This is a genomic window from Paludisphaera rhizosphaerae (genome assembly GCF_011065895.1).
GTDB classification, from domain to species: Bacteria; Planctomycetota; Planctomycetia; order Isosphaerales; family Isosphaeraceae; genus Paludisphaera; species Paludisphaera rhizosphaerae.
Genome location: NZ_JAALCR010000004.1, coordinates 115142 through 172533, shown reverse-complemented (window position 1 = coordinate 172533; position 57392 = coordinate 115142). Strand labels below are relative to the sequence as shown.

Below are 57392 nucleotides of genomic sequence, written 5' to 3'. Positions count from 1 at the left end.
CGTAAGGTCTGGGCCGCCCCACAGCCGACATCAAGCACCCGGATGCCCGGCCGGTCCGTCATGAGCGCGGGGAGTCCGTCGCGATCTTCGCAGGCGGCCTGCCACTGGGATTCGATCACGTGGTATCGGATGCCGGCGCCCAGCGTTGTAAGCTCTCCGTCCGGACCGACCAGGCCGTAGCTGGAGAGTTGCCGGCGGAACCCCGAGGGCAGCGGTTCCGCCTTGACGTCGTCGCCCACCCAGCCTCCGAGTGATCGGACGAATTCCGGTGGCCACCCCAGGGCGGCCCGCGCAACGGTGTCCTCGACCGGAAGAAAATTCGTCAGCCCCTGCGCGATCCGGCTGATGTTGCGACCACAGTCCGGACACCCCCCGGCCGGCGCGTCCGACGCAATCTCGCGCCGACAGTTCGGGCAGCAGAGCCGTACCTCATCCTGCCAGGCCTGTTCCGCAAGTAGAGGCGTCAACTCCCGAGGTCTCCCAGGCCTGATCGAGTTCGGCGATAGGCGAGGCGGGTCGGTGCCGAGGTCCGGTCCGTGTGGGCAAGATCGACGTAGATACGCTCATAAGTCTGGATCATTCGACTCAAGCTGTAGTCGGCCTCGACTCGCCGTCTGCCGCACTCGCCCAATTCGAGTGCAACCGTAGGTTCGACGATGAGGTTGGCAAGGGCTTGAGCGAAGGCAGCTTCATTACCGTTGTCGACCAAGACGCCGGACCGGCCGTCGTCGATCAGTTCCGGCAGTCCACCAACCCGCGTCGCCACCACCGGCAGTCCCGCCGCCCAGGCTTCGAGAACCGCCAGGGGCATCCCTTCGGAACGGCTCGACAGGCCGAACACGTCCATCGCCGCCAGGAATTCCTCGGGTCGCGGTTGATAGCCGGTGAAGTGGACGCGGCCAGCGATGTCCAGGCTCTCAGCCAGCTGCCGCAGTTCTGCGCCTTGAGGCCCGTCGCCGACAATCAGCAGGTGCGCCTCCGAAACGTGACCGAGCAGACGGCCGAAGGCGCGGATCAGGACATCCTGACGTTTGACCTCGTCGAGTCGTCCGACGGTGCCGACGACTGGGACTCCCGCGGGAATCCCGAGCGACGCGCGACAATCGGCTCGAGTCGTCCTGCCTCGGAATCGCGATAAGTCGATCCCGTTGGGCACAACCATGATCTTGCGGGCTGGAACGATCCGCCGCTCCAGCAACTCGTCCGCGATATCCTTCGATACACAGCAATAGCGCGTCGCGAAGCACCCGGCCAGTCGACCTAACCAACGCCGCCGCGGGATGTCGTCGCCCGCTTTCCCGTGCTCCGTGTGGACGATGGGCACGCCGGCCACCGGACCGGAGTAGAAGAGGGCCCCGACCTGGTGAGTGTGCACGACGTCCGGCTGTAACTCTGCGATCGCGTTCCGGAGTCTGCCGAACGTCTCGGGCCGAATTCCCGGCCGTTTATCGACGCAGACGACGCGCGTCCCCAGCGCCTCGGCCTCCGCCGCAAGACGCCCCGGGCGCTCTAGGCAGATCACGCCGGTTCTCTGCCCAGATACCTGGTGCTCGCGCACGAGGTCGAGGGCCAGGCGTTCGAGGCCGCCGAGTTCGAGCGACAGCACTATATGCGCAATCGAAAGAGCACGAGGTTTCAGAGCGGCCCCTGCGCCGAAGTCAAAAGTCTGGGCGCGGGATTTACCCATCCTTCTGCCCCCGACGCAGGGTGAGCACACTTAAGAAGAAGCTCGCGAAAATCGTCTGCAAGCCGAGCATAAGTAGCACGACCGCAGGTATGACTTGCCGCATCGTCACCCTGGGGTCTAGGGTTCCGAATCCCACGGATTTCCAGTCCCACGCCGCAAGCCCGAGGAGCGTCAGACCGGCCAGGGATGTGAGTAGACCGGCCGCCACGCCGAACTCGAGGTTGATCTCTCTTGGAACCTGGCTCAGCAGGGTCGAGGGATGCAGTCCTTCGGTTACGGCGAAGATCTTGGTGAACAGGGCGAAGACGATGAGCTGAAAGCCGACGAGGGAGATGAACCCAGCGACTAGCATTGTATGGACGTCCAACGCCGCCGGGCCGACCCAGACCGGCCCCATCCACAGGGCCAGCATTGCGACAAGGCCGAGGAGTAATAGTGCTGCGCCCGGAATGAGGAACAACCAACGAGGACTGAACAGGAGCATGAAGCGCAGATGCCTCCAGCCGTCGCGCCAACTCCTCAGATGAGGGGGGCGCGAGCGGCCGTCGGGGTGCAGCACGGTCGGCACCTCGGCGATCCTCATCCTCAACAGCGTCCCTTTGATGACCATCTCGCTGGCGAATTCCATCCCAGTGGTCTGAAGCTGCATTCGCTCATAGGCCTCCTTGCTGAACCCGCGAAGGCCACAGTGAAAGTCGCCGACCGGGCAGTGGAAGAAGAGGCGGCCGAGGCTCGATAGCACCGGGTTGCCGATCCACTTGTGCTTCCACGGCATGGCGCCGGGCATGATGCCGCCCCGGAAGCGGTTGCCCATCACGAGGTCGCAGCCGTCCCGAAGCCGTGTCACGAACGGGCCGATCGAGGTGAAGTCGTAACTGTCGTCGGAGTCGCCCATGATGACGAAACGCCCCCGCGACGCGACGATCCCGCCGCGCAAGGCATTGCCGTACCCCCTGGCAGCGATCGGCACGACCCTCGCGCCAAGCCGCCACGCGATCTCCTGTGAACCGTCGGTGCTCCCGTTGTCGGCGACCACGACCTCGCCGCGGCAACCCAACTCGTGGAACGCCCGATGCGCCTTCACGATGCAGGCACCCAGCGTCTCCGCCTCGTTCAAGCAGGGCATCACTACGGAGACCTCGGGTTTGACGTCATCGTCGGCGTCGGTCGGCGGCTCGCGAAACGTGCGGAGGGGCTCGATCAGGCTCGGCATGGTCCGATCCTCCCAGCGAGTTGAGAACCTGGCGTCGCGATCGGTGGGGAAACTATCCAGGGACGAAGTCAGCGTTGAGGGCGCCGCCGCCTGGGACGCCTCGCAAGTTGGATGCGTCAGTCGCCTCAGGCCTTCCGGCAGACGGCGACCAGTGAGAGTCCGAAGGGCGGTTTGATCCAGGCCTCGGCGAGTCGCACGAACGGCAGGAGCCGGTTCATAACCGCGAATTGACCATTACCGTGGATCGTCCGCTTCAGGAGGCGATGATGAACCCACCAGCCCGCCGCACCGACGGCGTTGAAGTAATGCATCCGGATCTCGCCCAGCCCAGTGTGGCCGAGGATTGTCCTAAGGTACGACTTGCTGTAGCGCCGGTAGTGGCCATCGAGTTTGTCGTAAGGGCCGTAGAGTGCCAGGTGGGCCGGAACCAACAGCGCGAGGACGCCGTTTGGAGCGAGAAGCCGCTCCATCATCTGCAGGGCGGCGACGTCGTCGCGGACGTGTTCCAGGACGTTCATGCAGATCAGGGTGTCGAACTCCTGGGCCTCGAGTTCCGCGAGGACCGAGCCGTCGAGGTTGCCAACGTCCGCCAGGAGGAACCGGCATTCGGGCCGGTCGCGGAACCGATCCGAGGCGTAGGCTAGCACGTCCTCCTCGACGTCGACGCCGACAATCTGGTCGCGCGGCCCGAGCAGGTCGATGATCCCGCCGACCCCGCAGCCGATTTCCAGGATCCGGCGGCCCAGATAAGGACGGAATTGCTGGACCTGCCACGCCGCGTAGGGCCGATTGACGCGGTCGAACAAGACGTAGCGATCTAGCCGGGTCCCGATTGGGTCGTTGTATCGATCGACCTGGGACATCACGTTCATGGCGTGCGGATCTCCTGCAAACCGCCATCAAAGGCTAGGGTAGGAGTCGCCCAGGGGTCGGCAGGCCGGTTCTCAGCGCCCTTGGACCTTCGTCCGTCGAGGGCGCGCCGTTCTGATGCCATCAGGTAAGCGAGAGCCTGGGCGGCGAAAATCAAACAGATCGGCTCAATCGAGTGCCGGTATCGCGCCTCGCCCCAGAAGATCAGATTCAAGACTACGTTGTTGACGATCACTAGATGGAGCAGCCAACCAGGCCGCCCCCCCCGGAGGAGACCGACCAGGGTGGGCAGGAAGGCCAGGACGAACAAGATCAGCACAGGGCCCCATGATAAGAGCATGCTGATTCGCTGGTATCTCGGCGTGCTCGATTGGAGGAATGGGGTCCAGGCCCGGACGGTCTTGGCGCGTGCTAAATACCACCATCGGTCGGGATTGTCGCGGAGCCACTGCAACGCCAATCGCTTCGCACGACGATCTCTCTCGACCTCGTCGCCAGCGGTCTGCAGGGCCTGTCGGTACTCGGGGATATACGAATCCCAGATGGAATACCCGTAGTATCTTGGGTCGGTGGCGACGATTCTATTGTTGCCCTGCAGCAGGCCAGAACCGCTCAGAGTCGAGATCGGAATGAAGGCTCCGAAGATGAGATAATTGCGGACGATCCAGGGGCTCATCGTCGCCAGGCAAGCGACGGGGATCAGCAGGCCCTCGACCCACGCCCGCCTGTCCTGACGGAACTGCCACAGAACCCAGAACCCGATTAGGGGCGCCATTAACGCCGCATGGGGACGCGTCAGGATCGCGACGCCCAGCAGGATTCCCGCGGCGACGGCCTGGTCCCATGCCGGGCATTCGGCGAATCTGAGGCACATGGCCAGGGCAGCGAGAAACCAGAACGTACCGAGGGGCTCGGAAAGCAACTGGGTCGAGAACAGAAGGGCGGTCGGATAGATGGCGTAGCCCGCCGCCGCAAGCAGGCCGACGCTCGGGGAGAAAACGCGTCGGCCGATGTCGTACACCAAGAGGATCGTCAGCGCCGAGGCCAGGCAGTGAAGCAGTCGAACCGCGTCATAGCGATGCCCGACGACCCCGTAAATCGCCGCCCAGGCCAGGGACGTTCCGGGAGGCCGGAAAGCCGTCAAGTGGTCCCGATCCGCGACATCGGCGCTCATGCCGCGGTAGCCCCGGCCCTGGGCGACGCTCCAGGCATAGGTGTCGTATTCCTGCTGGTCCGTGCCCGGCTCGGGGGCAGCGCTCAGCCCCAGGGATGCGGCCAGCCCGACTCGCAAGGCCAGCCCCAAGGCTAGAAGGCTCCCGAGACACCAGCAGCGCTGACGATCTGTCATGGTGTAAGTGCTGAGCGAGTGAAACGAAGGTTAGCGCAGTGACGTGATGGACGAGCTTTTGCGGAACCGGTGGATGAGGCGGCGGCTCGCCGCGCGGAGCGAGCTGTAGGCGTGTCGTTCCTCGGCGTTCTTATCGACCCGCTGGTCGAAGTAGGAAACGCCCTCCTCCTCGATCCCAAAGAGTTGCCGGCGGAGCCGGGTCGTCGCCAACCTGTCGAGGTCGGAGGGGACCGCGTTGGCGTAATTCTTGAGCCAGAAATGCGAGTAGGCGTAGATCAGCGACTTCCGGTCCAGGTGGCTGTCATTGTCGAGGGCCATGTGCAAGAGGTGCGTGTTGAACAGGACGGCGTCTCCCGCCCTGGGGACGATCTTCACCACCGCCGGTGATCGGTCGATATCCTTGATCTGCGGCCGGGGAAAATCCACCGGCAGGCGGTGGGTGCCCGGCAGGAATGCGAGGCATCCCTGGTCGGGCCGCAGATCCTCGAAGTAGAAGTGCACCTTGACAAAGAAATGCAGGCTGTTGGCCAGATCGATCCCAAGGACGTCGACCAGATCGCTGTGCCAGGCCGCAGTGAACGTCTTGCCCGGAGGAAAGACTCGGGCGTGCGTGTGGTTGAGCTGGATGTCTGGACCGACGGCTTCCAGAAGGATCGGAATGACGGTCGGCAGGTCCACAAGGTCGACGAAGCAGTCGTCGACGTCGAGGATGTTCGGGATGTCGAAGAAGCCCAGCCCATTCCTTCCTCGCTCGCGGCCCGCGGCGACGTCGAAGGCGCTGCGCAGGCGGCTCACCAATCCGGGTGGGATCACTCCGGGGAGGTGAAGGAACCCCTGGTTCTCATATTGAAGCTGCTGGTCGATGGTCATCATGCGAGTCCTCGGTGCGCGCAGGAGAGGGGAGGAGACGTGGCGAAGCGAGGGGAGTGCGAGCCGACGGCCGCCTCGGCTCACTCGACGGCGGCGCAGGACCGCCGAATCTTCATGACTATGAAATGGGCGATCGACCGCTCGAGGCCGAACCACCAGTCGACATGAAAGCCGGCCGCCTCCGCGAGCCGGTGGTAAGTTCGGGCCATTTCGTCAAAGCCGACGTCATCCGGGGTCGAAGTGCCGTAGAATTCCCGTCGACGCCGCAGGTGGACCTCATTGAAGAGGTGCGGCGCTCGCCTCCGGGACAGTGGCGTGGGCCTCGTCACCACGCTCAAGGCCAGGACGGCCTCGTCGGCCGCAACTTCGAACACGCCGGGGAACAGGTCGAAGTGCTCGCAATACTTGTGGTCGTTATAGTCGGCCATGGGATTGTCGAAGATGATGAAGTCGTATCGGGATTGAGTCCGATGGAGTTGGGCGATCGAGTCGGTGATGAGGATCTTGGCTGTCGGCGCCTTGCGCCGGAGGATGGGCTCGCACGCGGGGTCGATCTCCCAGATTTCCAGGGAGGCCACCCGGGCGGCGTAATCGAGGATGTGGTTGTCGCCCGTGCCCCCGAAGGCTTCCAGTGTGACCAAATCCTTCACGACGACCCCTCGCCGTTCCAATTCGGCAAGCGTCCGACGCATGGGGGTCAAGCCCAGGGTCCGTCGGGCCGTCCAGTACGCGGATCGCATAGTCCCGACCATGCTTTCCCTCGCATTCGCTGTCGGGCGTGCGAACGAGTCGCCCATCGGACCGTCCGATGAACGACCTCCGCACAGGGTTATTGGAACTCGCGAGCGGAGCGGACGACCTCGGGCCAGCGTCTGGCGTCGACACCGTGTTGCGTCAGAAATGCGTGCACCCAGCGTTCCAGGCCGAAGGCGACGCAGACGCTGTGCATCAGCCCGCCGTCGTCGAGTCTCACGTCGAACGCCCGGCCGAAGAAGTCGGTGTGGTAGTTGTGCGACCCAACGGCCAGGCGAGCGTCGTCGGGGAGCATCAAGGAGATCTCGAACTTCGTTTCCGAACTGAGTTGAAAGTAGGCCTTGGCGACCGCCTCCGGAGCGATGAAGAAGGGGTCGCTCGCTGTGCGGATCTCGCCGGCCAATCGATGCTCCTCCAGGAACCGACCCATCCGCTCAATCGACTGCTCGCGTAGCGCCAGGACCTGCTCCCGTCCACCGAGGAAGACGACCTCTCGCATCGTGAAATCCCAGAGCCGGCGGAGGTCGGACAGGTTGCTGGACTCGTACCGGAAGCACTTCCCGCTGACCCCGTAGGTCAAGCCTCCGGACGGGACGACTCGCCCGGAGTTCAGGTGGTAGACGTGGTAGCAGACGGCCGGTGAGAGGCACGCCTCGGGGGTCTCCAGGTCGGCCAGGGCCCGATCGTCGAGATCCTGGCGATCGTAGTGCCGGGCCCGGAAGTCCTCGACGCGAGCCGGGTCTTCGGGCAGGTGGCAGGCGAAGGTGACGACATTCGGGAACGACCGGAAGTAGTCGCACTTGGCCAACGCCCCGGTTGGGATCAGGGTCGGGGTCAGGACCGGCCGCGCGTCCCAGGCCCGCCCGAACTCCTCGAAGACGCGGTCGAAGTAGCGGAAAAGCTGAAGCGTCAGCCCTTCCAAAGCGACCTGTCCGGGACCGAGTCGATGGAGCCCCGGTACTTCACCGTCGCCCAGGAAGGTCGGGCGTTCAGCCGCTGAACTCCGATAGGCGACGCGGCGTTGGAGGCCGCGAAGGCCCCGTTGCACGCGCCGGGCCAATTCTTCGACGCCGCGCCCCAACGCGTCCGCCGAATCAGTCGGGGCGTCGAACTCCAGCATCGTCCCGCCCGGATCGAAACACGGGTCGGCGATCTCCTTGGATAGATAGGCGACCTGCTTAAGGATCTCCTCCTGAGCCATCTCATGTGCGGGCGTCGCCAGTCGGATTGCGGCACGAATCTTGGTCGTCATGCGGCCTGCTCCTGCTGGAGGCCGACGACCAACCCGAGCAGGGCACGCGCCGTCCTCGCTTTCATGAACTGGTCGTCCGGGATGCTCACGCCGCAGGCCGACTCCAACTCCAGGAGCAGTTCGAGAGCCTGGATCGACGGGAATCCGGCTTCATAGATGTCCTCCTCAAGGCCGATGCTCTCAAGCTTTCCGACCCGGAGAAGCGTCGCGGTGATCTCGTCCAGCGCAGTGGCCATCGGCACGGCTTCTCCTCCTCGAAAGGGAATAGATAAATCCGATTCGGACCGCTCATGTGCGGGCGACGCCGAGCCGACCGTTAGCGGCCGCCTCGGGCCTGGAGACCACGGCCCGCGGCAGGGAAACGATCTGCCTCGCCGGATTCCCTGCGACGATGGTGTTCGGCGGTACGTCGGTCAGGACGACCGACCCGGCCGAGACGACACATCCGTCACCCAGGCTTACTCCGGGATGGATCATTGCGCAGCTGCCGATCCAGACGTCGTTGCCGAGCGTGATCGGTCGCACGTCCGCGTCGTCCGCCGGCAACCCGGCCGCGCGGCGGCCGGCGTCAGAGGGATGGCCGCTTGAGTCGAACATCCAGACGCTGGATGACAGGTGACAGCGGCGTCCGATGGTGATCCGTTTCCCGACCGTGAACCTGCAACCGTGCCCGATCTCCGTCAGATCGCCGATCTCCAGAGTGGGACTCTCGCAATAACGCGCAGCGAAGCTGAAAGCGCACTTCCCGTCGACCAGAACGCCGTCCCCGACGATGATCTGACCTGGCCCCTGGATCCAGTGGATATAAACCCCCGTCCGCACTCCTCGGCCGCATCGACGACAGGAAGCCTTGAAAAAGGGCTCGCAGACGAACACTCTCACGGCGAAGTAGTAGGCGGCACGAAGCGCCAGGAAGGTCCAGACTATTGGGAGCACGAGGGGTCGCGGGGCGGGCAAGGTGAAGTCAAGCACCCGCTGGCGGATCGACCGGGCCGCCCGCGCCGCGGGGTGCCCCGACATGGCGACGAACCGATACACGCTCACCATCGCCGCTCCTCCCGGATTCACTCGACGCCTCCGACCCAGTCGATATCCGCGATCAAGGGCCTGTGGTCCGATCCTACGTCGGGGCCGACCCAGCAGCGGCGGACTCTCCAGCCCGGCCCGGCCAGGATGTGATCGATCCGCACACCGAACCAGCGAGTAAATTTCGTGTGGCCGAATCCCAGGCCGGCGGCCAAAAAGGCGTCCGTGTATCGCGACCAGAGCCGCCTGAAGATGACGCTCTCGCCGGGCATGTTGAAGTCGCCGGCCAGCAGCACCGCCCCGCCGTCGGATGGCGCTATCCAATCGCTCATGACCCGCGATTCGGCGTGGCGCTGGGCTGTGACTTCGTCGAGTTCCGGGACGCCGGCGAGGGCTCCGAGTCGCCGATTTACCACGGCCGCCAGTCCCTCTCGCGGCGTCTCCAAATGGAGATTGTAGAAAGCAACACGGCCGGCGGGCGTGACCAGGTCGACCCTGGTGACAGCCCCGTCGACCCCCGGGACGACGTTCGCCATCTGTTTGGGCGACTCGATCGGGTAACGACTTCCCACGCAAAGCCCGTCGCTCGTGGAAACGTGCCAGTCGGTCCTCCAATCGCGGCCGGCCTCCGGGAATCCGGTCTGCTCCTGGAGGGCAACCACGTCCGGCGTTGTGTCGCCTATCAGGGCGGCCAGACGATCGGTATCGACCCCTCCGCCCTGAGTGTTCAGCGAGAGCACCCGTACCGCGAACTGCGACGGCCTGCGATCAAGCCAGAACCGCCACGGGATGCAGAGGCCCATCACCGGAACGGCGACAACGACCGCGGCGCTTCCCAATTGCCAGAGCAGGCCCCACCGCCGCGCGACGACCGCTGCGGGGACGAGGGCCGCCAGCGGCAGGGCCCAGAGCCAGCGAGGGCCATAGAGGAACAGGGTCGCCGGCCACCAGCGGTCGCCAAGCGTCGCCACGACGAGCCATAATCCAAGCGTCGCCACGAGGTAGCCCCGGCAGGCCCAGGATAACGCCCGGATGACCAACCTCCACCTCTTCGACTCCAGCCCCGCCTGACGCTCAAAGAACATGGGCCGAGTCCGCCGTCAGGACGTCGACGATGCGCCCGGCTGCCTGTCCGTCCCATAGTTCGGGGATGCGTTCCTGGCGAAGCGGCCGCTCCAGGGCGTCCAATCCCGCGGCGACAATCCGCTTGGGCTCGAGCCCGGCCAAGACATTGGTGCCCTGTTCGACGGTCACTGGTCGCTCGGTGTTCTCTCTCAGCGTGACACACGCGACGCCGAGCACCGTCGTCTCTTCTTGAATTCCACCCGAGTCGGTCAGCACTAATCGAGCGTTCGCAAGGAGCTTCATGAAGTCGAGATAGCCCAGCGGTTCGGTCAGGATCAGGTTGTGGTTCGACGTGGCTCGAGTGCCGTCCAGGACGGCTCGGGTCCTCGGATGGACCGGAAAGACGATCGGCAGCGCCTGGCCGAGCCTCTCGATGGCCTCCATGAGCCCGCGGAAGACGTTCGGATTCTCGACATTGGCCGGCCGGTGGAGCGTCAGGACGGCATAGGGGCGGCTCGACAGGCCCAGGTCGGCCAGGATCGGCGACCCCTCGCTGCGGCGGCGGCAGGCCAGCAGGGTATCGATCATCACGTTGCCGACCAGAACGACCTGCTCGCCTGATATCCCCTCCCGACGCAAGTTCTCGACTCCGCTACGTTCCGAGACGAAGAGGAAGCGGCTGATCGCATCAGTCAGAATTCGGTTGATCTCCTCGGGCATCGTTCGGTCGAAGCTGCGCAACCCGGCTTCGACGTGGGCCACCGGTATGCCCAGCTTGACCGCCGCCAGCGCGGCGGCGAGCGTCGAGTTGACGTCTCCGACGACCATAACGACGTCGGGCTTCCAGTCGACCAGGACCGGCTCGATCCGCTTCAGAACCTCGGCCGTCTGGCTCGCATGCGTGCCCGAGCCAACGCCGAGGTCGACGTCGGGACTCGGGATGTTCAGTTCCTCGAAGAAGAGGCGCGACATCCGCTGGTCGTAGTGCTGGCCGGTGTGGATCAAGAAGGGCTCAACGGCGGGCCGTCGGGCCAATTCCCACATCAACGGCGCCACTTTCATGAAATTCGGCCGCGTGCCAGCAACGACGATGACTTTCATGGGCGGGCCGCCTCGTTCGCGTGGGGCCTGGACGAAAACTCCCGCCAGGGCGGCAGCGGCGGCGCGCCGCCCGATGCCAGAGCCCGCCGGAACTCGACGGCGAGAAACTTCCATCTCATGAAGGGCTCGCTCGTGCGCTGATCGTCCAGGGCCCTGGGCCAACGCCCGATCGAGCGGCACATGAAGCGCAGGGCAGCCCAGCTGTTACCTTCGAGGCGGTAGCTGTGCGCCGTGTCGTAGTAGAGATAACTGTAGGCCAACCCCCGCTGACGGTTCGCTTCAGGGTGCTCGGCGAAGAACTTTCGGAGGACCCTCTCGTAGTTGAGGTACATCCGTGCGGAGTGCCGGCTCATCTGATCGGGGTGCCGCTCGTAGTACCAGCAGGGGCAATCGACCTGGATCGCCGCGTGGCGGGACGCCACACGCAGCCACATGTCGCGGTCCTCGATCGAGCTGAGGGCCTCGTCGAAGTAGCCGACCTCGTCGAAGCAAGTCCGCCGAACCAGTGCCGAGGAAGGTCCGATCGGCGCTGAAAGCAGGAACTCGCGGACGCCTAGCTGCCGGACGACAGGATTCGGCGGCAGGTGCTCCGGCATGGTGGAGTAGTATTTAGGGGATCCGATCAGGGCGACGTCGCTCCTGCCGGCTGCCACGTTGAGTTGCACCTCGGTCTTACGGGGATGCCAAACGTCATCCGCGTCGAGGAAGGCCACCCATTCACCCCTGGCGAGCCGGATCCCGGCGTTCCGCGCTGCAGACAACCCCCGATTTTCCTGATAGAAATACCGGATCCGGTCTCGGTAAGGCGCGAGCCGCTCGGCGGTGCCGTCAGTGCTGCCGTCGTCGACAACGATGACTTCGATCTCGCGGTAGGTCTGCGCGAGCGCGCTCTCGACGGCGCGGCTCACCAGGTGGCCGTAGTTGTACGCCGGGATCACGCACGACACTAGCTGGCTCGACATCGCCATTGCTCCAGGGCCTGCTCGTAGACCCTGAGGGTCCCGCGGGCCATCTGCTCGACGGTGAAGCGCGTCTCGACCCGACGGCGGCCGGCCTCGCCGAGCCGGCAGCGCAGCGATTCGTCGGTCAGCAGATTGACGATCGCCGCCGCGAGGCGTTCGGGATCCTCTGGAGGAACCAGCAGGCCCGAGCGGCCGTCCTCAACGATCTCCGGGATGCCGCCCGTGGCGGTGCCAAGCACAGGCGTCCCCCATCGCATGGCCTCCAGGAAGATGAGCCCGAAGGACTCGTATAGCGAGGGCGCGACGAAGAGATCCGCCCGCTGGAGCCGGCGGTCGACCTCGTCGTCGGAGAGCTCGCCCGTCAGCTCGATCCGCGCCCTCGCCTCGGCGGGCAGTTCCTGGGCGATGTACTGGGCATGGGTCCTCCCACCGGGGCAGTGCGGCCGGTCGGCGCCGATGAGGACGAACGAGGCCTCGGGCACCCGGCGGATCACCTCGGGGATGGCCCGGATCAGGTCGAGCGTTCCCTTACGTCGCTCCATCCGACCTAGGTAGACCACCGTTAGGCCGGGGCCCGCCCGCGGCGGCCGACGGAACTTGGGGTCGACCGCGATCCCGTGCGGTACGACCGCGATCCTTTCCTCATCAATCCGTAGCTCTTGCGCGGACTTGCGGCGCTGGGCCAGGGAGTGGGTCACGAGAGCGTCGGCCGCGAGGGAAAGCCAGCGCTCTCGCCGCGAATCCCAGCGCGCGGCTCGCTGTGCAGTGAGGCCGTCGATTTCGCTGCTCGTCAGGGATGACGTATGGAGCCTGACGACGACAGGGACAGGCCGACGGACCACGAACCCGAGGCCGTCTCCCCCCCAGTTGGGGAACTCCACCACGTCCGCTCGATAGCGACGGGCCCGACTCCTCATCGAGGACCTGAGCCTCATGCAGGCACCCGCGCCCGGCACCACCCGATCGAGGATCGGCAGATAGCCGGCTGGGACCGCCTCGACCTGGACCGCCCCGTCACTAAGATGCGACCTCGGCGAACCGTCGACATGCGTTACGACCTGGACCCTCTGCCCTAGGTCGGCGAGCGCATGGGCCAGGTGCTTCGTGTAAGTGCCGATCCCCCCGGGCCCATTCAGGGTAGGATAATTTGTCGAATATATTAGGATATTCATCTAAGATTTCAGCCGGATCAGGAATTCCATCTGTGATCCGAGGCGGGTTCCCAACGGAGTCCAGGCGAGCGTGCGGAGAGGCAGCGATAGGAGTTTCAGAGCTCTTGCCCGTCCTTCGTCCTCTTGGTGAGATCGTCGGAATCCGATGAGTTCGAAGCCGGCGCTCTCGAAGCAGTCGAGCGCGGTGGCTCTCGTGAACTCCCAGATATGGCCGGGGATATAGCACGTCGCCCACAGCCAGGGCCGCCGGGCCAGCTTCGCGATCAAGTGGAGGTATCTCGACTCGATGGAGTTGATATCCGGGAAGGAGATGAGAGCGATCCCGCCGGGCTTCAGTAGCATCCCGGCCCTTAGTAGAAAGTCCCTCGGGTGGAGTGTGTGCTCCAGTACGTCCGTCAGCGTGATCACATTGAACGACTCGGGGCTCAGGCCGCATCGATCCAGGGGCCCGTCGTGGATTGTGACTCCGTAGTGGCTGCGCCCCCAGGCCGCGCTCTCTTCGTTGATCTCGACTCCTTCAGCCTGGAAGCCGCGGTCGGCCATCATCCTCACTAAAAGCCCGGTCGCGCAGCCGATGTCGAGGAATCGACCTCCGTTTGTATGCCGCATGATCCAGTCGGCATACCGCCGATACTTCCTTCCGAAGGCGTATTCCGCCCCGCCTTCTCGTTGCAGCTCTCGGTGGTATTCCCCGCAATAGTAGGCCGCCAGGAACTCTTCCGTCGGCCTCGGATCGGTGTAATGAAGGCCGCACCTCCGGCATCGGGCCAGCTCGAATCGCTCGCCTCGCGACTCGACGGCGTGAAGGCGAGTCGCCTTCGGCGAACCGCACATTGGGCAGACCTGCCTCAGCGTCGTGGCTTCGACCGACATGATTGCTTCGCCCTCGACACATTCCGATCGCCGCTTATCCCCGCCTCGCGCTTCAGGTGAGGGCAGAATTCTCCGGAGCGCTTGCCGATCACCCGTTCGCCGCCGGCTTCCGCCCGGCTCGCCGCCAGACTGAGGCGATCTTGGAGCCATCCCGATCTTCGTCGGCAGCCAAACGGTCTTCGCGCCGCCGGAATCTCGCCGGAAGTTGGCCGCGGAGGGCTCCGAAGAACGCAAAGGTGTGCCAGGCCACGAGCTCGCATCCGTCGAGCGCCTCGGCCATATCCGGAATGCCGACCCCGCCAGCGGAGTGGTCATGAATGTCGGTGACGGACCAGATCTCGTCCTCGGTCAAGGGAACCCGGATGACCCCTTGAGCCAGCAGGGCCCGATTGACCTGATCGAGGTAAGCGTAGCTGTCCCCGGCCGTCGTCCGGATGCTCCCGAGGCCTCGTCGGACCCGCTCACGACAGGCTCCAATGCCACTGGCTAGACGGGCGGGGAGCGAGCAGGACGCCGCGGCGTTGTAGGCGCTCAACTCCCGAACGCGTTCCGGCAGGACTTTCCCGGAGAGAGCATCGGAGTGGGGTTCGTTCATCTGGAAGTAATGTCCGCCTGGCGACAGCAACTCGACGAAGCACGCCAGCATCCTGGGCGGGTCGGGAATATGATGGAGGACTGAGTTCGTCAGGATGAGGTCGAACTCGCCGGCCCCGTCGAGGTCGTCAACGCTACCGACATGCGACGCAACCGAGACGGGCCAGGACCGCGCCCTGTGGAGAGCCTTCTCGACCATCCGTGCAGACGTGTCGAGCAAGTCGACCTGGCTGACCCGAGGCCCTAGGGGAGAACGCAAGATCAGGGCCGTTCCGCGGCCCGTGCCGCAGCCGACATCCAGCAGCCTCAGCCCCCTTCGGCCGGCCCCCAGCCCAGCGGCTCTGGCGAGTCGCCCGAATTCTCTCGGTAGATCGATCCACCCTCGACGGTGCACAACGTCGTACACTGTCGCTTCGATATCATGAAAGATGAGGTTGATCGCCGCCTGGAATTCCTCGAGCGTCACCGCTCCGCCCTTGGACTGGTGCAGCGTCGCGATTCGACTAAGCCCCGATATCATGAGATGCCCTCCAGCGGGCACTTTGACGGCGGCTCTGCCGCTGCTTGGCGAGCCCAGGAGTCCGCGAGGCGGCGTAAGGAACTGCCGTGATACGGCTTGAACGCCACAAGATTGAGCACGACCTCGCCCTGCCAGGGCATCCGCTCCACCACTCGCCAGGAGTAGCCGAGCGTGTCAAGGAGGTCATACAGTTCTGTTGGATGGCTCTTCGCGGCCCGAAGAGCCGGGGAATTCGCCTCGACGATCAGGACCGGTGCTACAGTGCCGCTGAGAACACGTCGAGCGCCCCTTAGAACACGCACTTCTGCCCCCTCGACGTCGACCTTGAGCAAGTCGATGCGCCGCAGCCCTTGCTGATCGGCGAAGTGGTCCAGCGTGGTAACGTCGACCTCGATCGAATTGCCTCCGGGCTCTGCCGCGAAGAGAGAGTTCCCCTCGCAGTCGTCTTCCGAGAGGTGGAGTCGGAGCGTACCCTCGTCGTCGCTGGCGGCGATCTGGTGGATGGAAACCTGGTCGAACCCATTGAGGGCCACATTCTCGCGGAGCCGAGAGGCGGTCGAAGGCGTTGGCTCGATCGCATGAACATGCCCTTTCGGTCCAACGAGATCGGCGGCTGTCAGAGTGAAGTAGCCGATGTTCGCCCCGAGGTCGACGACAGTCATCCCAGGCCGGAGCAACTCCGCGAAGAGACGGATGGTGCCGGCCTCCTTGAAGCGTCGGCCGAGGATCTGCCACTCGAAGTCGGAGACCCCCGAGACCCGGACCCAGGGGCCCGTGTCAAGCCGGGCGACCAGGAAAAAGGCCGTTGCACGCAGAAGGCGAGTCTTCCCTCGTTCGATGGGCGAGGACTCAAGGTAAGAGCCAACGAGGCGGCTTCCAATCCGGGCCAAGATTGGAGGTTTCGACATCGCAGGTCCCCATCCCAGGCCATGTCGTCCCGCTCGGGTATCGCCAGGAGGCTGTGCGGGCTGATCGCCCGTCTTGATCGGTCGGTTACCTCATCGCCTCTAGCGCGACCTCGCGGCAGCAGAGGCGGATGAGGAGCCGAGACAGGCCTTCGGACTTCCCCGAAATTCGACCGAAGCCGACCGGCCAGCAGAGGGATCGCTTTCCCGAGAGGCTTCGACGAATCAGCAGCCGCGCCAGCCTCGCGATGCTGGCCAACCGCTCGGCCCGCGAATGACCGGGGAAGGGAACGCCCCAAAACACCAGGCACTCCCGGCCCTCGGATTCGGCCCAGTTCAGATCCCAGATGTCATGCGAGAGCGAGCGTAGGGCCACTCCCCTATCCGCCAGCCGAAGAATCACGTCGCGGTGAGCCTCCACCAGCTCCCGAGACATGGGGACGACCGTCAGCACACCTAACGGGGCTCCCCGTGTCACTGCGTAGTCGTAACGCGACAGGCCGTCAGAACAGAGGAACTCTGCCGCCCTAAGCTCTTCCGTGGGGAAGAGCCGTTCCCAGGTGCCGAGACGCGTCCTGTCGATCGGCTTGCCGGCATCGGCCTTCCACCACTCGATCGGGCTGACTAGCGCCTTGGCGGATTCGGCGGTGTCGAGCATGCCGGGATCGAATTCCTCGCCGATCTGCGTGCAGACCGCCCTTAGCGTACCCTCGGGATCGGTGACCAACTCCTCGAAGCGGATCGTCATGCTCCTTGGATCGGCTTCGAAGAACCGCCAGCTCGCGTTGTCCCAGTTCTGCCAGAGGCTGATGTTCGCCAAGGGCGACAGGCTGCCCCAAGGCACCCGGCACATCGAGAGCGCCACGTCACGCGGATCGCGTACGATCCGGAGCACGTAGGCGTCGGGGAACGCGCGGCGAAGGTCCTGGAGATGAAGCAGGTGATTCGGCGTCTTCTCGAGCCAACGGGGCTTCCCCTCACGCTGAGCGTTGACGCGAGTCAGGCTCTCCAACATGGCGGCGATCGAAGGCTCGCGCGAGGCGAGATAACCCCGAACTTCCTCCAAGGTCAGGCCGAACGCTTCATGGACCGGACGACCTAGGGTCAGGTTGGATGCGAGGAAGGCAGTTGCTGGCCCGGGCCAGCAGCGGGGATCTAGAAGCTCAAGCGTCGACGTCCGCGCGAGGCGGTTGAAGAAATGGGTCTCTTGCCCTCCCTGGATGCGGGGATGCGCCGAGAGCATCGCTGCCAGGAGCGTCGTTCCGGAACGCGGAGCCCCGACGACGAATAAGGGTGAGTTCTCGCTCATCGCAACGGCCCCGGTTTTCAAGCGGGTTCAGCTCCGAAAGGTCCAGTTGGCTCTGACAAGCATCGCCCCGTGCTCGGGAAGGGGGAGGTTGCCGGTGCCAAAGAAGTCAGCCCGTTCGATGGTGATCGCAATCGCCCTCTCAAGAAAATCCAGCCTCCTTTGGGGCATGGAGCATCCCAGCGATAAGTAATAAGTCCCGGGCGCCAGCGGCAGTTCGGGCACGTGGCATTCCACCACGCCACATCGCGGCAACTTTTCGACCGAGCCGTGCTGAAGTAGGGTCTGGAGGCCGAAGAGGCGCTCACCAAGAATGGTCTCGACGAAGATGCCAAAACGGGGCAAATGCAGCGGCACGGGCGAGTGGTAGTGGAGGCGAATGGTCAGCGACGAGCCGGCCGGGACGCGGTGCGTCGGCTGGTCGTCGGGGCCTAGGATTTCAACGGCCCGGATGACCTCGAGCCAACCTGGTGCCCTCCTGGCCGATAGGTCGGTGTTCGTCTTCGCGTTCCCGTCGACGCTCTTGAGATAGGCCGCGACGACTTCGGTGGTTGGGCCAGGCGGTTCGGCCTTACCGTTGCGGAGCAGAATGGCCCGCGTGCAGAGGTTTTGCACTGCGGCCATGTTGTGGCTGACGAACAAGACTGTGCGGCCCGAGCGTGCGACCGAACCCATCTTGCCCATACACTTGCGCTGGAAGTCGGCGTCGCCGACGGCTAGTACCTCGTCGATCAGCAGGATTTCGGGAGTCAGATGCGCCGCGACGGCAAAGGCGAGGCGGACCTGCATACCGCTGGAGTATCGCTTCACGGGCACGTCGAGGAAGTCCTCAACGCCGGCGAATTCAACGATTTCGTCAAATCCCCGGCGGATCTCCGCGCGACTCATGCCGAGGATCGAGCCATTCAGGTAGACGTTCTCACGGCCAGTCAGTTCGGGATGGAATCCGGTCCCCACCTCGAGCAGACTGCCGACCCGGCCGCGGAGTTCCACCCGACCCAGGGTCGGCCGAATGATCCTCGCCAGGATTTTCAGGAGCGTGCTCTTGCCGGCGCCGTTGCTCCCGACGATGCCCATCACCTCGCCTTCCTCAACTACGAGATCGATCTCTTGAATCGCCCAGAAGTCGTCGCGTCGAGTCGGCGTCGCCCTACCTAGCCGGTTGATCTGAGTGCTGACGAAGCGCGTCAGGTCCTCGCGCAGGGTCCGGTAGTTACTCGACAGGTCCTTCGGCAAGGCCCTGTCGACGCGATATCGCTTGCCCAGTCCTACGATACGGATGGCGGGCGTCATGAGTCATGCAGATTCATATCACGTCGGCGAAGCGATCTTCGACCCGGCGGAAGTAGAGGCAACCGACCGCGAAGGTTGCCAAGGGCGCCAACGTCAACCAGCCGAGGCGGCTCCAGGGAATCACCCCTCCCAGAGCCACGGTCCGGAAGGCGTCGACCAGGCCTGTCATCGGGTTTAGAGCCAGAAGCGACCCCAGTAGCCCCCCACCGACCTGGCTCTCCGGCAACTGCATGTACACGGTAGGGGTTGCGAACATCCAGAGTTGGAGAAGGAACGGCGTCACATATCGAAAGTCGCGGTAGGCCACGTTCAGCGCGGCCAAAAGAGTTCCGACCCCTAGCGCCATGAGCACGATCAAGCTGAAGACCGCTGGGACGGCGAAGAGACCAACGCCGGGGGAGACGCCATACCACAGCATCATTATGAATAACAGGCTCAGGGCGACGGCGAAGTCGACGACCGCCGCCCCGACGGCGGCGAAGGGGATGGCCAGGCGTGGAAAGTAGATCTTCGTGATGAGGCGCTCCGAACTCACCACGCTGTTGCTGGCGCCTGTTACCGCGGTGGCGCAGAACGTCCAGGATAGGAGACCCGCATAGGCAAACAACGGATAGGGTAGTCCGGCCGAAGGCACGCCGGCCATCCTTCCAAAGAAGACTGTGAAAACCGCCATCATCATTAGTGGCTGGAGGATCGCCCAGGCGATGCCGAGGACGGTTTGCTTGTAGCGGACCTTAACGTCGCGCCAGGCGAGGAAATAGACCAACTCGCGAAACCGCCAGAGTTCGGCAAGGTCAATCCACTGCCAGCCTTCCAGCGGGCCGATGACTGCCACGCACGGCCCCGCGCCGGCGTGAGGGGGGGACACAGCCCCTGTGTCCGGGTGTCTTTCGATGGCCGCGATCGGGCTGCTCACGGGCAGGGTGCTCCGGGGCAGGGCGGACGTGGGATTCAAGCCCAACGTACGAAAACCCTGATGTACGCATAGAGTAAGGCCAGAAAAACCAAGCTCGCGGCGCAGGTGTGGCACACGAGCCGCGCGTCCAGTCGTGGAACCGAAGCTCCCCTTTGTTCGCCCGCGAGGCGAAGAAACACGGCTGCCAGTCCAAAGAGCATGAACGTGGGGACTTCGTAGTTCCTGGACAGCGTCATCATCCCCACGAAGGAACCGGAGAGAATCGACATCAGGACGGGCTGCAGAGCCCTGAGGCCCGGATCAACAAGCCCGGACCGACGCCCGCCGAGACGACCCAACGTGGTCAGTGCGATCCAATACGCCCCGAAGAACAGCGTGCCGCCGAAGATTCCCGTTTCCACATAAGCATGGACAAATGAGTTATGGGCGGCGTGCAAGATAACGTCCTCCAGCTGGCCCATGCCGATTCCAAACACGGGGGCTTGTGGCAGCAGGGCCATGGCCATGCTCCAGATCTGGACCCGGCCTTGGCCGGTATCCTCGCTGGCGGAGATGTCGGTCTGCCGACCAGCAAAGAGCAACGCCATAGCAGGGAGGACTACCAAGGCCATAGGGAACGCCTTCCGCCAGCCGAATCGCGCCTGGAATAGGGCGAGCAGGCCGGCCAGAAGGGTAAGAAAGCCCCCACGCGAGTGCGTCATCGCCAATCCGTGGCCGAAGAGGACAAGAGGTGCAACCCATACGACGCGCCAGAGATCGGCAGCCGGCGATACGATCCGGTAGATGCAAATCAGCATGCACACCACGAGCATGATGGCCAGATCGTTCGGGTCGTTAAAGATTCCCGTGCTGCAGAGGCGCATCAGGATGTATTCCTCGCCCGTGGCAGCATCGATCTCCGAGTCCCCCACGGCCGCAAGGGAGGGCAGGTAGATATAGCCGTGATAGTTCAGCAGGGCAATGACCGACAGTATGACCCCGAAAACGACCAGCGACGTCAAGAAACGCTTCAGGCGCTCGGTCGTGTCGACCACTCCGACGAGGAGGAGGTAATAGACAATCACCTTGGCGAATTCGGGCCCCTGGATGCGTGCGTAGTAGATGGTGAAATGGGACAGGTGCGACAGGACTACCGCGACCCACATCCCAACGACGCACGCTGTGATCGGCCGTTCTCGAAGCGACCGTCCGCTCAATTGTCCCAAAATTGTCGGATATTTGATTGCGATGCAGGTGGAAATCACAATGTTGTATACGGGGATCGTCGAAAGGGCTTCGACGATCTCCGACGGCCGGACGAAGAGAACGGCGTTCAGCAGGTTCAGAAGGTAGAAGTCCACGAGGCCTCGTTGCCATACGGCGAGGTCAGCCTGGTCTGACGGATGTCGCTAGGCGAAGAGAGTTCGGTAACCTATCTCGAAGCGCGGCAGGCGCCTGGCCAACTCGATGGCGCTGCAGGCCGCCAGGCACAGCGCCGCAATCGCGGCCGTGACGAGGGCTGCGGGCAATGCCGACGCGGAGGGGGTCGCCAACCCGCTCGCCCGCACCGCGTTGAGGGCGACGATCTGCAGCACGTAGGCGAATAGGGAATGCCGGCCGAGCAAGGCGAGCACGCGGACTATCCCGCCCGCAGGCTCGCCGCCCAGGTCATGGCGAACCAGCGTCGGGCCCCCCCAGAAGCAGACGTTGATCACGACGGATGCCAGGTTCCCCGCCATTGTAAAGAGGGCTGCGACGTACCAGGCTTCATGAGTCGTCACCCCCAACTGGAGCCACAGATAGGCGAGTGCGGACACCGCGAAGGCCGGGCCAGGAAGCCGCTGCAGAGCGGCTAGAGCACGCTCCCGGTTTTGGGCTAGACCGACGCCGATCAGCGTCCCCCAAACACCCAGTAGGAGGAAGTGCCAGAGGTACGGCACTCGCAGGCGCAGAGTCGGCTCGAGAGCCAATGGGAGGGCGGCAGCGAACACGATCGCCGCGAATCGTCTGCCCCGACACGCCTCCACGACGAAAGGTGCGAGGAGTAAGACGGCGGCAATCACGACTAGGACCTGAAGCGGTACGTCCCAGCGACTCACCATCCCGAGCGAGCAGATCTCCCATAGGGGAACAAGGACGAGGGATGAGGACAGCACCCGCCCCTGAAGAGCTTGTTTCGCGATCCCTGCCGCCAGGCAGATCAGCAAGAGCCGGGAGGCACGCCACACCGAGGACGCCGGCAGTAGCGGGCGCTTGTCGGCCTGGCCGCGCAGGCCCAGGATAAAGCCCGTTACGAAGACGAAGAGACCCGTCGCGTAGTGTGTGAATCGGACCGCCGGTGCCGATTCGGCCCCTGACTGGTGAAAGTAAGCCATCGCGTGCCAAAGTATAAAGCTCAGCACGCCGACGCCTTTCACCATATCGAGGCTGAGGAACCGCATGCGCCGGACGCTTCTCGTCACATCATCGGCCGGCCCCAGCGAAGGGATCGATTCGTCGTTGGTGGGCGTCGCCATCATTTCTTCCCGAAACGGCCAACAACGGGCGCGACGAGCCAAGTTCAAGCCGTCCGGACTTGCGTGTGGGCGTCGAGTTCGGTGGACATCGAAGCGAAGGCCCCCTCGACCTCAAGTTGGTCCGGCACTCGGAACAATGATCGGGTCAGCGCGAAGGGGATGCCGCCAAGGAAGCACGCGGTGCAAGCGAGGATTCTTAGATCAAGCCATAGGTTGCAATGATAGACGTAATACAAGTCATAAGTCAGCTTGCGGCGGACGTCGTCTACATCCGAGTCGGGCGGCAGGAGGATCTGGGCCAGCCCGGTCAGCCCCGGGAGAACGTCGAGTCGCTGCCGGTAATGGGGGATTTTCTGCTCGAGCTCACAGACGATCTCAGGCCGTTCCGGGCGCGGGCCGACCAGACTCATCTCTCCCCGAACGATATTCCAAAGCTGCGGCAGTTCGTCGAGGTGGGTGCGGCGAAGCAGGCGGCCCAGCGGCGTGGCGCGGGGGTCTCCGACTGAAGACCAGCAGATTCCGCTGCTGCGTTCGCAGTCGTAGACCATCGTCCGGATCTTGTACATCACGAACAGGCCGCCGCCGAGACCGACTCTCTCTTGCCGGTAAATCGCCCCGCCGCGGGAGGTCAATTTCACCGCCAACATTATTATCAGCACCAGCGGGGACAACGTAAGGAGTATCAGCGCGGCCAGTATGCGGTCGGCCAGGCTCTTGCTGGTGGTATAGCTCTCGACGATGTCTGACGAGACTGGCTCGGAGTCCCAGCGTACGTTCAGTCGGCGCGTAGCCTCACGGGCCATCTCTGCCTCCTGGTAGTCGTCTGTTACACGGCGTGTCCGCCGCTTCGGGAGCCTTATGAGATGTCAGGACGATGTGTCGGGGGCAACGATTGGGGCAAGGGTAGGCAGAAAGTCGCGAAGGAAGCGAGGGACCGGGTCTGCCTCATCTTCCCGGACGGTGTCCGCCAGATCGCGGATGATATATAGCTTGAACAGCACCGGTCGTCCGGCGTAGCTGAGCCGGGGGTGCTCCGGCGCCAGCCACCCCCCCCCGTCGGACCAGGCCCAGCGAATCTGCAGGGCTTCGGGGACGGCCGACGTTGCAGGCTTGGAGAAGCTTGCGATCAGAAACTCGGTTCCCGAAGCTTCGGGCCGTCTCTGGGGAGTTCCTCGCAGCTCGAGACCAGCGGCGACAAAACAGGCGTCTGGCGTGTGGACAGCCAGCGGCCCGGGTTGTCCGCAGAGGAGCATGATCACCACGCGTTCGCCCTGCGCATTGGTGTATCGACGGATGCGAACGCCGCCGACTCCGGCGTTGATGAAGTCCCGGACGTTGTACTCCAGGTCCACCCCTCGCCACTCGCCGCAGTTCGATGGGATCCGGCAGAGCCGTGCTGCAGCGGCAGCCACGGCACGTGAGGTCCCCACACGGTCGGCGCGCCCGCGGGAATAGGTGCCGGCGGCGGCTATGAGACCGATGGCGGCAACTAGCGTTAGTTCACGTGTCATGGTGGTCTCGGGGCGGGACCAACCGTGCTCTTAAGCCTCAGCCGTTGCCGAATCGTAATACCCGGGCCCCCCGGCGTCGTACTGGGTGCCGCTGACCACGGCGCCGATCATGCGCACCCCCAGGACGGACAGGCGTTCGCAGGCTGTATAAACCAGGGGCAATCGACTCACTCCGCGGAGGATCGAGAAGAGGACGGCGTCGACGTGCTGACTTACCAGCAAGGAGTCGACGACCGGTAGGACTGGTGCTGTATCAACGATTACAAAGTCGAACGAGCCGCGCAGTTGATCCATGACCGGCTGCAGCCCATCCTGGGCCAGAGCCTGGACGGCCAGCGTATCGCATCGGCCGGCGGTGATGATGAACAATTCGCCGGCGAGGACCGGCCGCGTGACCTCGTCAAGGTTGGCCTCTCCGCGCAGGAGCTCGGCCGTCCCGGGGACCTGAGGGATGTCCAAGAGCCGGTGGGCCGATGGGTTGCGTAGGTCGCAATCCACCAACACCGTGCGTCGACCAGCCCGGGCCAGGCTAGTAGCGAGGTGGCCGGCCAACGAGGTCTTGCCCTCCCCCTTCTGTGCGCTCGTAATCATAACGACTCGGATTCCCGAAACGCGGGCCAGGTGCAGGATCATCGTCCGAGTCGCGTCGACGGATTCGACGAGCAGGCTCTGCCAGCGGCGGTCGGCCTCGGCGGGTAGCGACCGGAGTCGGCGGCCCCGAGTCGGCGGCGCCGGCAGGGAACCGATCAGCCGCATCCCAAGGCCGTTGACGACCTCGTCGGTCGTCGAGATTCGGCGGGCCTGGAACTCCCAGAAAGAGATCCCGAGCAACGTGGCCGCGAATGCGGCCAGGGCCGCGATGCCGCTCGCCTTGAGTTGCTTGAGCTCGTCCTTGGTCCGGGGGACCTCGGCTCGGTCGATCTGGGTAATCCTGGGTTTGGCTCCCAATTCCACCTCGAGCGCTTCGACCTCTCCTCCGACCTTCTTCGCGACCTCACTGGTCAGGACGATTTCATCCTGATGCGTTTGGAGATCAAGCGTCCCCCTGTTGATGGCCTGGGACTCCTGCCCCATTTTGTCGATGTCCGCCCGGAGGACCTGATCGATCTGCTTCAAGATGGCCACCCGGTCCTTCAAGTGGTTGAGCTCCTCCTCGTGACGGTCGCGCATATCGCGTTCGGCTCGGGTTGTAAGGTATTGCCGGCGAGCGTCCATGGTCTTCTGCATCGCGCGTTGGCGTTCCCGGAACGCGATGACGATCGGGTCGTTACCCTTCCGCGACGAACGCGAGGCATCCGCGAGTTGGCGGGTGATCGAGGCGAGGTCCTCGCGATGGTCCCTCATCTGCTCGTCCTGTGCGAGCAACTCCTCGATCTCCGCCGTTGTGAGCAACTTCGGGACCTCGTCCGCATCGCGGGCCTCCAGTAACGCCATCTCGACCTGGGCCCGTCGCAGCTCTGACTGGAGCGACATGAGATCGCGGCGGGCGGAGGCGACCATCTCGAGGTTGTATTGCTGCTTCAGGGCGAGGGTCTCTTGGTCGTTCGACCCGACTTCCTCCGCGAGCGCCCGGATCCGTCGCCGCTTCTTCTCGAGAGACTGCATATAGCTGTCGTACAGCTTCTTGAGAGAATCCAGCCTCTCGCTACGGCCCGTCCGTTCGGCCGTCTCGACCGTCCGGAGGTATGCCTCGGTCACGGAATTGACCAGCGTGGCCAGGTCCTTCGGCCGTTTGCCGCTGAGGGAGATCTGGAGAAACTCTGAGCCGCCGGCGAACTCGACGGCGAGTTCCCCTTCGAGCCACTCGATCGGGTCGTACGTCTCTCGGACCGTCTCGAGCTCCGCGACCGACGGCGTGCTCAATGCGGCGCCGAGCACCCGGCGGCTCTTGATGAGCGTCACCTGGGAGCGCTGGTACGTGTGGTATTCAGCCCTGCGTTCCGCCGTGTCGAAGATGACTTTGGGCTGATAGGTTGACACATGGAGGAGCGCCCTCGCTGTGTACTTTGCTGGGGGGATCGCGTACCAGACCGAGAACCCCGCAGCGTTGGCGAGCAGGACGCCTGCGAACAAGGCAAGGACCCACCGTCGTCGTAGGGCCTGGAGCAGCGACAGAAGGTCAGGTGTCGATGAGAGGCCCGGAGGCCGCCCCGGGTCCTCGGCACGGGCGTGGGACGAGAAACCGGCGCGCACGCTCCTGCCGGCGGGCAGGTTGACGGTCGCCGGATGCGGCTCCGTACCGAAGTTGTCGGGAGTGATCTCGGGCTGGTCCATGGTGTTCGCTCCTTCGTTAGCGGGAGACGACAACCTCGTTCAGGAACTTCCGGGGGCCGCCGGCGTCCACTTGGGCACGCCGACGATCGAGGGCCGAGGCGCGATTTCGCCGCCAGCTATCGGAAGAGCTTGGCTCCGTCCGTCCCCGTGCTCAGGCTCGCCCAGGTCCCGGAGCTGGGACTCGACGCGAGTCGCCCCCGTTTCGAATGAGGACGATCCGGGGATCGACGTGAGAACTCACGGGTTCGATGGGCGTGAATAAGTGGTCGAGAGCAGCAACCTCGGCCCGCAGCATCAGCAGGGCCAGCGGCATCATCAACCAGCCGGCGAAGTCGTGGTAGAAGTATTCCGCCCAACGACTCCCGGCCACCTGGTGCAGCAGGCCGGTGACCGTGATTCGAATCACGTTGGCCGCCAAGGCGATTGGTGCGGCGCTGAGCAGGATCAAAACCCGGTCCACGGTCGGTCGCGCCAGCAGCAGCGCCGCCCCCGTGGCGAACCCGAGGAACATATAGAGCATCCCCAGCCCGTTACACGCCTCGACGACGCCGATGCGGTGGGTGCCTAGGTGAATGACGAACCCTTCAGCAAAGGCCGGTTGTCCCAGGGTCTGCAACGCATACGTGCTGGCCTCGGTCGCTACTCCCTGGAGCGGAGCACCCAGGGCGACTTCGATCCGATAGGGGAGCGGGATCATAAAGACAAGGAAAGCGATCGCCGGCCAGGTCCAATCCAGCACTCGTGTGCCGCCGACCAGCAGAGCGAGGCCCGCGAGGATCGGCAGAATGGCCACGGCTTCTAGCCAAGGTTGGAAGAGGTACGCACCGGCGATCTGCGACGCAACGCCAGCGGCCAACGGTATCAGTCCCCAGGATGTTGGCCGGGTCGGGGGTGCTTCGAGCCGCTCGCGGCGAATCCAGAGCAAGTAGCAGGCGAATGGTGCTACGAGATAGCCATGCGAATATCGAGGATCCTCCGACCAGCGTGCGGCCATTCCCGATAGGACAGGCCACCAGAACCACGCCCCGAAGACCAGCATCGCGGCTGGAAGTAACATCGCGCGCCGGCGGCCCGGCTCGACGCTCGCACTCAGCTCGTCCGTCATGATTCCCCCCGGCGGCGGGCTTGTTAATCCTGGTGCTAGCCCGGCGAGTCGTCCGCACTCTGCCAGCCGGCTCTCGTATCTCAGCACACGGTGGCGTCGTCGACCGCCCTACCGACGACCGTAGATCCAAGTGGGCTCAGGTCGGAGGTTGGCCGAGTACTTCGGAAATCCAATCGGCCGGCGACCAAAATCCGGGTATCTGGAGATTTCGGCATCGGTTATGCTCGAACCACGCCTAAGTGATGAATAAAGAACCGATACTCTCCCCGAAGTCCGGCGGCCGACCAGCCTCGAAAACCGATCCGAACCGAAATCAGCCAGCGACGAGGCATCCGGCCCGAGGAACGCCGATGAATCAGCACGACTCAACTGGCTCTACGTTCGTCGAACTTCTCTTCGCCCAGGCCGTGATGGTGATCCGCGCTCTAATGCTTCCGCTCTGGCTCATCGCTTTGGCTGTCTGGTTGCTGGTGGCCCTCGCGGCGGCGGTGGCTCTAAGGGTCATCGCCGCCACACGGCGTCTCGTCGTCTTTTGCCGGGGGGCAAGCCTAAGGCCGACCAGGTCGCCGGCCCCTCTACCCCATCAGAGGCCTGCCCGCCGTCGTCTGTAATCCATTGTCCGACGGCTCAGTCAGTCCGAACCAGCAAAGGATCGTAGAACGGGTTGGCACGGCAGCTGACGTTCGCAAAACCCTGGATGGCGCGCAGGTTGTGGCCCGCGATGGAATGGTTACTCGCCGACGGCACGCTGCGAGAGGTCACGTGAGGCGGCCTCGCCTCGGGCGAGTGCGGCCGCCTTATGGATGGCTCGTTCCCGCTCAAGCCGGGTGGCCTCGAACAGACCTTCATAGAGGCGTTCTTCTTGCTCGGTGAACTCCAGACCGCGCCGCCGCTTAACAGTCCGAGCAGTGGCGAACTTCTGCTCTAGCGACGGGCCGGGTGCAACGCGGCCGAAAGCCACCCTCACGAAGCTGGGGACGTGCTTCGGCAGCAGGATACCAGCCGGCAGGACGTCACACATCACGCCGATTGCTGCGCCCGTATTTAGCATCGAGCCCAGCCCGGTGCGAGTGTGGTCGCCCACGAAGCAGCCGACCTTGTTCTGCCCGGTGGCGATCGGATCGCCTTGCAACGGGACGTGGACCTCGCCGTAATCGTTGCGAAGGTCCGAATTCGATGTAATGGCCCCTAGGTTGACCCACTCGCCGACATAGGCGTGGCCGAGGAAGCCTTCGTGGTATTTGTTTGAGTATCCGTGAACGATCGCGGCCTCGACTTCTCCGCCGACGCGACAGTTCGGCCCGAGGGTGACTCCGCCTCGTAAGTTAGCCCGGAAGAGATGAGTGTCGCGGCCAATAAAGCAGGGTCCTTCGATCCGTGTAAACGGCTGGACCCAGGCATCGGCCTCGACAGTGATCGGCCCATTCGTTGTGTCGAAGACGGTGTAAGGGTCGACGCGAGCCGACTCGTGTACGAAGAGCCGATCTTGCGAGCCGACGACAGCGACGTGCTGCAAATCGCTCAATCGCAGTCCGTCCTGACGGCCGGGGCGGAAGTCAGAACGTAACGCCTCGGCGTTCCCCGACACGAGATCCCACGGCCTCTCGATCCAGCGACCTCCTACATCGAAGACATCAACGGAGGAGACCATCTCGTCAAACCAGTCTCCCACATTGCTGAGTTCCAGCCCGACCGCCTGCCCCGGTCCCGCCCACGCGCATGCTGGTCGTCCCTCGCAAAGACCGACCAGCGGTCGCCTCACCTCAGGCGGCTCGAATTCGGCAGAGGGCACCCAGCGGCCATTAACAACGAGCACCGGGCTACGGCCCAACCAGGCCCGATCGTTCAGAGCCCAGAGCGGATCTCGCCGGTGCCACAGGTCGACGAGATGAGGCCGGACGATCGCACCAAATCGGCCCCCGCCAGGGGCCAGCCCGAACGACCGAGCGACCCGCGCGCCGAGTCTGTCGGCGCCGAAGCGCAGATCGAAGACGGGACGTGTTAGAGTCAGCGGCTCGAGGTTGCTGACCCCGCCATCCTCCACGATACAGAGGCGCATGGCCTGCTCCCTTGGGAACAATCCGCTTTCAACCGCGTCGGTCATCGACCCGTTCGACCTGCCAATCCGCAAGCTCGATTGTGGCGCCCCTTCCCAGGAATCTGACGACCGCGACGAATTCGTCGCGACCCTGCCGCCGGACGACGGTGCCCCTCAATCCTTCCAGCGGCCCGCTACTGACCTGAACGACGGCGCCGACAGGAATACTCGGCTCGGCTTTAACAGTCAGGCCCGAATTAAGGAGCCTCTGGATCTGACGCAGGTCCCCCTGGATCTCGTCCTGATCGTAGACGGCTAGCACGTTAGCCAGATGGCCCCCCTTCGTCGCCTCGACCCGTTCGTACTCGTCGCTGAACAGGAAAAGGTATCCCGGAAACAGCGGAAGGCGGGAGCGAATCTTACGCCCATTAGGGGTGTGGCTAACGTGGTCGACCGAGGGGAGGTAGTGAGGGAGCGCCCGCTTTCTCAAAACCCTGGCGGCTTGCTTCTCTTGCCGGGGTTTCGTGTGAAGGCACCACCAACACCGACCTCGTGTGGGGTCAGCAGGCAGGTCAAGTAGGTCAGGAGGATAGATGTCGGGTTCTGCGGCGAGGATGGTCAATCTCAGCTCCCTTCAATGTCGCAGAGGCGACGCGGCCCCAGACCGCGACGGTCCGGTTGCGCTCGTTCGCGACTACACGTCGAGGCGACCGGGATCGCCCCCGATGTGCTCGCGTCAAGCGCGTTCCTTGGGCCCGTCGGTTGCAGGCCTTTGCCCGCCGATATATATGGCGCAATCCTTGCGCAAATGATGATCCGCCGCCCTAGCGGATAAATCGGCTCGCAACCGGCTTCGTGCCGAATCCTTGATCGGATTCCCGGGACGAACCGTCGCAGAAGTGGGGAGGCTTTCGACAGCCTCCTTACGACTCTTTATTTACGAATTCGAGTCGCTCTACAACCAAGAAACCATAAATCCATCAATTCGGCCTAAGTTAACAAAGCTTGCAGCCTGACAATTATAGTCCGCTTACGCTTATTTATCGCCTGCTGGCTGACTCCCAGGATTAGAGCCGCCCTGGACTCGCTCAATCCATCCCAGTAGAGGGCCTGGAGGACCTGTCGATCGGACAGGCTCAACCTGCCGATGCTGGCATACAGGATTTTGAGCTCATCCTCGGTGAACTCTCGCTCGCTCAGCGGCTGGAGGTCGAGGACGTCCTGGGACTTCTCATCGATCAGAAACCTGGCCGACCTCCACTCGGACCGCAGGCGGGTGATGAGACCAGCCATGAGCCGCGACCTGAGAAAAGAGTCCCAGGAGACGCCTCTGCCCGAGTCGAAGGCCCGCTCCGCGGCCAGCAGGATCAGGGCCGCTTCCGCCCGATTCTCCTCGCACCATTCCCGGCTCGACCAGCGTGGTGGGGGACGCCACCGGCGGGCTCGTTTCAGGCAGCTCTCAACGATCGCCTGACTCGTCGTAGGTATCCTTTCCGGGGCGGCGGGCCCCAGGCCCGATCGTGGCGAATCGGCTTCCGTCAACGAGAAAGCTGCGTCGAGCAATTGGGGCCTCGGATGGGTCATGGCTCTGCTCCGTGCAGGTTTGTTCGGCCACCATCTCAAGAGGGTTTTAGGCGACTTTTGCTCAACCCCCTTCGCCGTCGGGAGTTCAGGAGCTATCGCCTCTCCTTGACTCTAATGCGGTCCGCATCATCCGGCATTCGGCTGGCTAACCGCCTTGGATTGAAATCAACCGAGATCGGCACTCGCTGGCAGAGAGCCAATGGGTTAAGCCCAGGTTGCTGCGGGTTGAACGTCTCGATTCGCCGCCACCCTCGTCTCCGGTCCAGGCGAATCGAGCGGTGAGTCGCCGCCGGTTTGGCCTGATCCCTGGGGCCTGAAGCCCTGTTGAGGAGACGTAGCTCGATTCATGAGCCCTCCTGCCTTAGCCCAGGGCCGATGTCGAGATTCGACTGACTGGAGTCCTGCTCTGGGTGCCGCGTCGGTCCAGGTCCGGATGTCGACCGCCGCCATTGAGGGCCACAGCCCAGGCTACCCTAAGTAACGTTAATGTCCTAGTTCTGGGATCGAAATCTCGCGCACTCAGGCGACCACACTCACAGCGGGCTCCAGGCTGGGGCACTACCGACGGACCGCCCACACTCGCTTCGACATCTAACTTCCAGCTGGAGTGGATCACGAAATACCATAAGAATTTGCTGCAGGCGGACGTAGTCGTCCGTCGGTGGCAGATGGTGGTCTTACGGTTCACCGACCAGCCCTCGGCCCGAAGCACGCCTGCAATTCGCCGATGGCCGTAACGCGGGAGTTGGACCGCCAACTCCTCGCGCTGAGGGAGCAGGGCGTCGTGCTTGCTCAGCCCAGATTGGACATAACGCAGGCTGGACCGAGCCTCCCCCAAGGTGGCGACCGTGCACAGCGAGACGCCGAAGTCGCGAGCGACCTCGGCGGCGATGATCCGACGACGGATGGCACTCATGGCTTTTTTTACTGCCTCCTGGAGCATGCGGCGATCCAACGCCAATTCGGCCACCAACGTCTTGAGCCGGACGACCTCGTCCTCCAACTTGACCAGCCGCAACCGCTCGCGGGAGATGGGTTTGGCCTGTCGGAACTTCCAGCGATAATACGTCGACGAGCAGACGCCGATCTTGTGACAGGACTATTCGACGGTCAGCCTCGCCGCGACGTCGGCCTCGACCTCACGAATGACGGCGGCGATCCGTTCAGAGGGCGGTCGCTTCTCCATGGAGTCACCCTGGCACTCAGCCAGCTGGGCGTCTCCCATTACGCCTGGACCAGAATTCACGGGGCACTCCAGTCACAGTCACCGTGACCTGTTCTATAGCGTTGGCTCCCCGACCCTGGGATAAGCTCGCTCGTCCGAGCCGCCGCGAAGTGCCACGATGGCCTTGAGAGTTCCCGACCCTCACCCTACATCGTCAGCCGGGCCATGACAGTCAGGGACGAGGTCGATGGCAATGTAGGGGAAAGTCCTACTCGGGTCGTGTAGCCGTCACTCGATCCGAAGCGGACCCACGAATTGGAGCGGCCGGAGGTCATACGACAGGCGACGTGCGGCACGATCCCGACAGAAGCACAAACCGTCATGGCGACTGCGATCTCGGCCTTTCAGACCCGGATCGCCGAATTCAAGGCGAGGCCGACCAGAACACACCTCGCGAGTGCTCAGGGCGTCGCCGTCATGGGCAGGCCGGCCCCCCCCTCAGGCGACAAACCCCTTTCGCTTATCCCAATATCGATGTGAGCGGGCCTTCTCTAGTTAGTCGCTTCAAAAGAACCGGGGTCGGAGATAGAATGCCTACGATTCGATCCTTGTGATCAGCATCTCATCATTTCTGCAGGCTTTATTAAGGACAATCAGATGCCCCCCTCGCCCGCGCATGGGGCGGCTCATCTTCACGCGCCTACCCCGGGTCGACTCGTTCAATACATCGCCGCCGTATCGGCCACTGTGGCAGCATGCGGAATTCATCTGCTTCTTCGAAGCATCGGTATGGGGGCTGGACTCGAGCCGTTCAACCTGGCCGTTGCGCTCGTCGCTATCGGCTACGGCGGGAGTTCGGGGATCCTCGCAACAGTCTTGAGCGCCGCTGCGGTCTCCCTCGTTCCGATTGTCGGCGCCACCTGGTGGGAGATCCTCCTCTTTGGTGCGTCGGGGCTAATCATCAGCGCAGCAGCGGAGACATCATACCTCTCATCGCTGCCATTGCTCGGTGCCGGCGTTCGAGGTTCTCGCCCGAGGCTCGTGCACGCTTGGGGCGTGAAGGGGCTTCGGCGGCTACACACCGTAGCCAGGACGGGACGGAGTGCGGTGGTCGCTCCCGGACTCATACAGGACGAAGAGGCCGGGATCGACCGAGCGGCCGTCGAGGATTCCTACGACGCGTTGCGTCATGGGCACCCTGACCGGAAGGGCCTGTCGAACAATGCCAAGGATAGCAAACCCGTTGCGGCTCGAGTGAGCACCGTTTCGACTGCTGGCCCCAGCGGGAATCAGTCATCGGTACACGCCATTCGTACCGAAGCCCTGAACCACTCGGCACAGGTTGACTGCCAGCTAGAATTGCTGCTCAACGCCCCCCCGTCTGTGCTGACCGCGTACATCAACCGCGACGGTTGCTCTGGACTCAACGACGAGGCTTACCAGCGATGTTTCGCGAGTACCAGAGAGGCACTCTCGGATCGGCATGGATCAGGGGCCATTATCGATTCAGATTTCGAGATGGTCAGCGCGTCTATCGAGGGGTGGCTAGTGAGCCAAGCCCGATCGTTCGAGGCTCTGCCTGAGCGCCAGGACCAGATTGGTTACGTCCACACCGAATCTGTCAACAGACGTAACGAGTGCAAACTTGTTGCCGGTGTCGATTCTATCGTATTTGACATTGCCGGTTGTCGCCGAACCGAGTCCGTTCGCCGCTGCGCCGAGGTTGCCGGCCACCAGAGCGAGACGGGGCCGAGTCGAGCCGAGAACGCCCTAGGCGCCTCCGAGAGGCGGTTCATCGCGGCCTTCCGGAATAATCCGGACGCGCACATCATCAGTCGCCTGGACGACAGCCTGATCCTCGAAGTGAACCCCGCCTGGGAATCCCTCTTCGGGCTGCCGCCCGATCAGGCCATCGGCCGAAAGCTCTCCGAACTGATCGTGCAGGTCGCTCCGCTTGACCATGAACGCGTCCTAACCCATTTGAGTGAGCACGGCTCCATTCGAGGCATCGAGTTGTCCGTGCTCCAAAGCTCAGGCGCCATTCGCCATGCCAGTCTTTCGTGCGATCGAATCGAAATCGGGGAACGGGAATACATGCTGACCATCGTCCGAGATCTAACGCGGCAGAAGCTCATCGAGGAGGCATTGAACCAGCGCGAGGCTCGACTTACGGCGATCCTCGACGCAGAGGCCGACGCGATCATGACGATCGATCAACGGAGTATTATCGAGACGGTCAACTCGGCCGCCGACCGAATGTTCGGCTACGAGCCGGGGGAATTGATCGGCGAAAGCCTCTCGCGCCTGCTGGCGAATCCCTTCGATAAGCTCTCCGAAGGCCATTCGGCTGATGCCACGGACTGCAGCCTGGGCCGGCAACGCTGGGCTCGCCGGGAGGGGGTCGCCCGACGGAAAAATGGGACCTCGTTCCCCATCGAATCAGCCGTGAGCGAGATGGGCCATGGGAGGCGATATACAGTCGTCATCCGCGACGCGAGCTTACGTAAGGATTTAGAGCGAGAGGTTGTGGAGGTCGCCTATCGTGAACAGAGGCGTATTGGGCAAGATCTGCACGACATGATAGGACAAGAGTTGACCGCCCTGAGCATCCTGGCGGGCGAACTCTCAGACACCATGGAAACCGTTCCCAGGGACGCAAACGAGTTGGCCGGTCGTCTGACCCGGGGCTTGCAGCGTTGCCAGAACCAACTCCGCGTTGTCATTCGCGGCCTGCTCCCAGTCCCGGCCGAGCAGGACGGTTTGATGTTGGCATTGGCCGACTTGTCCGAGCGCGTCTGTCGCGACAACCAACTTGTATGCACCTTCGAATGCCATAGCCCCGTCGCCATTGTGGACAACCTCGTCGCCACGCATCTTTACCTCATCGCTCAGGAAGCGGTCCACAATGCGGTCAAGCACGCCCGACCCAGGACCATCCGAATCGTCCTCGAGGCTCGCGACGGAGTGGTTCTGCGCGTCGAGGACGACGGGCGAGGACTGGTCCCCTTAGAGAAAGACCTACGAGGCCTGGGTCTAAGAATCATGAAAAATCGTGCGGCTATTCTTGCCGCGCGGCTGACTATCTCGCCAGGCGTCCACGGTGGCACGGTCGTCACCTGCCGATTAGCGAGGAACCACGATGACTGAAGCTCAAAACTGCAGGCCGACCCGGGTCTTAATCGTCGACGACCACCCGGCGGTTAGAGAGGCCCTGGCTATCCGGATCGGACGACAAGCGGACATGGCGGTATGCGGCGAGGCCGCTGACACGGGGGAAGCACTCCAAGTGCTTCCAGCCTGCCGTCCGGATGTCGCTGTAATCGACATTTCCCTCAAGTCAGGAAATGGAATTGATTTGATCCGGAGGATTAAAGACAGAAATGCGCTTGTTCAGATTGTTGTTTGGTCTATGCATGCTGAGACCCTCTACGCTGAAAGGGCCCTCCGCTCCGGCGCGCTGGGGTATGTCAACAAAGACCAGGCTACCGATACCATTGTCGAAGCGATCCGCAAAGTCCGCCGAGGTGAAGTCTGGTTGAGTGAGGCAATGACCCAGCGTATGCTCCACCGTTCTGTAGGCGTCCGTCATCCAAGTTCCGCATCGCCGCTGGAAGACCTGACCGATCGCGAGCTGGAGGTTTTCCGTTTCATCGGCCGTGGTGTGAGGACAGGGGAAATCGCTCAACGAATGCATCTGAGCGTTAAGACGGTTGAGACGTACCGAGATCGCATTCGGACTAAACTGGATATCGTGGATGGAGCCCAGTTGGCGTGTATCGCCGCTCAGTGGGTCTTGGAGAACGAACGCGTTCCCCGGTGAGTGACGGCGATCGACGTAATGAGCATGGTTCCGAATATGGCCGGCACCAGAGCAGTATGTATTAGGCCTTCATAACGCAGCGAGGGTGCGAAACAGTTTAGAGCGACCTGCTGGACTTCCCCACGAAAGGCGAGCGCCCGGAAAAACGCGCAAGCTTATCTTGAGCAGGGCAGCGTTGTCCAGGAGTTGAAGGACGTTCACGGCCGAGGCGGTGCGTCGGACCTTGGAAGGGGGGCAACGGCCTCTCCGAGGTCGCGCGGGAGTTTAAATTCGGCGAGAACCTGCTCCACGGCTGGAATCAGGCCTTGGCCGCCAAGGTCGGCCATGCCTTCCCCGGCCGCGGGATCCTCCCGGCCGTCGAGGAGGAGCCGCATCGCCTCCGGGCCGAGGACCAGCGGCTCCGTATGGAGTGCGATGTCTTAAAAAAGCGGCGGCCTTCTTCGCCAGGAAGTCGTCGTGAGGTTCGCGTTCGTCGAGTTCCACTGTGGGGATTGGCCGGTCCGACTGATGTGCCGGGCCCTGGGCGACTCTGCCGGTGTGCTCTACGACTGGCGAGGGTACCCGCCGAGCGTCGGCCATCGGCGACGGGAATCCCTGGCCTTCGAGGTCGAGGCGATACATCGACGGACGAGGGCCCGTTACGGCAGCCCCCGGATCCACGCCGAATTGGCCGCCGCGAGCGGACGTTGCAGCGTGAACACCGTGGCGAAGCTGATGCGGGAACGCGGGATCGCCGCCAAGGCCAAGAGGAGGTTCCGCCGCACTGCCGACTCGAACGACCACCGCCCCGTGGCGGAGAACGTCCTCGGGCGATGGTTCGACCCGGGCGCCGTCGACCGCGCCTCGGCGTCCGACATCACCTACATCCCCACCCGCGCGGGCAAGCTGTACCTGGCGGCGGTCGAGGACCTGCACTCGCGGCGGATCGTCGGCTGGTCGATGTTGGAGCGGATCGACAGCCGGCTCATCGTCGACGCCCTGGAGATGGCGATCGCTCGGAGACTCCCCGAGGCGGGCTGACGGCCCACTCCATCGGGGCAGCCAGTACGCCAGCGAGCACTACCAACGCCTACTGGCCGTTCGCGGCATCACCTGCCACCTGAGTCACTGAGGCGACTGCTGGGACAACGCCTCGATGGAGAGCCTCTTCGCCTGCCTGAAGAAGGAGCCGGCGACGACCGCCCGTCGACGAGAGCGTTGTCGGAGTGGATATAACTGAGGTCGTGGCGTGTCCCTGGGCCTTGCTCGACCTGGCCCGCTTTTGTCTGGAGCATCGCGCCGACGCCGAAGGAGCTTCACCATGCCCGACCGAATCGCCTCCGTCCCCCCCCCGCGCCTGAAGCCGCCTCGACCGACCGGGCCTCGATGGCAGGACCTGCCGGAGAGCCGCCGGGAAGAGTTGCTCCGTCGACTCGGCCGGATGCTGGCGGAGCGACTCGCCGACCCCGACGCACAAGCGGAGGGGACGCATGATTCGCGATGACGCCCATCCGTCCGCCCACAAGATACGGCCTCGGCACTGCGACCGACTCGCCGTCGTCTACGTCCGTCAATCCACCCCGCAGCAGGTCGCCGGCAACCGCGAATCGTCCGACTTGCAATACCAACTGCGTCGACGGGCGGTCTCTCTGGGCTGGGCCGCAGGCCGCGTCGTGGTGATCGACGACGACCAGGGGCTCAGCGGGGCGTCCGTCGAGAACCGCCCGGGGTTCCAGCGGCTGCTGGCCGAGGCGTCGCTCGGGCACGTCGGCGTCGCGTTCGGCCGCGAGATGAGCCGGCTCTCGCGGTCGTGCAAGGACTGGTATCAGCTGCTTGAGCTGTGCGGCCTGTTCCAGGTGCTGCTCGCCGACGCCGACGGCGTATACGATCCCACCGACCCCAACGATCGGATGCTGCTGGGGCTGCGCGGCATGATGAGCGAGGCGGAGGTCCACGTCCTGAAGACGCGGATGCACCAGGGCAAGTTGAACAAGGCTCGGCGGGGCGAGCTGTTCACCTGCGTGCCGGTCGGATACGTGCGATCGCCAGACGGCGGGATCGCATTGGACCCGGACGAGCAGGTGCGAGCGGTCGTGTCGCTGGTGTTCGACAAGTTCGCCGAACTCGGCTCGCTGACGAAGGCGCACGCCTACTTCGCGGCCAACGACGTGCAACTCGGGCTCCGGGTGTACAAGGGCCCGGGCAAGGGACGGCTGGAGTGGCACCGCCCCCGACGCAGCACCCTCTACGAGATGCTGCGGCATCCGATGTACGCCGGGGCCTACTGCTACGGCCGCTCCCCCTTCGACCCGGCCCGACGGATCGCGGGGAAGCCGAAATCGGGCCGCTGGAACGCGCCGCCCGAAGAATGGGTCTGCCTGCTCCGGGACGCCGCGCCGGCGTACATCTCGTGGGAACGGTACGAGGCGAACCGACGGCGGCTGGCCGAGAACGATCGCGGGCCGGGCTCGAAGAAGGCGACGGGCCGGGCGCCGACCCTCCTGAACGGGATCGTTCGGTGCGGTCGATGCGGCCGCCCGATGGGGGCGAGGAACGCGCGAGCCTCGGCGAACCCGTGGTACGTCTGCGATTGGGAGTTCCACGAGTATGGCGGGCCGCGCTGCCAGAGCCTGGTCGCCGCGTACCCGGACAAGCCGGTCGAATCGCTGGTGCTCAAGGCCGTGGAGCCGGCGTCGCTGGAACTGAGCTTCCGAACCGCCGAGCGAGTCGAGCAGGACCGCGAGCGTTTGCATGCGATCTGGAAACAGCGAGTGGAGCGGGCCGAGTACGAGGCGGACCGTGCGCGCCGACAATACGACGCGGTCGAACCCGAGAACCGGCTGGTGGCGCGGGAGCTTGAGCGTCAGTGGGAGCGGAAGCTGGCCGAGCGGCGACGGCTGGAGGAGGACTACGACCGATTCCAGGCCGCGCAGCCTCGACGACTCGACGCGTCCGATCGAGGGCGGATCGCGGCGTTGGCGGCCGACCTGCCAGGGCTGTGGCACTGCCCGACGACGACCGGGGGCGACCGACGGGCGATCGTTCGGCTCCTGATAGAGCGAGTGGACCTGACTCGCGACGGGGAATCGGAGCGGATCGACGCGGCGATCCACTGGCGAGGGGGGACGACCACGCGACACGAGATCCGGCAGGGCCTGCGGACCTATCGGTCGCTCGGCGATCTGGAGCGGCTTCGAGGGCGCATCCTGGAACTGCGCGGAGCGGGATGGACTGCGGATGCGATCGCCGAGGCGCTCGACCGCGAGGTATATCGGGCGGCCCGAAGCGACGGTTTCACAGGTCATCAGGTGCGTCAATTGCTGGCGCGGTTCGGACGGGCGGGCGTCCCGGCCGGAATCCGCGACTCGACCGATCCGCCGGGGACGGGCGAGTGGTGGCTGCCCGCACTGGCGGCGGAACTCGGCGTGAAGCCGATCGTGATCCATCGATGGCGGTGGTCGGGATGGCTACACGCGCGGCAACTGCGAGGCGAGAATGGACGGTGGATCGTGTGGGCCGACGCCGATGAGGTCGACAGGCTTCGCCGACTGCGGACGTTCGAGATCGAGTCCCGCGGCCGACGGTCGCCGCCGGCCGAGTTAATCAGTCGGCCGGAGCGAACAGGCGATCCCGGCCGGACAACGCGATCACCGAGTGGAGGTGAATGATGCCTCGTTCAAGAAGGAACTGGTCCACGGCGAGGGCGAGCGTCTTCGAGTACATCGAGGTCTTCTACAACCGAGTCCAACGGCATTCGTCGGTCGGCTACAAGTTCCCGGACAAGTTCGAGCGATCCTGATAACCGTTAACCCCACGATCGCCATTCGTAGGGAAGTCCTCCGAGACCTTACCTGGGGCGAACGTGCCCCGCCATCCGGAGTGGAGGGGCTGGCAGAGCCAGCCGTCGCCTTTACCTTGGATTGAGGCCTTCGGAGCCCCCCAACGTCAGACCAGCCCGGCCCGGGAGAGTGCAGAAGAAATGCAGAACCCCGGATCGACCGGCCCTGAGGTCGTCGCCATAAGCCCTTTTGATTCTGTCGATTGCGAGAGGAGGGACTCGAACCCTCACGCCTTGCGGCACAGGAACCTAAATCCTGCGCGTCTGCCAGTTCCGCCACTCTCGCGGGGCGGCCCGTCGCGATCGGGCCGGTGGGAAGTTATCGTAGCAGGATCATCTGGCTGTCCCAAGAGGTTTTGGTATGACGACGCGTCGTGAATTGCTGCGCCAGGGTGGAAGAGCGTTGACGCTGCTGCCACTGCTGGGTTCTTCCATGTCTGAGCGGCAGGCTCTAGCAAGGCTCGCAGCGCCTCGGGGAGAGATCGCCGCTGATCTCGTCATCGTCGGCGGTGGAGTGGGGGGAGTGGCTGCGGCCCTGGCGGCTTTGAAAGCCGGCCTTCGCGTGGTTTTGACAGAACCCACCGACTGGATCGGCGGGCAGCTTACGAGCCAGGCCGTGCCGCCCGACGAGCACCCCTGGATCGAGCAGTTCGGCTCGTCGGTCTCCTATCGAGCCTATCGTTCAGGCGTCCGCCAGTATTACAAGACCCATTACCCGCTGACGGTGGAGGCGCTCGAGAATCCGTTCCTCAACCCGGGCGGAGGCGGAGTCTCCCGCCTTTGCCACGAGCCGCGCGTGGGGTTGTCTGTCCTGACGGACATGCTTTCGGCGTACGCTTCCACAGGGAAGCTCCTCACGCTTTTGGAGCACCAGCCGACCCGGGTCGACGTCCAGGGGGATCGCGTTCGAGCCGTCTTCGTTCGCAATCTGCGAACCGGGGACGAGATCGCGTTGACCGCCCCGTACATCCTCGATGCCACCGAACTCGGCGACCTCTTGCCGATGGCCGGCGTCGAACACGTCGTGGGAGCCGAATCGCAGGCCCAGACCGGCGAGCCCCACGCCCTCAGCGAACCCGCTCCGGGCATCCAGCAGGCGTTCACCGTCTGCTTCCCGACCGAGCACAGGCCCGGCGAAGACCACACGATCGACCGTCCCGCGGAGTACGACTTCTGGCGCAACTACGTCCCCGAGCTGTCGCCCCCCTGGGCGGGGAAGTTGCTCAGCTTGACCTATTCGCAGCCGATCACCCTCAAGCCCATCACCCAGGGCTTCGACCCGACCGGCAAGGGGAAAGGGTTGTGGCTCTATCGAAGGATCCTCGATCCGTCGATCTTCCGTCCCGGCGCCTACGACGGCGACGGCGTAACCCTCGTCAACTGGCCTCAGAACGACTACCTGCTGGGACCGCTCGTCGCCGATGGGCAGACGGCCGAACAGGCCGAGGCCCACGTCCGTCGGGCGAAGCAACTCAGCCTGTCCCTGCTCTACTGGCTTCAGACGGAATGCCCCCGTCCGGACGGCGGCGTCGGTTGGAAGGGCCTCCGGCTCCGTCCCGACATGGTAGGGACCGACGACGGGCTCGCCAAGGCTCCGTACGTTCGCGAGTCGCGCCGAATCAAGGCGGAGTTCACTGTCACCGAAAACCACATCGGCCTTGAGGCTCGTCGCAAGGCGCTGGGGAAGGACGACGTCTCCGCCGAGCCGTTCTGGGATTCCGTCGGCGTGGGGAGTTATCGGATCGACCTCCACCCGGCGACCGGCGGCAAGAACTACGTGGACGTCGGCTCGCTGCCGTTTCAGATCCCCCTCGGGGCTCTCCTGCCAGTCCGCGTCGAGAATCTTCTGCCCGCCTGCAAGAACCTGGGCGTCACCCACATCTCCAATGGCTGCTTCCGTTTGCATCCCGTCGAATGGTTGATCGGCGAGGCCGCCGGCTCGCTTGTGGCCCATTGCCTGGCGATCAAGGAATCACCCCGGGCCGTCCGGGGCGACCGACAGAGGTTCACGGCGTTCCAGAATCGTCTCAAGGCCGAGGGCGTGGACGTCGCCTGGCCGCACGCCACGGCGCGATGAAGAGAACTGGAGACCATTGAACGCGATTGATGGATTTGGTCCCCGGTCGAATCCGGCGAACTCGGGGCCGAATCCCGTCGTATAGTGGAGATATCGAGGCAGTTCCGCGCGACGGCGGTTCTGCTTGCCAAATGGGGAGGGGGAGTCGAGAATAGGCCCGTTGACGGCCCCGGCCCCCGAAGCTTGGCCGACCGGCTGAGTCCGTCGCGTTTCACGAAGGAGACGATTCCCGTGGCCTACGACAAGTCGCTGTCCTCCAGCAATCCGGCCTTCTCGCAGGATATGTTCGCCGGTTACGACCAGGTGTACGGCGCGCCTCGGAGCATGGTGACGACCGTTCAGGGAACGGTCAGCAAGACGTTCCTTCTGCTGGCTATCCTCTCGGCGACCGCCCTGTGGTCCTGGAACGCCGCGGGGTCAGGTCAACTGGCGGGTGCCGTCGTCGGCGGTTCGGCGCTGGCCGGCTTCATCGTCGGCATGGTCACGATCTTCAAGCCCACGCTCGCTCCCTGGACGGCCCCCATCTACGCTGCAATGGAAGGCGTTTTCCTGGGCGCCGTCTCGCAGGCCGTTGAGATGGGGCTGCGAATGAAGTACGGCAACGCCTATCAGGGCGTGGCCCTCCAGGCGGTCTCGCTCACGGCGGGAACCACACTGGTCATGCTGTTCCTTTATGCCAGTGGCACGGTTCGGGTCACGGACAAGCTGAGATCCGGCGTCATCATGGCGACCGGCGCGCTGATGCTGTTCTACGTGGCGACGATGCTGCTCCGCCTTTTCGGCGTCCAGATGCCGCTGGTTTGGAGCGCGACGCCTTTGGGCATCGGTTTCAGCGTCCTGGTGGTCGGCCTGGCGGCGTTCAACCTGCTGCTGGACTTCGACTTCATCGAAGAGGCCGCTCGCCGCGAGGCCCCCAAGTACATGGAGTGGTACGGCGCCTTCGGCCTGATGGTCACCCTGGTCTGGCTGTACCTTGAGATCCTCCGCCTGCTGAGCAAGCTGGCGAACAGCCGCGACTGAGCGACGGCCCATTCTCCCCGAGTCTCCGATGAGGCCGGCGGCCCCTGCAGATCGTAGGGGGACGCCGGCCTTGTTCGTGCGCCAGGCCCGTTGCAGGTTGGCCTTGCCGGAGCGGGGCGGTCGGAGTAATCTGCGGCCCACCTCGAATGAGCCTCAAGTTCCGGGTCGCATTCGCCGACTGGGACGCATGAGCTGACGACGACGCCGGAGTCGTTGGTCCAACACCGACGACGACCGGACGATCAGGACGACCGGGGCCCGGTCGATCGAGCCGGCGCGATGCGATGCGCCGGGGCGGTCGGGCGACCAGACGACGGACGGCCCAGGACGGGTCGGCCGGCCCTTGGAGAATGGAGTCGAGCCGTCATGCGAATCAGGTTCTGGAAGGCGTCGGCGCTGGCAGCGGGGATCGTGACCGGCTCAGTCCTCGGCGGCCCGCTCTTCGGCCAGGAAACGAAGAACACCCCCGTTCCTCCCGTCCCAGCCACGGGGAAGGCGACGGCCGACGAGCCGGCCAAGGCGACGCCCAAGGGGCGAACGATCGCGCTGAAGCTCGTCGTTTCGGACGTCGGATCGAAGGGCTGCGAGGTCGAGGTCAAGCCGGCGAATCCTTCGTGCGTCTTCAAAACGCAGAGCTTCCACCTGGATCCCCTCACCGGCCTCGGCGAGAGCAAGAAACTCGTGACTTTGACGGACGTCGACATCCGCGGCGCTGACCGCAACTGCGCCGTCGCCGTGACGGTTCGTCAGGACGGGCTGCCCCCCAAGACCATTTACCGCGGCTTCCGCGTGGCCGCCAGCCCCAAGCCCGGGGCGGTCGAGTCGTTCGAGACCTGCATGAGCTGCCCGACGAAGGCTTCCTCGATCGCGACGACCGACAAGCCGGGGGCCCGTCGCTGAGGGTTTAGGACCCGTAGGCGAAGCGGAAAGAAAGAGTGTGGCGGCAGGCCGTGCGATCCCCGAGAATGCTGGGGATCGGACGGCCATTCTTTCGCGCGCCGAGCCGCGGCGGCCGTCGACGGTGGATCGACAGGTTTTGAGAGGTGGAAGTCTTCGCATGCGCCGACCGATGAACCGCCGTTATTTCATGGGGACCACTGCCGCAGCCAGCCTGAGCACGCTGGCGATTGGGGCGACCGAGCCGAAACCGATCGGCGACCGCAAGCCGATCGCCGTTTCGAGCGGCAACGGCCTGCGGGCCGTCGAGAAGGCCGTGGAACTGGTCAAGAAGGGGATCGACCCGCTCGACGCGGCCATTGAGGGCGTCGCGATCGTCGAGGCCGACCCCAAGGACAATTCGGTCGGTTTCGGCGGTCTCCCCAACGAGGACGGCGTCGTCGAACTGGATGCGGCGGTGATGCACGGGCCGACCCACGGCGGCGGATCGGTCGCCTCGATCCGCAACATCATGCACCCGGCGGCCGTCGCCCGTCTGGTCATGAAGCGGACGCGACATTGCCTGATCGTCGGTGAAGGGGCGTTGCGATTCGCCCGCGCCCACGGGTTCCCCGAGGTCGACCTGCTCACCGACGAGTCGCGGCGGATTTGGCTCCACTGGAAGGAGACCCGCGACGCCAACGACGACTGGGTCCCGCCGCCGCAGACCGAAGCCGCCCACCTGGACGAGTACATCAAGAAGCGCGTCACGGGTACTATCCACTGCTCGGTGCTCGACACCCACGGCGATCTGGGCTGCACGACGACCACATCGGGCCTGTCGTGGAAGATTCCCGGTCGCGTCGGTGACTCGCCGATCCTGGGGGCAGGGCTCTACCTGGACAACGAGGTGGGCTCCGCCGGCTCGACGGGAGTCGGCGAGGCCAACTTGTTGCATTGCTCCAGCTATCTCGTCGTTGAGAACATGCGCCGCGGGCTGGCGCCGAAGGACGCCGTCATGGAGGCGCTCAAGCGGATCGCCGAGAGCAGCATCCGCGACCCCAAACGTCGGCGGCCCGACGGCAAGACGACGTTCAACGTCTCGTTCTACGCCGTCTCCAAGGACGGCCGATTCGCCGGCGGCTGCATGTATCCCGGCGGCAAGATGGCGGTCCACGACGGCGACTCGGCGAAGGTTGTGCAACTCGACCCGCTCTTCGAGAAATGAGCGCCGAACGCGCATGAAAGAGCCCCGGTCGGTCGTCGAGTGACGAGGCCGCCGGGGCGTTGTCAGCGCGGTGGAGAGGAATCGACGACCCTATCCAGGATCAGTAGGAGTCGGCGCTGATGACTTCGCCGCCGCTCTTCGTGACCAGGCCGCGGAGCGTGACGACGCTGATCGAGTCCTTGATGAAGCGGACCGAGCCGTCGCCCATCAGGACGTTGACGCCGCCGGAGTGGAACGAGAACAACTCGTCGTTGGCGCCGGCGTTGTTGCCGCCGGTGGCGCCTGTCTGGAGCCAGGGGGTCGCCTCGTAAGCCGGCTTGAACTTATTGTTCGGGGCGCCGGAGACGCCGTAGGCGTTGTCGGGCTCAGCCCACCGCCAGTAGCGCCGCTTCATGCCCGATCCGCCGGCCGGGCCCTGTTCGCCGGCGTAGTAGGTCGAGGGATAAGCGGTGCCGTCGCCGTACATCTGGCCCTCGGTATAGGGGCTGATGAAGCGGGGATCGCGGCCGGCGTCTTCACCGATCAGGATCGTGTTGCTGGTGCCGTCGGTGATCTCGGAGATGGTCGTCTTGCCCTGCTTGAGGGCGCCGTCCTGCCTAGTGGTCTTGTCACGGTACGGAGTGGCCGTGGTGGGGGAGAGGGCCACGCCCGTGGGGCTGATGTCGGTGTAGCAAGTCGGGCCGTAGTCGGTGTAACCGTAGCCGCGGCCGTACTTGGTGGAGATCGGGTCGTTGGGGTCGGCTCCGTCCGAACCGCCGGCCGGCGAGCGGTTGGCCGAGGGGCAGAGGAAGACGTTCATGACCGTCGAGGCTCCGGTGAAATTCATCCCGGTCGCCTCATTGTATTCCTTGACGTTGAAGTTGAGGGAGTTGTAGATCGTGCCCCCTTCAATGAACGTCAACACCCGGGCGAGAGTGCTCCAGCCGCCATCGACGAACTGAGTGCCCGCCGTCGGCGTCAGGCTGTAGTTGGTCGATTCGCCGCCGGGCGGGAAGGCGCCGTTGCCGCTCTCGTAGTTGTGGATCGCCAGCCCGATCTGCTTGAGGTTGTTGACGCACTGGGCGCGGCGGGCGGCTTCGCGGGCGCTCTGAACGGCCGGCAACAGCAGGGCGATCAGCACGGCGATGATCGCAATCACGACCAGCAGCTCGATCAGCGTGAATGCCGATCGGGCGGACTTCTTCTCAGACGCAAACATGAAAGCCATACTCCCTGTAATTCGAATCGGACGTGTTCGTGGTGGCGTCGGGGGCGGGATCGGTCACTTGACGAGGACGAATGGGTCCAGGGCGTTGTCGGCGGGCTTGACGGCCGCCGTCAGCCCCGAGGAACTCTCGTCGCCGTACTTGGCGGGGTAGGGGGCCGGCGCAGCGGACTTTCGGCCGCCACGAGCCTGGGAGTCGGCCTTCGATGGGTCGCGCTCGATGCGCACCTTGTAGGTCCCCTCCGGCGCGCCGTCGCCGTAGGAAGACCTGAGGACGAATGAACCGTCGTCGCCGAGGGGGGACGAGAACTCCATCCCCATTTCAGGGGCTGCGAAGACGACGACGCCCGAAGCAAGAGGCTTGCCGTCGGCCAGCTTGACCGACCCCTTGACGGGGTAGGTCTTCATCGTCGGAACCTCTCCCGACTCCGAACATCCCTGCAGCGCCGCGATCGCGATCGTCGCCGCCGCCAAGAGGCACCGCGGGACGATCCGCCCGCGGGGAGACTTCACTTTGAACATTGATCCTGGCTCGTTGGCCCTGGGTAATCCATCACGATGACTAACAGGAATTAAGGTACTCCCGCTCGATGAGGGGGCGGCGAGGAATGAGCGAAACCCGGATGTGCGATATGTGAAGATTTCGCAAGGAAGGGGGAGGGTGGCTTCAGTCGTAGGGCGGCGGCTGGGCAGCCGCTCGACGACCTTCCCAGTGTCGTGCGCTTGATAAACTTGTCCCTGGGGATTCTAATAGGATCGCGCTCCCGACGGGTGCCCGTGAGGTCTGATACGTCAGGCTTCGGGGGAGAATAGGGAAGCCGGTGAAATTCCGGCGCGGGGCCGCCGCTGTGATCGGCCAGGGAACGGACGAAAGACCACTGCCGCGAAGGTTGCGGCGGGAAGGTCGTCCGGGACCGCCAGGAGCCGAGAGCCAGAAGACCTGCCCGTCGGGGGATCGATCTGAAACGGCCTCATCGCGTGGCGATCGGCCGCCATCCCACCAGTCGCCCGGCCCGGCGGAAAGGTCTCCCTTGGTCTCTCCCTGCATCGGCGTTTGCCGATTGGACCCCTCGTCCATCTATTGCGTTGGTTGCGCCCGTTCGAGGGCCGAGATCGCCGCCTGGGGTCGGTCCACGGCTGATTACCGGGATCGCGTCATGGCTGAACTCCCCGAACGAAGGATTCGGCTTGGGCTGACGCCGGTTCGGGCGAACGTGGCTTCATGCGAGGGCGATGCGCCGTGAAGTCGCGCACCGGCCGACTCATGGGCCTGCTGACGTTGCTCGTCGCCGTGGGACTCTTGAGCCTGGGAGTGGGTTCCGTTTGGCTCTCGCCCGGGGAGATCTTCGACGCTCTGCTGGGGCGAACGTCTTCAGACTCGATGCAGACGGCGACGATCGTTCGCGAGCTTCGGCTGCCGCGGATTCTGTTGGGGAGTCTCGTCGGGCTGGCGTTGGGAGCGGCGGGAGCGGCCTATCAGGGGCTCTTCCGAAACCCGCTGGCGGATCCTTACGTCATCGGGGCTTCAGCCGGCTCGGCGCTAGGGGCGACGCTCGTGATGGTGGCGGGAGGGGCGGGGGCCCTGGGCTTCGGAGCCATTCCCCTCGGCGGGTTTCTGGGGGCGATGGCGGCGGCATGCCTCGTCTACCTGACGACGACCTGGTGGGGGCCTGCGCCGATCGTCTCACTGCTGCTGGCGGGTTCTGCCGTGAGCAGCTTCCTGGGGGCTGTCGTCTGGTTGTTGATGGTGCTCCATGATGAGGATCTGGCGCGGATCGTCCTCTGGATGATGGGGAGTCTGGCAGGCCGAGGATGGTCGGCGGTGCTTGGCGGCGGCCCTTACATCGCGGTCGGTTTCCTGGGACTTTGCGCGTTGGCCCGACCTCTGGACGCGCTCTCGCTGGGCGAGCAGCCGGCGCAGGCCCTCGGGTTGCCGCTGAAGTCGATCAGTGGCCTGATCGTGGCGGCGGCCAGCCTGGCGACAGCCGCCGCTGTGGCCGTCGCGGGGGTAATCGGCTTCGTCGGTCTGATCGCTCCTCATCTGGCGAGAGCCCTTGTTGGGGCCAGGCACCGCTACTTGATTCCAGCTTCCGGACTCGCGGGCGCCATCCTTCTCATCCTGGCCGACGACCTGGCGCGGACCGTCGCCGCGCCCATCGAACTTCCTGTGGGCGTTCTGACGGCGATTCTCGGCGGTCCCTTCTTCCTCGTCGTCCTGCGGAGGTCGCTGCGATGACCGCCGCCGCACCTCGTCTCCGAGTCGAAGGACTTTCCTGCGGATACGGACGGGGGTTGCCCGACGTTCTGACGGGGGTCGACCTGACCGTTGAATCGGGCACGGTCCTGGCGCTCCTGGGGCCGAACGGATCGGGCAAGACGACCTTGCTGCGAACGATCGCCAGGATCTTGCCGCCCCGAGGTGGGAAGGTTCTCGTCGATGGCGAGGACGCCTGGAAGCGCGGTCGCGCCTGGGCGCATCGCCGCGTTGCGATCGCCCTTCAGGACGATCCCCAGGGATCGCGGTTGACCATCGATGAGGTCGTCCGGCTCGGCCGCGCTGCGCATCGAGGGTGGTGGCTTCCCATGACCACCGAGGATGAGGCCGTCGTCGACCGAGTCCTCGATCGCACCCGGCTCTCAGGCATGCGCGACCGAACCGTCGACGCCCTCTCCGCCGGCGAATGGCAGCGGGTCGCGCTCGCCCAGTCGCTGGCGCAGGAGCCGCGCGTCCTGTTGCTCGACGAACCCACGGCGCATCTGGATTGGCACTATCAGTTCGAGATCCTCGACATGGTCGACCGCCTGGCGCGAGAGGAGGGGTTGGCCGTCGTCGTGAGCCTTCACGATCTGAACCAGGCGTCGACCTGGGCCGACCGGATCGCCCTGCTCTCCGAAGGGGGCGTAATGGCCGTCGGCGAGCCCGAGGTCGTTCTGACGCCCGAGATCCTCGCTCGCGCCTACCGCTGCCCGGTCCTCGTCGACCGTCATCCCGTCTCCGGCTCGCCGATCATCCTCCCGGCGCCAAGACCTCGCCGCGATGAAGTGAGAAAGTAAGTGATGAATCGATATCGACGTATCGCCTGGTCGCTGTTGCCGGTCGCACTGGCCGTCGCCGGCTGCAACCGAGGTCCGACCGCGCCGACTGCGAACCAGCCCAAGGCCGCCACGCAACCGCGCCTACTCAGCCCAGTCCGTGTCGAGGGCGACGGCTGGCCGAAGCGTGTGTCCGACTCAACAGGGCGACAGGTGACGATTCCCGCGCCACCGAAACGCGTGGTCTCGCTGGCTCCGTCGAACACGGAGATCCTGTTCGCCGTCGGTGCAGGGGACCTCGTCGTAGGCGTGACGATGATGGACGACTACCCCCCTGAGGTGAAGTCGCGAACCTCGATTGGCGGTATGGCTCCGGGGAGTATGAACCTGGAGACGCTCACGGCGCTCAAGCCCGACCTTGTCCTGGCGACGGCGGGCGTCCAGCAGCCGGTGATTGAGCCGTTGCAGCAACTTGGGCTGACTGTCGTGGCCTTCGACGCTGAGAAGCCCGCCGACGTTGTGCACAACATTCGGGCCGTCGGCCGGGTCGTCGATCGTGGGGAGAACGCAGAGCGTTTGGCTTCCGAGTTTGAAACGCGTCTGGAGGCCGTCCGTAAACGCGTGGCCGATCGTCGAGAAGCGCGTCCGAAGGTGCTCTACTTGCTCTACGACGATCCGCTGATGACCGTCGGCCCCGGGACATTCCTCGGAAAGATGATCGAGGAGGCCGGGGGCGTGAACGTCTTCGCCGATGTTTCCTCGAACTACCCCACCCCCAGCGACGAGCAGGTCCTTGTCCGTGCGCCGGAGGTCATCCTGGCGACGTTCGGCCTCATGGGGGGCGGGGGCAGGTCCGAGGAAGAGAATCAGAAGCGCCTGACCAATCGTCCCGGCTGGCAAGACGTCCCCGCCATTCGCAACCGTCGGATCCACGCGCTCGACGAGAACCTGACGACCCGCATCGGCCCCCGATTGGTCGAAGGCCTGGAGGCGATCGAAAGGGCGCTGACCCCGCCGAGCCAGTGAATCAACCGCCGGGAGGCGTTGACGGCGGGGTGACCGGAGGCAGAAGCACCTTCTTCTCCTGGAACTTCTTCTTCAGCCGCTTGAGGAACTCTCGCTTGACGTTCCATTGCTGGAGCGGCAGCGTCTTGATCGAGAACAGGATCACGACGGCGTTGTCGGTGAGTGCATCGACGCCCATCATGTTCAGGTCGTCGACGATCATCAGACGGAGCTTGGGGTCCTGGCGGATCTCCTTGCCGAGCTCCTGAATGATGGCGATCACTCGATCGACGTCCTCCTCCCAGGCGATTCGGACCGCGAACGAGGCGCTCGACCAGCCGTGAGTCATGTTGATGACTGAGGTGGTGGCGCCGTTGGGGAGGAAGTGCAGCCCGCCGTCGCCGTCGCGCAGGGCCGTCATTCGGAGCGTGATCTGCTCCACCTGGCCGCTGTGCTCGCCGATTTTGACGACATCCTTCAGCTTGTATTGATTTTCGAGAAGGATCATAAACCCATAGAAGAAATCCTTGATGAGATTCTGGGCGCCGAACGCCACCGCGACGCCAGCTACCGCGGCTCCGCCCAGCAGCGGAGCGACCGGCAGTCCGACCTGACTCAATAAGGTTGAGGTCCCGCCGATCAGCACGAGTGCGCTGCCGGTGTTTTGAAGTACGCTGACGAGCGTCTCCATCCGGTTGTCGCGTTCGGCCTTCGAACCGCGCAACCCCCGCGCGGCGAAGATCTCGACCAGCTTGTGAGAGTAGCGGCTCACAAGCAGGTAGAGCAGGGACATGATGACGAGCGTCCCCACGACCGACGGCCCGTGCATCCAAAGCCAGGACCGGATGTTGTGCGAGGAGAAGGGGCTTTCCAGGGCTTCCACCTTCTCCTGGGTCTTTTCCAACCCCTCCTTGGCCGATTGGGCGCGAAGACTCGTCTTCTGGAGGGCGTCGGCGACCATCGCCCGTTCTTCGACCATCTCGTCGAGCCGGGCCTGCAGTCGCTTGACGTCTTCGGAAGCCGTGAGAATCCGGCGGTTCATCTCGCCCATGGCGTCGGTGCCGTCATGGGTCCACGCCTGGAGAGCGGCCGATGGGCGTCCCGACTGCATCTCGGCCTGGAGGAAGTCTCGCGTTTTGGTCGCGTTCTCGACGCTCTCGCGTGAGAGCTGCACCAGTTCGCGAATGAGTTCCAGCGATCGGGCGAGACTCTGCACCCGCGCGTCCAGCGTCATCGTCCGTTCCTGGAGCTTCTGGACGGTCGTGCTCTTGGCCCGGAGATCCTGTTTGGCCGAGATCAACTCCTTGCTGGGAGGGAGGGCGGCCTTCTTCTCGGCTTCGGCGGCGGGCGTCTCGGCTCTCTTTTCGGCGTCGGACTTGGCTGTTGCGTCCTTGGCCTTCGCCTCGTCCTTCGCGGCCTGCTTGGCGTCGACCGCCTTGGGAACAAGAGGCTGGCCGGGGACGATCGGGATCTGAACCACGGGGGGCGCGGCAGCCGGCGCGGGGGCGGGCTGCGCCGGGGCGGGCGCGTCGGTCGATGGCTCGGTCGATGCGGGAGCGGCGGCCGGCGCGGCGTCTGGTGGGATCGCGGTTGCTCCGTCAGCGGGCGAGGGCGTTCCCGGCGCGGCGGGCGTCGGGGACGCCTCGGTTGCGGGCTCGTCGAGAAATCGGCTCAGATCGCCCGTGGCCAGAACGGCTTTTAGGCGCCGACGGTCATGGTCTAGGACGCTCCGGAGGATGTTGACCCGCTCCAGGGCCAGCATCCGCGTACGGAGGTCCAGGTCGAGCCGTTCACGCGCGAGCTTCCAGGGCTCCTCCAGACCTTTGGCCTGGCGTTCGATTTCGGCGACGCGGTCTTGTTGACCCTCGGCCTGCGCCTTCTTCTTTTCGCGTTCGAGGCTCTTCGCCAGGTCGTCCAGGTGCTGGAAAACGTCGCGGGCTGCCTCGCTCTCCGCTTGATCTTCGAGCCGCGGAGCCAGGTCGTCCAATTCAAGCTGGTTGCCGCGGATGATCCGCTCCAGCATCGCCACGACCTCGGCCGGGGAGAGTCGCGCCGCTTCGCCGGTGACAGGATCGACTAGATCGGCCTTCTGTCCGAGGGGGCCGGTCGCAAGTGGATCTGGACCGACTCTCGAGGCCGCATCTTCGGGCTTGCCGGGCTTGAGGTTAGCCAGCCGCTCCGACGTGAAATACTCGCAGCCCGATGTGAGCAAAACGGCACCAGCGATGCAGACTGCCAGCATCAGTCGGAAGGCGAGGTGACGGATGGGTCGGGCATTGGCGCGGTCGAACGAGGGAGTCAACGGCGTCCTCGATGAGATGACTGGCCACGCGACGGCGTCCGTGATTCCGTCGCAGAAAGGGTGGGTGGTCGGCGGCGACCGACTATACATTGGGATTCCCGAGGTTGCCAAGGGCTGCAAATGTCGCGCCGGAGGGAGCCTCGCAGCGGGAACGACATCAATGTCTCGAACTTTGAAGCTGTTCAAGCCTTACGACGTCCTCTGCCAGTTCACCGACGACCTGGGACGGGCCACGCTCGCGGACTTCGTTTCCATCCCCAACGTTTACGCCGCGGGGCGCCTGGATCGCGACAGCGAGGGGCTGCTGCTTCTGACCGATGACGGCTCGCTCGCCCACAGGCTGACCGATCCTCGTTTTGAGCATCCCAAGACGTATCTCGTTCAGGTCGAGCGAGTCCCAGACGAACCGGCGCTCGAAGCTCTCCGCAGCGGCGTCACGCTCGCCGACGGCCTGACCAGACCGGCCGAGGTGGAACTACTCCCCGAGCCCCCTGAACTTCCCGAACGTCCCGTGCCGATCCGGTTTCGTAAGAACGTCCCGACCGCCTGGATCCGCTTGACGCTTCGCGAGGGCCGGAATCGTCAGGTCAGGCGGATGACCGCCGCCGTTGGCTTCCCGACCTTGCGGCTCGTCCGATGGGCGATCGGCGGCGTCACGCTGGAAGGGCTGGAGCCGGGAGGATGGGCGGAACTATCCGCGGACGAGAGTGCGGCCCTTCGATCGATCCTCGGCTCGCCCGGGACACGTTCCCGACGGCCTCCGCGCCGGCGATGATCACGCAGCCTCTTGCCTTACGCTCTACGATTCATTCATCAACCCCATGAAATCCCACGCCGATCCTCCTCCCTCGGCTCTCTGAACCCCGCCGGAATTGTTCTCCTGATGACTCACGACGAGACGCCGAACCGCCTCGACTCCAAGGGGGCCGGCCTCGGCCTTCGCTTTCTGATCTTGCTCGGTCTGCTGGACGCCTTCGGGCCGCTCGGGATCGACATGTACCTGCCGGCCTTCCCGGAGATCGGCCGCGACCTGCACGCCGGCGGCGGGCGGGTCGAGTTGACTCTCTCTTTGTTCCTCGCCGGCCTGGCGATCGGCCAGCTTATTTGCGGGCCGATCTCCGACCGTATCGGGCGACGCAAGCCACTCCTGTTCGGCGCTGCGGCGTTCGCGGCGGCGTCGGTCGTCTGCGCCTTCACGCGGTCGATCGAGGCTCTGATCGCCGCTCGGTTCATCATGGGACTGGCCGGCGCGACGGGGATGGTCGTCGCCCGCGCGGTGGTTCGCGACGTCTATGAGGAGGGCGATTCGGCTCGGGTCTACTCCATGCTCATGCTGGTGATCGGCGTCGCGCCGATCATTTCTCCCTCGCTCGGTGCGTGGGTCATGGTGTTCGGCGGTTGGCCGGCGATCTTCTGGTCGCTGGCGCTCTTCGCCTGCGTCTGCGGGGCGGGGGTCCTTCTCGATATGCCCGAGACCCTGGCGGACGACCGCCGTGATCGTGAGCCAGCGGTCTCGATCGCCCCTCGCTATGTCGAGGTCTTCACCGATCGACGCTTCCTTGGCTACGCGATTCCCTCCAGCCTGGCGCTGGGGATGATCTTTGCGTACGTCACCGCGGCGCCGTCGATGTTCCTGAAGCACTTCCAGCTCTCGCAGACGGCGTTCAACGTCGTGTTCGCGGGCAACGCGATCGGTCTGATCGGCGCGGCGCAGGTCAATCGTCGCCTCTCGCGGTATTTTGACACCCACGGCATCCTGCGAGGTGCTTCGAGAGTCAATGCGGTTGCGGCCGTCTTGATGGCGAGCCTCGCCTGGACCGGCGTCGGCGGGTTCTCGATCTTCCTGGCGACGATCTTCTTGTCGCTGTCGATGATCGGCCTGATCCTGCCGAACGCCACGGCGGCGGTGATGGCCCCGTTTCCCGACCACGCCGGGGTGGCCTCGGCCTTGCTGGGGGCCTTGCAGTTCGCGGTCGGCGCGGCGGCCGGTGCGGCGGTCGGATTGGCCAGCGACGGCACGCCCCGGGCGATGGCCCTGACGATGGCCTGCTTCGCAACAATTTCCCTGGCGGTCTCCACGGTGGTCGAACGTCGCCGGGGGCAGGCCGAAGAGACCGAGTGGGCTGTCGCGGCCGGGTCGTGACGACGTTTCATCGAACACGTCGCCTCTCTTCATCGATCGTCCATCTGGCCTTAACAGGCTTGTGCTATCTCTATCTCCGTCTTACCGACGCCTGCCACCTGGGCGCTTGGTCCTTTGTTGGACCTTGCGTCCAGGCCGAGACATGGGAGTACGAGATAGTGTCTTCGCCTCGCCCCTCCGGGTCGAACCGCAACGGGTTCACCCTCATCGAACTGCTCGTCGTCATCGCGATCATCGCCGTCTTGATCGCCTTGCTCCTGCCCGCCGTCCAGTCCGCCCGCGAAGCCGCCCGCCGTGCGCAATGCACGAACAACCTGAAACAGATGGGCCTGGGCGTCGCTAATTTCGAGAGCGCCAACGGCCACCTTCCCCAGGGCCCGTACGACGGCGACCCCTCGACGCCCGCGGACCTCGCCAACTACACCAAGACCGGCACCGACGTCTGCTGCAACGCGACGACGGCGAGAGGCTGGAATCAGTTCTTTAAGATCCTGCCCTACATGGAGCAGCAGAGCCTCTACAACCTGGCCAACCTGACGGCCACGCCGACCGAGCAGGCGGCGGCTCCCAACGCGGCCCTCGCGACCCAGGTCGCCGCGACGGCCGTCCCGGGGTTCTACTGCCCCTCGCGCCGGACCAACGCCCGCTATGGGACCAACCCGACGACAGCCCGCGCCATGAACGACTACGCCGGCTGCGCCGGCTTCCGTCAGGGGCCCTACTTCGGCTGCTCGGGCACCGCGTTCATCCCGGCCGCCCCGAACGGCATGTCTCCTGAGCTGGGCATCCGCCTGTACGACAACGGGGAAATCAACCGGGGCAACAAGCCCGGCTACCGCGGCGCCATCGTCTGGTCCGGCCTCGGCGCAAAGCGCTACTGGGGCGACTTCAAGGACGGTACCTCGAATTCGATCGTCTTCGCCGAGAAGAGTCTCCCCGAGAAGGCGCAGGGGACCGACGGCGGCGACAACGAAGCCTGGCAGAACAGCGGCTGGGACGAGGACTGCATCCGCTGGCACTTCTTCCCGCTGCCGGACAACCAGGCTCCGTACCTCAACGGCGTTTGCAACACTCCGACCTCGCCCAACACCGGCTCCACCCTCTGGCGGCACCAGTTCGGCGGCCCGCACCCCGGCGGCCTGAACGCTCTCATGGGCGACGGCTCGGTCCACTTCATCAAGTTCTCGGTCAATCCCACGGCCTTCCGGAAGCTGGCCGTCATCGACGACCAGGAAGTCCTCAGCTCCGACGAGTTCTGAACCCGTCGAGATACCCTCTGGATCTAGAACCGAAGAACGCCCAATGAACCGTACGAACGCCCTGACTGTCGTCGTGCTGCTGGCCTCCATCGTGGTTCTCTTCGCCGGCTGCGGCGGCGAAGAGGCCCCGAGCTATCTGAAGGACCCGAACTCGGCTCCTCCCATCAGCGCCGACGCTCTCTCTGAATCCCAGTCCGAGCAAAACGCCATCGCCGACGCCGAGCGATCGGAAGCCGCTCGATCCGCTCCCGCCCGAGGCAAGGCCAAGCGTTGAGCTTGTAAAACCGAACCCAAGGATCCGACCAACGACCCTGGCTCGTCTCCCCGACGCGCCAGGGTCGTTCTCGTTTCGCGACCTCGCTTTCAACGGCTTGTCAGCTTTCTTTGTCTATTCAGTTGTACACTGATTCAGGGCGTGGTAGACTCGCCTCGCCGGGGGAGGAAGGCGCGTCGTCGAAAGGATTCCCGGAGCGTCGGATTGATCGCGAGGTGCAGCTATGAGCGGCGAACGCATCCCACCGAAGGGCCGCGGGGCCGGCTACAACCCCCCGAACCGCTTCGATCCCCTTCACAGCGAGATCGAGCTGGAGACCGTTCAGGATGACGCCGAGTACCTGGAGGGGCTGCGCCGTCCCGAGACTGAGTTTCTCGACGACCGTTCCCGCTCGATCATCGCCGAGAACCAGAGTCCAGACGTCGGTTTCGACGCCAGCGTCAACCCGTATCGCGGCTGCGAACACGGCTGCATCTACTGCTACGCCCGGCCGACGCATGAGTATCTCGGCATGTCCGCCGGTCTGGATTTTGAGACCAAGATCATGGTCAAACGCGACGCCCCGGCATTGCTGAGGGCGGCGCTCGAATCTCCGAAATGGCGACCCCGCGTTCTGGCGATGAGCGGCGTCACCGACCCCTATCAGCCCATCGAGCGAAAGCTCCGCCTCACCCGAGGCTGCCTGGAAGTCATGGCCGAGTATCGCCAGGCGGTGACGATCGTGACCAAGAACCGACTCGTGGTTCGCGACATGGAGGTGCTCGCCGATTTGGCCCGGGACCGGGCGGCGGGAGTGTTCCTCTCGATCACGACGTTGAATCCGGCGATGGCCGCTGATTTGGAGCCGCGCACCAGTCGTCCCGCCGGAAGGCTGGCGGCGATCCGGGCGCTCTCGGAGGCCGGCGTTCCGACGGGGGTCCTCGTCGCGCCTGTGATCCCCGGGCTGACCGATCATGAGATGCCGGCGATCCTCGAGGCCGCCGCGAAGGCCGGGGCTCGCTTCGCCGGGTACGTCGCCGTTCGCCTGCCAATGGCCGTGGCTCCGCTGTTCACCGACTGGCTCGAACGGCACCACCCCGATGCGAAGGACAAGGTGCTCGATCGAATCCGCTCGATGCACGGCGGCAAGCTCTACGACTCCCGTTTCGGCGAGCGTATGCGGGGCGAAGGCCCGATCGCCGACGTCATCGCCCGACTCTTCAAGACGACCTGCCGCCGGCTCGACCTCAACGTGACGCCGTGGCCGGTCTCGGCCGGTGCATTTCGCCGGCCGACGAAACCCGATGAGCAACTCCGGCTCTTCGACTGACGCGCCGCTGGATTGCCTCGCTCGCGAGCAGCCCCTACCATGTGGCTCGGCGGTCGGCTCAAGAACCGGCGGCCTGCGTCGAATACCCGATCGACCTCCCGCGTCGCGGCGCGTCCGCGGGCCGGTC

51 protein-coding genes, 1 tRNA gene, 1 pseudogene and 1 riboswitch (1 of these 54 cut by a window edge) are annotated in these 57392 nt (G+C 64.6%); of the genes and pseudogenes, 19 read left to right on the top strand and 34 right to left on the bottom strand.

What is annotated here, in order from left to right; all coding sequences use genetic code 11:
* The 30 genes from G5C50_RS06845 to G5C50_RS06700 form a co-directional block, all read right to left on the bottom strand.
* On the bottom strand, positions 1-239 hold the 5' portion of the coding sequence (locus tag G5C50_RS06845; RefSeq protein ID WP_165066887.1) for a class I SAM-dependent methyltransferase. Its footprint begins 577 nt before the window's first position; only the first 239 of its 816 coding nucleotides appear in the window; the start codon lies at positions 237-239; the stop codon falls past the left edge of the window.
* 224 nt (positions 240-463) lie between these two features.
* The gene (locus G5C50_RS06840; protein ID WP_165066884.1) at positions 464-1687 is read right to left on the bottom strand and encodes a glycosyltransferase; all 1224 of its coding nucleotides are present in this window, start codon (positions 1685-1687) and stop codon (positions 464-466) included.
* Positions 1680-2813, bottom strand: a complete 1134-nt coding sequence (locus G5C50_RS06835; RefSeq protein ID WP_407673497.1) for a glycosyltransferase family 2 protein — start codon at positions 2811-2813, stop codon at positions 1680-1682. Before G5C50_RS06835 ends, G5C50_RS06840 begins: the two co-directional genes overlap by 8 nt.
* Positions 2814-3025: 212 nt before the next feature.
* Positions 3026-3772, bottom strand: coding sequence for a class I SAM-dependent methyltransferase (locus G5C50_RS06830; RefSeq protein ID WP_165066879.1), 747 nt, complete (start codon positions 3770-3772; stop codon positions 3026-3028).
* Entirely contained in the window at positions 3769-5073 is a 1305-nt protein-coding gene (locus tag G5C50_RS06825; protein ID WP_165066876.1) for an ArnT family glycosyltransferase, read from the bottom strand. Before G5C50_RS06825 ends, G5C50_RS06830 begins: the two co-directional genes overlap by 4 nt.
* Positions 5074-5148: 75 nt before the next feature.
* The gene (locus tag G5C50_RS06820) at positions 5149-5991 is read right to left on the bottom strand and encodes a phytanoyl-CoA dioxygenase family protein (RefSeq protein WP_165066873.1); all 843 of its coding nucleotides are present in this window, start codon (positions 5989-5991) and stop codon (positions 5149-5151) included.
* 77 nt (positions 5992-6068) lie between these two features.
* Positions 6069-6740, bottom strand: a complete 672-nt coding sequence (locus G5C50_RS06815) for a hypothetical protein (protein WP_206107606.1) — start codon at positions 6738-6740, stop codon at positions 6069-6071.
* A 77-nt stretch (positions 6741-6817) separates the two neighbouring features.
* Positions 6818-7993 (bottom strand): class-II aminoacyl-tRNA synthetase family protein, encoded by a 1176-nt coding sequence (locus G5C50_RS06810; protein WP_165066867.1) that lies wholly within the window; start codon positions 7991-7993, stop codon positions 6818-6820.
* Entirely contained in the window at positions 7990-8229 is a 240-nt protein-coding gene (locus G5C50_RS06805) for an acyl carrier protein (protein ID WP_165066864.1), read from the bottom strand. Before G5C50_RS06805 ends, G5C50_RS06810 begins: the two co-directional genes overlap by 4 nt.
* 52 nt (positions 8230-8281) lie before the next feature.
* Complete coding sequence (locus G5C50_RS33085) at positions 8282-9040, bottom strand: acyltransferase (protein ID WP_165066861.1); 759 nt, start codon at positions 9038-9040, stop codon at positions 8282-8284.
* Between the two features lie 17 nt (positions 9041-9057).
* Complete coding sequence (locus tag G5C50_RS06795; RefSeq protein ID WP_165066858.1) at positions 9058-10104, bottom strand: endonuclease/exonuclease/phosphatase family protein; 1047 nt, start codon at positions 10102-10104, stop codon at positions 9058-9060.
* A complete protein-coding gene (wecB, locus tag G5C50_RS06790) occupies positions 10094-11185 on the bottom strand; it encodes a non-hydrolyzing UDP-N-acetylglucosamine 2-epimerase (RefSeq protein WP_165066855.1) in 1092 nt (363 codons plus the stop codon). Before wecB ends, G5C50_RS06795 begins: the two co-directional genes overlap by 11 nt.
* Positions 11182-12147: a glycosyltransferase family 2 protein gene (locus G5C50_RS06785; protein WP_165066852.1), complete on the bottom strand. Its 966-nt coding sequence runs from the start codon at positions 12145-12147 to the stop codon at positions 11182-11184. Before G5C50_RS06785 ends, wecB begins: the two co-directional genes overlap by 4 nt.
* Positions 12132-13319: a glycosyltransferase family 4 protein gene (locus G5C50_RS06780; protein WP_165066849.1), complete on the bottom strand. Its 1188-nt coding sequence runs from the start codon at positions 13317-13319 to the stop codon at positions 12132-12134. Before G5C50_RS06780 ends, G5C50_RS06785 begins: the two co-directional genes overlap by 16 nt.
* Positions 13320-14192: a class I SAM-dependent methyltransferase gene (locus G5C50_RS06775; RefSeq protein ID WP_165066846.1), complete on the bottom strand. Its 873-nt coding sequence runs from the start codon at positions 14190-14192 to the stop codon at positions 13320-13322. It abuts the gene before it with no gap.
* Between the two features lie 88 nt (positions 14193-14280).
* A complete protein-coding gene (locus G5C50_RS06770; protein ID WP_165066844.1) occupies positions 14281-15306 on the bottom strand; it encodes a class I SAM-dependent methyltransferase in 1026 nt (341 codons plus the stop codon).
* Positions 15303-16214, bottom strand: coding sequence for an FkbM family methyltransferase (locus G5C50_RS06765; RefSeq protein WP_165066841.1), 912 nt, complete (start codon positions 16212-16214; stop codon positions 15303-15305). Before G5C50_RS06765 ends, G5C50_RS06770 begins: the two co-directional genes overlap by 4 nt.
* Positions 16215-16299: 85 nt before the next feature.
* Positions 16300-17520, bottom strand: coding sequence for a sulfotransferase family protein (locus tag G5C50_RS06760; RefSeq protein WP_165066838.1), 1221 nt, complete (start codon positions 17518-17520; stop codon positions 16300-16302).
* 27 nt (positions 17521-17547) lie between these two features.
* Positions 17548-18810: an ABC transporter ATP-binding protein gene (locus G5C50_RS06755; protein ID WP_165066836.1), complete on the bottom strand. Its 1263-nt coding sequence runs from the start codon at positions 18808-18810 to the stop codon at positions 17548-17550.
* A gap of 13 nt (positions 18811-18823) precedes the next feature.
* Entirely contained in the window at positions 18824-19726 is a 903-nt protein-coding gene (locus G5C50_RS06750) for an ABC transporter permease (RefSeq protein WP_165066833.1), read from the bottom strand.
* A 35-nt stretch (positions 19727-19761) separates the two neighbouring features.
* A complete protein-coding gene (locus G5C50_RS06745; RefSeq protein ID WP_165066830.1) occupies positions 19762-21066 on the bottom strand; it encodes an O-antigen ligase family protein in 1305 nt (434 codons plus the stop codon).
* A gap of 48 nt (positions 21067-21114) precedes the next feature.
* A complete protein-coding gene (locus G5C50_RS06740; protein WP_165066827.1) occupies positions 21115-22221 on the bottom strand; it encodes an acyltransferase in 1107 nt (368 codons plus the stop codon).
* A 44-nt stretch (positions 22222-22265) separates the two neighbouring features.
* On the bottom strand, positions 22266-23024 hold the full coding sequence (locus G5C50_RS06735) for a sugar transferase (RefSeq protein WP_165066824.1): 759 nt from the start codon (positions 23022-23024) through the stop codon (positions 22266-22268).
* A 63-nt stretch (positions 23025-23087) separates the two neighbouring features.
* On the bottom strand, positions 23088-23633 hold the full coding sequence (locus G5C50_RS06730) for a hypothetical protein (protein ID WP_165066821.1): 546 nt from the start codon (positions 23631-23633) through the stop codon (positions 23088-23090).
* A gap of 129 nt (positions 23634-23762) precedes the next feature.
* Complete coding sequence (locus G5C50_RS06725) at positions 23763-26006, bottom strand: polysaccharide biosynthesis tyrosine autokinase (protein ID WP_165066818.1); 2244 nt, start codon at positions 26004-26006, stop codon at positions 23763-23765.
* Positions 26007-26157: 151 nt separating this feature from the next.
* Positions 26158-27045, bottom strand: coding sequence for an exosortase/archaeosortase family protein (locus tag G5C50_RS06720; RefSeq protein WP_255487481.1), 888 nt, complete (start codon positions 27043-27045; stop codon positions 26158-26160).
* Between the two features lie 796 nt (positions 27046-27841).
* Positions 27842-29215, bottom strand: a complete 1374-nt coding sequence (locus G5C50_RS06715) for a putative sugar nucleotidyl transferase (protein ID WP_240906990.1) — start codon at positions 29213-29215, stop codon at positions 27842-27844.
* Positions 29199-29771, bottom strand: a complete 573-nt coding sequence (gene nusG, locus G5C50_RS06710) for a transcription termination/antitermination protein NusG (RefSeq protein ID WP_165066813.1) — start codon at positions 29769-29771, stop codon at positions 29199-29201. The genes G5C50_RS06715 and nusG overlap by 17 nt, the downstream gene beginning before the upstream one ends.
* A gap of 368 nt (positions 29772-30139) precedes the next feature.
* Entirely contained in the window at positions 30140-30733 is a 594-nt protein-coding gene (locus tag G5C50_RS06705; RefSeq protein ID WP_165066810.1) for a sigma-70 family RNA polymerase sigma factor, read from the bottom strand.
* A gap of 1099 nt (positions 30734-31832) precedes the next feature.
* Entirely contained in the window at positions 31833-31979 is a 147-nt protein-coding gene (locus tag G5C50_RS06700; RefSeq protein WP_165066808.1) for a hypothetical protein, read from the bottom strand.
* 708 nt (positions 31980-32687) lie between these two features.
* Between G5C50_RS06700 and G5C50_RS06695 the strand changes: the two genes are divergently transcribed.
* The 6 genes and pseudogenes from G5C50_RS06695 (at position 32688) to G5C50_RS32900 (ending at position 39496) form a co-directional block, all read left to right on the top strand.
* Positions 32688-35045, top strand: a complete 2358-nt coding sequence (locus G5C50_RS06695) for a PAS domain-containing sensor histidine kinase (protein WP_165066805.1) — start codon at positions 32688-32690, stop codon at positions 35043-35045.
* Positions 35038-35718: a response regulator transcription factor gene (locus tag G5C50_RS06690; RefSeq protein WP_165066802.1), complete on the top strand. Its 681-nt coding sequence runs from the start codon at positions 35038-35040 to the stop codon at positions 35716-35718. Before G5C50_RS06695 ends, G5C50_RS06690 begins: the two co-directional genes overlap by 8 nt.
* Before the next feature lie 211 nt (positions 35719-35929).
* Positions 35930-36826 (top strand): annotated as a pseudogene (locus G5C50_RS33355) (IS3 family transposase); the annotation flags it as partial.
* A gap of 192 nt (positions 36827-37018) precedes the next feature.
* A complete protein-coding gene (locus G5C50_RS06680; protein ID WP_165066796.1) occupies positions 37019-37201 on the top strand; it encodes a hypothetical protein in 183 nt (60 codons plus the stop codon).
* Positions 37188-39365, top strand: coding sequence for a recombinase family protein (locus G5C50_RS06675; protein WP_165066793.1), 2178 nt, complete (start codon positions 37188-37190; stop codon positions 39363-39365). Before G5C50_RS06680 ends, G5C50_RS06675 begins: the two co-directional genes overlap by 14 nt.
* The gene (locus tag G5C50_RS32900) at positions 39365-39496 is read left to right on the top strand and encodes a hypothetical protein (RefSeq protein ID WP_255487483.1); all 132 of its coding nucleotides are present in this window, start codon (positions 39365-39367) and stop codon (positions 39494-39496) included. The genes G5C50_RS06675 and G5C50_RS32900 overlap by 1 nt, the downstream gene beginning before the upstream one ends.
* A 243-nt stretch (positions 39497-39739) precedes the next feature.
* Here the strand turns inward: G5C50_RS32900 and G5C50_RS06670 are convergent.
* A tRNA-Leu gene (locus G5C50_RS06670) sits at positions 39740-39821 on the bottom strand.
* A 75-nt stretch (positions 39822-39896) separates the two neighbouring features.
* Between G5C50_RS06670 and G5C50_RS06665 the strand changes: the two genes are divergently transcribed.
* The 4 genes from G5C50_RS06665 (at position 39897) to G5C50_RS06650 (ending at position 44736) form a co-directional block, all read left to right on the top strand.
* Positions 39897-41612 (top strand): FAD-dependent oxidoreductase, encoded by a 1716-nt coding sequence (locus G5C50_RS06665; protein ID WP_240906989.1) that lies wholly within the window; start codon positions 39897-39899, stop codon positions 41610-41612.
* A gap of 249 nt (positions 41613-41861) precedes the next feature.
* The gene (locus tag G5C50_RS06660) at positions 41862-42632 is read left to right on the top strand and encodes a Bax inhibitor-1/YccA family protein (RefSeq protein ID WP_165067250.1); all 771 of its coding nucleotides are present in this window, start codon (positions 41862-41864) and stop codon (positions 42630-42632) included.
* A 366-nt stretch (positions 42633-42998) separates the two neighbouring features.
* Entirely contained in the window at positions 42999-43532 is a 534-nt protein-coding gene (locus tag G5C50_RS06655) for a hypothetical protein (protein ID WP_165066790.1), read from the top strand.
* A 157-nt stretch (positions 43533-43689) separates the two neighbouring features.
* Positions 43690-44736 carry a N(4)-(beta-N-acetylglucosaminyl)-L-asparaginase gene (locus tag G5C50_RS06650; protein WP_165066787.1) on the top strand — a complete coding sequence of 349 codons (1047 nt, stop codon included), beginning with the start codon at positions 43690-43692 and terminating at the stop codon, positions 44734-44736.
* Positions 44737-44836: 100 nt separating this feature from the next.
* Here G5C50_RS06650 and G5C50_RS06645 read toward each other — a convergent pair whose 3' ends face one another.
* Both G5C50_RS06645 and G5C50_RS06640 read right to left on the bottom strand, forming a co-directional pair.
* Positions 44837-45934 carry a DUF1559 domain-containing protein gene (locus tag G5C50_RS06645; RefSeq protein WP_165066784.1) on the bottom strand — a complete coding sequence of 366 codons (1098 nt, stop codon included), beginning with the start codon at positions 45932-45934 and terminating at the stop codon, positions 44837-44839.
* A gap of 63 nt (positions 45935-45997) precedes the next feature.
* The gene (locus G5C50_RS06640; RefSeq protein WP_165066782.1) at positions 45998-46348 is read right to left on the bottom strand and encodes a peptidase associated/transthyretin-like domain-containing protein; all 351 of its coding nucleotides are present in this window, start codon (positions 46346-46348) and stop codon (positions 45998-46000) included.
* A gap of 344 nt (positions 46349-46692) precedes the next feature.
* Positions 46693-46902: riboswitch (cobalamin riboswitch) on the top strand.
* Positions 46903-46971: 69 nt separating this feature from the next.
* Between G5C50_RS06640 and G5C50_RS33160 the strand changes: the two genes are divergently transcribed.
* The 4 genes from G5C50_RS33160 to G5C50_RS06620 are packed head-to-tail and all read left to right on the top strand — an operon-like array spanning position 46972 to position 49999.
* Positions 46972-47184 (top strand): DUF1289 domain-containing protein, encoded by a 213-nt coding sequence (locus tag G5C50_RS33160; protein WP_165066779.1) that lies wholly within the window; start codon positions 46972-46974, stop codon positions 47182-47184.
* A complete protein-coding gene (locus tag G5C50_RS06630; RefSeq protein ID WP_206107605.1) occupies positions 47181-48176 on the top strand; it encodes a FecCD family ABC transporter permease in 996 nt (331 codons plus the stop codon). The genes G5C50_RS33160 and G5C50_RS06630 overlap by 4 nt, the downstream gene beginning before the upstream one ends.
* A 56-nt stretch (positions 48177-48232) precedes the next feature.
* On the top strand, positions 48233-48994 hold the full coding sequence (locus G5C50_RS06625) for an ABC transporter ATP-binding protein (protein ID WP_206107604.1): 762 nt from the start codon (positions 48233-48235) through the stop codon (positions 48992-48994).
* 3 nt (positions 48995-48997) lie between these two features.
* Entirely contained in the window at positions 48998-49999 is a 1002-nt protein-coding gene (locus tag G5C50_RS06620) for an ABC transporter substrate-binding protein (protein ID WP_165066773.1), read from the top strand.
* A 1-nt stretch (position 50000) separates the two neighbouring features.
* On the opposite strand, the gene G5C50_RS06615 is transcribed toward G5C50_RS06620, so the two are convergent.
* On the bottom strand, positions 50001-52280 hold the full coding sequence (locus G5C50_RS06615; protein ID WP_165066770.1) for a mechanosensitive ion channel domain-containing protein: 2280 nt from the start codon (positions 52278-52280) through the stop codon (positions 50001-50003).
* 160 nt (positions 52281-52440) lie between these two features.
* Between G5C50_RS06615 and G5C50_RS06610 the strand changes: the two genes are divergently transcribed.
* The 5 genes from G5C50_RS06610 (at position 52441) to G5C50_RS06590 (ending at position 57265) form a co-directional block, all read left to right on the top strand.
* Entirely contained in the window at positions 52441-53055 is a 615-nt protein-coding gene (locus tag G5C50_RS06610) for a pseudouridine synthase (protein WP_165066767.1), read from the top strand.
* Positions 53056-53163: 108 nt separating this feature from the next.
* Complete coding sequence (locus G5C50_RS06605) at positions 53164-54423, top strand: multidrug effflux MFS transporter (RefSeq protein ID WP_165066764.1); 1260 nt, start codon at positions 53164-53166, stop codon at positions 54421-54423.
* A 158-nt stretch (positions 54424-54581) separates the two neighbouring features.
* The gene (locus G5C50_RS06600) at positions 54582-55682 is read left to right on the top strand and encodes a DUF1559 domain-containing protein (protein WP_165066761.1); all 1101 of its coding nucleotides are present in this window, start codon (positions 54582-54584) and stop codon (positions 55680-55682) included.
* Between the two features lie 43 nt (positions 55683-55725).
* On the top strand, positions 55726-55956 hold the full coding sequence (locus G5C50_RS06595; RefSeq protein ID WP_165066758.1) for a hypothetical protein: 231 nt from the start codon (positions 55726-55728) through the stop codon (positions 55954-55956).
* Positions 55957-56179: 223 nt separating this feature from the next.
* The gene (locus tag G5C50_RS06590) at positions 56180-57265 is read left to right on the top strand and encodes a PA0069 family radical SAM protein (protein ID WP_165066756.1); all 1086 of its coding nucleotides are present in this window, start codon (positions 56180-56182) and stop codon (positions 57263-57265) included.
* Positions 57266-57392: the final 127 nt, after the last annotated feature.

What these genes read in the sequence shown, in the direction of transcription:
- wecB (WP_165066855.1), bottom strand. Translation starts at nt 11,185, where the DNA reads ATGAAAGTCATCGTCGTTGCTGGCACGCGGCCGAATTTCATGAAAGTG.
- G5C50_RS06780 (WP_165066849.1), bottom strand. Translation starts at nt 13,319, where the DNA reads ATGAATATCCTAATATATTCGACAAATTATCCTACCCTGAATGGGCCC.
- G5C50_RS06775 (WP_165066846.1), bottom strand. Translation starts at nt 14,192, where the DNA reads ATGTCGGTCGAAGCCACGACGCTGAGGCAGGTCTGCCCAATGTGCGGT.
- G5C50_RS06760 (WP_165066838.1), bottom strand. Translation starts at nt 17,520, where the DNA reads ATGAGCGAGAACTCACCCTTATTCGTCGTCGGGGCTCCGCGTTCCGGA.
- G5C50_RS06815 (WP_206107606.1), bottom strand. Translation starts at nt 6,740, where the DNA reads ATGGTCGGGACTATGCGATCCGCGTACTGGACGGCCCGACGGACCCTG.
- G5C50_RS06610 (WP_165066767.1), top strand. Translation starts at nt 52,441, where the DNA reads ATGTCTCGAACTTTGAAGCTGTTCAAGCCTTACGACGTCCTCTGCCAG.
- G5C50_RS06650 (WP_165066787.1), top strand. Translation starts at nt 43,690, where the DNA reads ATGCGCCGACCGATGAACCGCCGTTATTTCATGGGGACCACTGCCGCA.
- G5C50_RS06665 (WP_240906989.1), top strand. Translation starts at nt 39,897, where the DNA reads ATGACGACGCGTCGTGAATTGCTGCGCCAGGGTGGAAGAGCGTTGACG.
- G5C50_RS06605 (WP_165066764.1), top strand. Translation starts at nt 53,164, where the DNA reads ATGACTCACGACGAGACGCCGAACCGCCTCGACTCCAAGGGGGCCGGC.
- G5C50_RS06620 (WP_165066773.1), top strand. Translation starts at nt 48,998, where the DNA reads ATGAATCGATATCGACGTATCGCCTGGTCGCTGTTGCCGGTCGCACTG.
- G5C50_RS06595 (WP_165066758.1), top strand. Translation starts at nt 55,726, where the DNA reads ATGAACCGTACGAACGCCCTGACTGTCGTCGTGCTGCTGGCCTCCATC.
- G5C50_RS06720 (WP_255487481.1), bottom strand. Translation starts at nt 27,045, where the DNA reads ATGCTGGTCTTCGGGGCGTGGTTCTGGTGGCCTGTCCTATCGGGAATG.
- G5C50_RS06705 (WP_165066810.1), bottom strand. Translation starts at nt 30,733, where the DNA reads ATGACCCATCCGAGGCCCCAATTGCTCGACGCAGCTTTCTCGTTGACG.
- G5C50_RS06770 (WP_165066844.1), bottom strand. Translation starts at nt 15,306, where the DNA reads ATGATATCGGGGCTTAGTCGAATCGCGACGCTGCACCAGTCCAAGGGC.
- G5C50_RS06785 (WP_165066852.1), bottom strand. Translation starts at nt 12,147, where the DNA reads ATGTCGAGCCAGCTAGTGTCGTGCGTGATCCCGGCGTACAACTACGGC.
- G5C50_RS06755 (WP_165066836.1), bottom strand. Translation starts at nt 18,810, where the DNA reads ATGACGCCCGCCATCCGTATCGTAGGACTGGGCAAGCGATATCGCGTC.
- G5C50_RS06735 (WP_165066824.1), bottom strand. Translation starts at nt 23,024, where the DNA reads ATGGCCCGTGAGGCTACGCGCCGACTGAACGTACGCTGGGACTCCGAG.
- G5C50_RS06695 (WP_165066805.1), top strand. Translation starts at nt 32,688, where the DNA reads ATGGGGGCTGGACTCGAGCCGTTCAACCTGGCCGTTGCGCTCGTCGCT.
- G5C50_RS06640 (WP_165066782.1), bottom strand. Translation starts at nt 46,348, where the DNA reads ATGAAGACCTACCCCGTCAAGGGGTCGGTCAAGCTGGCCGACGGCAAG.
- G5C50_RS06840 (WP_165066884.1), bottom strand. Translation starts at nt 1,687, where the DNA reads ATGGGTAAATCCCGCGCCCAGACTTTTGACTTCGGCGCAGGGGCCGCT.
- G5C50_RS06725 (WP_165066818.1), bottom strand. Translation starts at nt 26,006, where the DNA reads ATGGACCAGCCCGAGATCACTCCCGACAACTTCGGTACGGAGCCGCAT.
- G5C50_RS06805 (WP_165066864.1), bottom strand. Translation starts at nt 8,229, where the DNA reads ATGGCCACTGCGCTGGACGAGATCACCGCGACGCTTCTCCGGGTCGGA.
- G5C50_RS06715 (WP_240906990.1), bottom strand. Translation starts at nt 29,215, where the DNA reads ATGACCGACGCGGTTGAAAGCGGATTGTTCCCAAGGGAGCAGGCCATG.
- G5C50_RS06740 (WP_165066827.1), bottom strand. Translation starts at nt 22,221, where the DNA reads ATGGCGACGCCCACCAACGACGAATCGATCCCTTCGCTGGGGCCGGCC.
- G5C50_RS06675 (WP_165066793.1), top strand. Translation starts at nt 37,188, where the DNA reads ATGATTCGCGATGACGCCCATCCGTCCGCCCACAAGATACGGCCTCGG.
- G5C50_RS06690 (WP_165066802.1), top strand. Translation starts at nt 35,038, where the DNA reads ATGACTGAAGCTCAAAACTGCAGGCCGACCCGGGTCTTAATCGTCGAC.
- G5C50_RS06655 (WP_165066790.1), top strand. Translation starts at nt 42,999, where the DNA reads ATGCGAATCAGGTTCTGGAAGGCGTCGGCGCTGGCAGCGGGGATCGTG.
- G5C50_RS06810 (WP_165066867.1), bottom strand. Translation starts at nt 7,993, where the DNA reads ATGACGACCAAGATTCGTGCCGCAATCCGACTGGCGACGCCCGCACAT.
- G5C50_RS06680 (WP_165066796.1), top strand. Translation starts at nt 37,019, where the DNA reads ATGCCCGACCGAATCGCCTCCGTCCCCCCCCCGCGCCTGAAGCCGCCT.
- G5C50_RS06795 (WP_165066858.1), bottom strand. Translation starts at nt 10,104, where the DNA reads ATGTTCTTTGAGCGTCAGGCGGGGCTGGAGTCGAAGAGGTGGAGGTTG.
- G5C50_RS06590 (WP_165066756.1), top strand. Translation starts at nt 56,180, where the DNA reads ATGAGCGGCGAACGCATCCCACCGAAGGGCCGCGGGGCCGGCTACAAC.
- G5C50_RS32900 (WP_255487483.1), top strand. Translation starts at nt 39,365, where the DNA reads ATGCCTCGTTCAAGAAGGAACTGGTCCACGGCGAGGGCGAGCGTCTTC.
- G5C50_RS06835 (WP_407673497.1), bottom strand. Translation starts at nt 2,813, where the DNA reads ATGCCCTGCTTGAACGAGGCGGAGACGCTGGGTGCCTGCATCGTGAAG.
- G5C50_RS06820 (WP_165066873.1), bottom strand. Translation starts at nt 5,991, where the DNA reads ATGATGACCATCGACCAGCAGCTTCAATATGAGAACCAGGGGTTCCTT.
- G5C50_RS06830 (WP_165066879.1), bottom strand. Translation starts at nt 3,772, where the DNA reads ATGAACGTGATGTCCCAGGTCGATCGATACAACGACCCAATCGGGACC.
- G5C50_RS06765 (WP_165066841.1), bottom strand. Translation starts at nt 16,214, where the DNA reads ATGTCGAAACCTCCAATCTTGGCCCGGATTGGAAGCCGCCTCGTTGGC.
- G5C50_RS33085 (WP_165066861.1), bottom strand. Translation starts at nt 9,040, where the DNA reads ATGGTGAGCGTGTATCGGTTCGTCGCCATGTCGGGGCACCCCGCGGCG.
- G5C50_RS06645 (WP_165066784.1), bottom strand. Translation starts at nt 45,934, where the DNA reads ATGTTTGCGTCTGAGAAGAAGTCCGCCCGATCGGCATTCACGCTGATC.